Origin of the sequence: Actinoplanes nipponensis, assembly GCF_016862275.1 — a bacterium.
Lineage (GTDB): Bacteria > Actinomycetota > Actinomycetes > Mycobacteriales > Micromonosporaceae > Actinoplanes > Actinoplanes nipponensis.
Genome location: NZ_BOMQ01000088.1, coordinates 1 through 55,427, shown reverse-complemented (window position 1 = coordinate 55,427; position 55,427 = coordinate 1). Strand labels below are relative to the sequence as shown.

At 75.5% G+C, this 55,427-nt stretch carries 53 protein-coding genes and 2 pseudogenes (1 of these 55 running past the window's edge); 27 read left to right on the top strand and 28 right to left on the bottom strand.

From position 1 onward, the window contains the following. The 4 genes in view from Ani05nite_RS35895 to larE are tightly spaced (at most 29 nt apart) and all read right to left on the bottom strand, a layout consistent with a single transcriptional unit that may run on beyond the window. Positions 1–28 carry the beginning of an MFS transporter gene (locus tag Ani05nite_RS35895; protein WP_203775859.1) on the bottom strand. The gene continues 374 nt to the left of window position 1, outside the view, so 28 of the gene's 402 nt are visible here — the first part of the coding sequence; its start codon is at positions 26–28; its stop codon lies beyond the left edge, outside the window. 29 nt (positions 29–57) lie between these two features. After that, complete coding sequence (gene larC / locus Ani05nite_RS35890) at positions 58–1,287, bottom strand: nickel pincer cofactor biosynthesis protein LarC (RefSeq protein ID WP_203775858.1); 1,230 nt, start codon at positions 1,285–1,287, stop codon at positions 58–60. After that, positions 1,284–1,976 (bottom strand): nickel pincer cofactor biosynthesis protein LarB, encoded by a 693-nt coding sequence (larB, locus tag Ani05nite_RS35885; protein ID WP_203775857.1) that lies wholly within the window; start codon positions 1,974–1,976, stop codon positions 1,284–1,286. Before larB ends, larC begins: the two co-directional genes overlap by 4 nt. Continuing rightward, a complete protein-coding gene (gene larE / locus Ani05nite_RS35880; protein ID WP_203775856.1) occupies positions 1,969–2,790 on the bottom strand; it encodes an ATP-dependent sacrificial sulfur transferase LarE in 822 nt (273 codons plus the stop codon). The genes larB and larE overlap by 8 nt, the downstream gene beginning before the upstream one ends. A 94-nt stretch (positions 2,791–2,884) precedes the next feature. Between larE and Ani05nite_RS41605 the strand changes: the two genes are divergently transcribed. The 3 genes and pseudogenes from Ani05nite_RS41605 (at position 2,885) to Ani05nite_RS35860 (ending at position 5,554) form a co-directional block, all read left to right on the top strand. Further along, on the top strand, positions 2,885–3,319 hold the full coding sequence (locus Ani05nite_RS41605) for a LacI family DNA-binding transcriptional regulator (protein ID WP_307836736.1): 435 nt from the start codon (positions 2,885–2,887) through the stop codon (positions 3,317–3,319). Continuing rightward, a pseudogene (locus Ani05nite_RS35865) lies at positions 3,201–4,160 on the top strand (mannitol dehydrogenase family protein); the annotation flags it as partial. The gene Ani05nite_RS41605 and the pseudogene Ani05nite_RS35865, both read left to right, overlap by 119 nt. A gap of 221 nt (positions 4,161–4,381) precedes the next feature. Continuing rightward, positions 4,382–5,554 (top strand): serine hydrolase domain-containing protein, encoded by a 1,173-nt coding sequence (locus tag Ani05nite_RS35860; protein ID WP_203775854.1) that lies wholly within the window; start codon positions 4,382–4,384, stop codon positions 5,552–5,554. A 1-nt stretch (position 5,555) separates the two neighbouring features. Here Ani05nite_RS35860 and Ani05nite_RS35855 read toward each other — a convergent pair whose 3' ends face one another. From Ani05nite_RS35855 to Ani05nite_RS35820, 8 genes are all read right to left on the bottom strand, one after another. Continuing rightward, positions 5,556–5,900: a hypothetical protein gene (locus Ani05nite_RS35855; protein ID WP_203775852.1), complete on the bottom strand. Its 345-nt coding sequence runs from the start codon at positions 5,898–5,900 to the stop codon at positions 5,556–5,558. After that, complete coding sequence (locus Ani05nite_RS35850; protein ID WP_203775850.1) at positions 5,897–7,486, bottom strand: ABC transporter permease; 1,590 nt, start codon at positions 7,484–7,486, stop codon at positions 5,897–5,899. Before Ani05nite_RS35850 ends, Ani05nite_RS35855 begins: the two co-directional genes overlap by 4 nt. Continuing rightward, positions 7,483–8,406, bottom strand: coding sequence for an ABC transporter ATP-binding protein (locus tag Ani05nite_RS35845; protein ID WP_203775848.1), 924 nt, complete (start codon positions 8,404–8,406; stop codon positions 7,483–7,485). The genes Ani05nite_RS35850 and Ani05nite_RS35845 overlap by 4 nt, the downstream gene beginning before the upstream one ends. Before the next feature lie 2 nt (positions 8,407–8,408). Further along, positions 8,409–9,059 (bottom strand): helix-turn-helix domain-containing protein, encoded by a 651-nt coding sequence (locus Ani05nite_RS42020; protein WP_275410701.1) that lies wholly within the window; start codon positions 9,057–9,059, stop codon positions 8,409–8,411. Between the two features lie 62 nt (positions 9,060–9,121). Continuing rightward, positions 9,122–10,900 (bottom strand): amylo-alpha-1,6-glucosidase, encoded by a 1,779-nt coding sequence (locus Ani05nite_RS42015; protein WP_203775846.1) that lies wholly within the window; start codon positions 10,898–10,900, stop codon positions 9,122–9,124. Beyond that, positions 10,897–12,219: an MGH1-like glycoside hydrolase domain-containing protein gene (locus Ani05nite_RS35830; protein WP_239130977.1), complete on the bottom strand. Its 1,323-nt coding sequence runs from the start codon at positions 12,217–12,219 to the stop codon at positions 10,897–10,899. Before Ani05nite_RS35830 ends, Ani05nite_RS42015 begins: the two co-directional genes overlap by 4 nt. Continuing rightward, complete coding sequence (locus Ani05nite_RS35825) at positions 12,216–13,034, bottom strand: sugar phosphate isomerase/epimerase family protein (protein WP_203775844.1); 819 nt, start codon at positions 13,032–13,034, stop codon at positions 12,216–12,218. Before Ani05nite_RS35825 ends, Ani05nite_RS35830 begins: the two co-directional genes overlap by 4 nt. After that, on the bottom strand, positions 13,031–14,080 hold the full coding sequence (locus Ani05nite_RS35820) for a zinc-binding dehydrogenase (protein ID WP_239130976.1): 1,050 nt from the start codon (positions 14,078–14,080) through the stop codon (positions 13,031–13,033). The genes Ani05nite_RS35825 and Ani05nite_RS35820 overlap by 4 nt, the downstream gene beginning before the upstream one ends. Positions 14,081–14,273: 193 nt before the next feature. On the opposite strand from Ani05nite_RS35820, the gene Ani05nite_RS35815 reads away from it, so the two are divergent. Both Ani05nite_RS35815 and Ani05nite_RS35810 read left to right on the top strand, forming a co-directional pair. Continuing rightward, positions 14,274–15,479: an ROK family protein gene (locus tag Ani05nite_RS35815; protein WP_203775842.1), complete on the top strand. Its 1,206-nt coding sequence runs from the start codon at positions 14,274–14,276 to the stop codon at positions 15,477–15,479. A 44-nt stretch (positions 15,480–15,523) separates the two neighbouring features. After that, on the top strand, positions 15,524–16,417 hold the full coding sequence (locus Ani05nite_RS35810) for a Gfo/Idh/MocA family protein (RefSeq protein ID WP_203775841.1): 894 nt from the start codon (positions 15,524–15,526) through the stop codon (positions 16,415–16,417). A 42-nt stretch (positions 16,418–16,459) separates the two neighbouring features. Here the strand turns inward: Ani05nite_RS35810 and Ani05nite_RS35805 are convergent, their stop codons facing one another. Next, on the bottom strand, positions 16,460–16,882 hold the full coding sequence (locus tag Ani05nite_RS35805) for an ArsR/SmtB family transcription factor (RefSeq protein ID WP_239130975.1): 423 nt from the start codon (positions 16,880–16,882) through the stop codon (positions 16,460–16,462). A 70-nt stretch (positions 16,883–16,952) separates the two neighbouring features. On the opposite strand from Ani05nite_RS35805, the gene arsM reads away from it, so the two are divergent. Then, positions 16,953–17,747, top strand: a complete 795-nt coding sequence (gene arsM / locus Ani05nite_RS35800; RefSeq protein WP_203775840.1) for an arsenite methyltransferase — start codon at positions 16,953–16,955, stop codon at positions 17,745–17,747. Positions 17,748–17,792: 45 nt separating this feature from the next. Here arsM and Ani05nite_RS35795 read toward each other — a convergent pair whose 3' ends face one another. Then, positions 17,793–18,431 (bottom strand): hypothetical protein, encoded by a 639-nt coding sequence (locus Ani05nite_RS35795; protein WP_203775839.1) that lies wholly within the window; start codon positions 18,429–18,431, stop codon positions 17,793–17,795. Next, entirely contained in the window at positions 18,413–18,757 is a 345-nt protein-coding gene (locus tag Ani05nite_RS35790; RefSeq protein WP_203775838.1) for a PadR family transcriptional regulator, read from the bottom strand. The genes Ani05nite_RS35795 and Ani05nite_RS35790 overlap by 19 nt, the downstream gene beginning before the upstream one ends. Before the next feature lie 73 nt (positions 18,758–18,830). Between Ani05nite_RS35790 and Ani05nite_RS35785 the strand changes: the two genes are divergently transcribed. The 3 genes from Ani05nite_RS35785 (at position 18,831) to Ani05nite_RS35775 (ending at position 21,712) form a co-directional block, all read left to right on the top strand. Continuing rightward, on the top strand, positions 18,831–19,817 hold the full coding sequence (locus Ani05nite_RS35785; RefSeq protein ID WP_203775837.1) for an ATP-binding cassette domain-containing protein: 987 nt from the start codon (positions 18,831–18,833) through the stop codon (positions 19,815–19,817). Beyond that, positions 19,814–20,581, top strand: coding sequence for an ABC transporter permease (locus Ani05nite_RS35780; protein WP_203775835.1), 768 nt, complete (start codon positions 19,814–19,816; stop codon positions 20,579–20,581). Before Ani05nite_RS35785 ends, Ani05nite_RS35780 begins: the two co-directional genes overlap by 4 nt. Before the next feature lie 135 nt (positions 20,582–20,716). Continuing rightward, positions 20,717–21,712, top strand: a complete 996-nt coding sequence (locus Ani05nite_RS35775) for a hypothetical protein (protein ID WP_203775833.1) — start codon at positions 20,717–20,719, stop codon at positions 21,710–21,712. Here Ani05nite_RS35775 and Ani05nite_RS35770 read toward each other — a convergent pair. After that, positions 21,693–22,676, bottom strand: a complete 984-nt coding sequence (locus Ani05nite_RS35770; protein ID WP_239130974.1) for a zinc-dependent alcohol dehydrogenase — start codon at positions 22,674–22,676, stop codon at positions 21,693–21,695. The two genes, Ani05nite_RS35775 and Ani05nite_RS35770, sit on opposite strands and share 20 nt — an antisense overlap. A 63-nt stretch (positions 22,677–22,739) precedes the next feature. Here Ani05nite_RS35770 and Ani05nite_RS35765 point away from each other — a divergent pair, with 63 nt between their 5' ends. Beyond that, positions 22,740–23,693 (top strand): isocitrate lyase/PEP mutase family protein, encoded by a 954-nt coding sequence (locus Ani05nite_RS35765; protein ID WP_203775831.1) that lies wholly within the window; start codon positions 22,740–22,742, stop codon positions 23,691–23,693. A gap of 42 nt (positions 23,694–23,735) precedes the next feature. Next, positions 23,736–24,464, top strand: coding sequence for a hypothetical protein (locus tag Ani05nite_RS35760; RefSeq protein WP_203775829.1), 729 nt, complete (start codon positions 23,736–23,738; stop codon positions 24,462–24,464). Positions 24,465–24,479: 15 nt separating this feature from the next. On the opposite strand, the gene Ani05nite_RS35755 is transcribed toward Ani05nite_RS35760, so the two are convergent. Further along, positions 24,480–24,935, bottom strand: coding sequence for a MaoC family dehydratase (locus Ani05nite_RS35755; protein WP_203775827.1), 456 nt, complete (start codon positions 24,933–24,935; stop codon positions 24,480–24,482). A gap of 186 nt (positions 24,936–25,121) precedes the next feature. On the opposite strand from Ani05nite_RS35755, the gene paaK reads away from it, so the two are divergent. Genes paaK through Ani05nite_RS35720 form a run of 7 tightly spaced genes read left to right on the top strand, consistent with a single transcriptional unit; the run spans position 25,122 to position 31,131 of the window. Continuing rightward, positions 25,122–26,468, top strand: a complete 1,347-nt coding sequence (gene paaK, locus Ani05nite_RS35750) for a phenylacetate--CoA ligase PaaK (RefSeq protein ID WP_203775826.1) — start codon at positions 25,122–25,124, stop codon at positions 26,466–26,468. An 11-nt stretch (positions 26,469–26,479) separates the two neighbouring features. Next, a complete protein-coding gene (locus Ani05nite_RS35745; protein WP_203775824.1) occupies positions 26,480–26,800 on the top strand; it encodes an antibiotic biosynthesis monooxygenase in 321 nt (106 codons plus the stop codon). Continuing rightward, complete coding sequence (locus Ani05nite_RS35740; RefSeq protein WP_203775822.1) at positions 26,797–27,474, top strand: hypothetical protein; 678 nt, start codon at positions 26,797–26,799, stop codon at positions 27,472–27,474. The genes Ani05nite_RS35745 and Ani05nite_RS35740 overlap by 4 nt, the downstream gene beginning before the upstream one ends. After that, positions 27,471–28,097, top strand: a complete 627-nt coding sequence (locus Ani05nite_RS35735; protein ID WP_203775820.1) for a hypothetical protein — start codon at positions 27,471–27,473, stop codon at positions 28,095–28,097. The genes Ani05nite_RS35740 and Ani05nite_RS35735 overlap by 4 nt, the downstream gene beginning before the upstream one ends. After that, positions 28,094–29,716: a TIGR03086 family metal-binding protein gene (locus Ani05nite_RS42010; protein ID WP_203775818.1), complete on the top strand. Its 1,623-nt coding sequence runs from the start codon at positions 28,094–28,096 to the stop codon at positions 29,714–29,716. Before Ani05nite_RS35735 ends, Ani05nite_RS42010 begins: the two co-directional genes overlap by 4 nt. A gap of 34 nt (positions 29,717–29,750) precedes the next feature. Next, a complete protein-coding gene (locus tag Ani05nite_RS35725) occupies positions 29,751–30,128 on the top strand; it encodes a nitroreductase family deazaflavin-dependent oxidoreductase (RefSeq protein WP_203775816.1) in 378 nt (125 codons plus the stop codon). Between the two features lie 34 nt (positions 30,129–30,162). Beyond that, entirely contained in the window at positions 30,163–31,131 is a 969-nt protein-coding gene (locus Ani05nite_RS35720) for an aldo/keto reductase (RefSeq protein WP_203775814.1), read from the top strand. Positions 31,132–31,267: 136 nt separating this feature from the next. Here Ani05nite_RS35720 and Ani05nite_RS35715 read toward each other — a convergent pair whose 3' ends face one another. Further along, positions 31,268–32,158: a helix-turn-helix domain-containing protein gene (locus tag Ani05nite_RS35715; RefSeq protein WP_203775812.1), complete on the bottom strand. Its 891-nt coding sequence runs from the start codon at positions 32,156–32,158 to the stop codon at positions 31,268–31,270. Positions 32,159–32,261: 103 nt separating this feature from the next. On the opposite strand from Ani05nite_RS35715, the gene Ani05nite_RS35710 reads away from it, so the two are divergent. Beyond that, the gene (locus Ani05nite_RS35710; protein ID WP_203775811.1) at positions 32,262–32,960 is read left to right on the top strand and encodes an SDR family NAD(P)-dependent oxidoreductase; all 699 of its coding nucleotides are present in this window, start codon (positions 32,262–32,264) and stop codon (positions 32,958–32,960) included. An 8-nt stretch (positions 32,961–32,968) separates the two neighbouring features. Here the strand turns inward: Ani05nite_RS35710 and Ani05nite_RS35705 are convergent, their stop codons facing one another. The 3 genes from Ani05nite_RS35705 to Ani05nite_RS35695 all read right to left on the bottom strand — a co-directional run bounded on the left by Ani05nite_RS35705 (position 32,969) and on the right by Ani05nite_RS35695 (position 36,940). Next, positions 32,969–33,382, bottom strand: a complete 414-nt coding sequence (locus tag Ani05nite_RS35705) for an MmcQ/YjbR family DNA-binding protein (protein ID WP_203775810.1) — start codon at positions 33,380–33,382, stop codon at positions 32,969–32,971. 16 nt (positions 33,383–33,398) lie between these two features. Next, positions 33,399–34,049, bottom strand: a complete 651-nt coding sequence (locus Ani05nite_RS35700) for a hypothetical protein (RefSeq protein WP_203775809.1) — start codon at positions 34,047–34,049, stop codon at positions 33,399–33,401. A gap of 77 nt (positions 34,050–34,126) precedes the next feature. After that, positions 34,127–36,940 (bottom strand): helix-turn-helix transcriptional regulator, encoded by a 2,814-nt coding sequence (locus Ani05nite_RS35695; RefSeq protein WP_203775808.1) that lies wholly within the window; start codon positions 36,938–36,940, stop codon positions 34,127–34,129. A 147-nt stretch (positions 36,941–37,087) separates the two neighbouring features. Between Ani05nite_RS35695 and Ani05nite_RS35690 the strand changes: the two genes are divergently transcribed. After that, on the top strand, positions 37,088–39,760 hold the full coding sequence (locus tag Ani05nite_RS35690) for a sensor histidine kinase (protein ID WP_203775807.1): 2,673 nt from the start codon (positions 37,088–37,090) through the stop codon (positions 39,758–39,760). 523 nt (positions 39,761–40,283) lie between these two features. Here the strand turns inward: Ani05nite_RS35690 and Ani05nite_RS35685 are convergent. The 7 genes from Ani05nite_RS35685 to Ani05nite_RS35655 all read right to left on the bottom strand — a co-directional run bounded on the left by Ani05nite_RS35685 (position 40,284) and on the right by Ani05nite_RS35655 (position 46,705). Beyond that, positions 40,284–42,659: a glycoside hydrolase family 65 protein gene (locus Ani05nite_RS35685; protein WP_203775806.1), complete on the bottom strand. Its 2,376-nt coding sequence runs from the start codon at positions 42,657–42,659 to the stop codon at positions 40,284–40,286. A gap of 80 nt (positions 42,660–42,739) precedes the next feature. Beyond that, on the bottom strand, positions 42,740–43,486 hold the full coding sequence (locus Ani05nite_RS35680) for a CBS domain-containing protein (protein ID WP_203775804.1): 747 nt from the start codon (positions 43,484–43,486) through the stop codon (positions 42,740–42,742). Positions 43,487–43,545: 59 nt separating this feature from the next. Then, entirely contained in the window at positions 43,546–43,887 is a 342-nt protein-coding gene (locus Ani05nite_RS35675; protein WP_203775802.1) for a TraR/DksA family transcriptional regulator, read from the bottom strand. Continuing rightward, positions 43,884–44,213 carry a TraR/DksA family transcriptional regulator gene (locus tag Ani05nite_RS35670; protein WP_203775800.1) on the bottom strand — a complete coding sequence of 110 codons (330 nt, stop codon included), beginning with the start codon at positions 44,211–44,213 and terminating at the stop codon, positions 43,884–43,886. The genes Ani05nite_RS35675 and Ani05nite_RS35670 overlap by 4 nt, the downstream gene beginning before the upstream one ends. A gap of 37 nt (positions 44,214–44,250) precedes the next feature. Beyond that, a complete protein-coding gene (locus Ani05nite_RS35665; protein ID WP_203775798.1) occupies positions 44,251–44,589 on the bottom strand; it encodes a BON domain-containing protein in 339 nt (112 codons plus the stop codon). A gap of 215 nt (positions 44,590–44,804) precedes the next feature. After that, a complete protein-coding gene (locus Ani05nite_RS35660; RefSeq protein WP_203775796.1) occupies positions 44,805–45,341 on the bottom strand; it encodes a universal stress protein in 537 nt (178 codons plus the stop codon). A 155-nt stretch (positions 45,342–45,496) separates the two neighbouring features. Beyond that, positions 45,497–46,705 (bottom strand): PucR family transcriptional regulator, encoded by a 1,209-nt coding sequence (locus Ani05nite_RS35655; protein ID WP_239130973.1) that lies wholly within the window; start codon positions 46,703–46,705, stop codon positions 45,497–45,499. Positions 46,706–46,813: 108 nt separating this feature from the next. Here Ani05nite_RS35655 and Ani05nite_RS35650 point away from each other — a divergent pair. From Ani05nite_RS35650 to Ani05nite_RS35620, 7 genes and pseudogenes are all read left to right on the top strand, one after another. Continuing rightward, a pseudogene (locus Ani05nite_RS35650) lies at positions 46,814–46,963 on the top strand (hemerythrin domain-containing protein); the annotation flags it as partial. Between the two features lie 162 nt (positions 46,964–47,125). Beyond that, on the top strand, positions 47,126–50,794 hold the full coding sequence (locus tag Ani05nite_RS35645; protein WP_203775792.1) for a nitrate reductase subunit alpha: 3,669 nt from the start codon (positions 47,126–47,128) through the stop codon (positions 50,792–50,794). Then, positions 50,794–52,458 carry a nitrate reductase subunit beta gene (narH, locus tag Ani05nite_RS35640; RefSeq protein WP_203775789.1) on the top strand — a complete coding sequence of 555 codons (1,665 nt, stop codon included), beginning with the start codon at positions 50,794–50,796 and terminating at the stop codon, positions 52,456–52,458. Before Ani05nite_RS35645 ends, narH begins: the two co-directional genes overlap by 1 nt. Continuing rightward, complete coding sequence (gene narJ / locus Ani05nite_RS35635; protein ID WP_203775788.1) at positions 52,455–53,075, top strand: nitrate reductase molybdenum cofactor assembly chaperone; 621 nt, start codon at positions 52,455–52,457, stop codon at positions 53,073–53,075. The genes narH and narJ overlap by 4 nt, the downstream gene beginning before the upstream one ends. Further along, positions 53,072–53,824 (top strand): respiratory nitrate reductase subunit gamma, encoded by a 753-nt coding sequence (gene narI / locus Ani05nite_RS35630; RefSeq protein WP_203775786.1) that lies wholly within the window; start codon positions 53,072–53,074, stop codon positions 53,822–53,824. The genes narJ and narI overlap by 4 nt, the downstream gene beginning before the upstream one ends. A gap of 24 nt (positions 53,825–53,848) precedes the next feature. Further along, entirely contained in the window at positions 53,849–55,060 is a 1,212-nt protein-coding gene (locus Ani05nite_RS35625) for an MFS transporter (protein WP_203775784.1), read from the top strand. 9 nt (positions 55,061–55,069) lie between these two features. Next, positions 55,070–55,427, top strand: a 358-nt coding sequence (locus Ani05nite_RS35620; RefSeq protein WP_203775781.1) for a cupin domain-containing protein, incomplete at its 3' end; no start/stop codon positions are given.

The following is a 55,427-nucleotide window of genomic DNA, read 5'->3' as shown; positions in this document are numbered from 1 at the left end:
CGACGATGGATCGGACGGAGAGTCTCATGACCAGGACTTGCCATCACTTGCCGCGGGTCAGGCCGGGCGGGCGTCACCGGGCAGCGGGGCGCCCACGACCAGTCCGGCGGCGGCCGCGGCGGCCGCCGCCTCCGCGAGCACCTGCCGCTCGGCCCGGCCGAGCTTGCGGGCGAGCGCCGCGACGTCGTCGAACTCGGGCATCACCTGCACGATGACGCCGCGGTCGTGGCCCAGCTTGACCGCCACGGGTGCGCCGGCCACGGCGACGTCGGCGAAGGCCCGCGGCAGCACGTGCTTGCGCAGCGCGCCCTCGCGGACCCCGAGGGTGCTGGTGTCGCGGAAGATGCGTTCCCGCAGGATCGCGGCGCGCTCCGGGTGGCACAGCACGCTGAGGGTGTGCGCCGGGCGGCCCTTCTTCATGGTGATCGGCGCCAGCCAGGCGTCGGCGGCGCCGCATCGCAGCAGCCCGGCGAGGACCTCCGGCCACAGCCGCGGGTCGAGGTCGTCGACGTTGGCCTCCAGCAGCACGGCCGGCTCGGCGGCGACGCCCGGCGCGGCGGGCGGTCCGGCGCCGAGGACCACGCGCACCACATTGGCCCGCCCGGGGGTGTCCCGGCTGCCCGCGCCGACCCCGACCGCCTCGACCAGCAGGGGCGGCAGGTCCTCGCAGGACGCGGCGAGCGCGCGGATCGCCGCCAGCCCGGTCGGGGTGGCCAGTTCCCCGGCGCCGCCGGCGCGCACGCGCCAGCCCCGGGCGAGCTCGGCCACGGCGGGCACCGGGACCGGCAGCTCGCCGTGCGCGGTCCGGACCCGGCCGGCGCCGACCGCGACCTCGCCCGCGCTGACGGTGGCGACGCCGAGCTCCTCCAGCGCGGCGCAGATCCCGACGACGTCGGCGAGCGAGTCCAGCGCGCCCACCTCGTGGAAGTGCACGTCGGCGGCGGGGATGCCGTGCACCCGCGCCTCCGCCTCGGCCAGCCGGGCGAAGACCGCGGTGGCCCGGTCGCGGACCCGCGGCGCGAGCGCGGCCCCGGCCAGCAGGCCGCGGATGGTGGACCAGGTACGCCGGGGGGCGTCGGCGATCAGCGGCTCGACCCGGACGTGCACGGCGCGCAGCCCGGCCCGGGTCACCGCGGCCGAGGAGATCCGCACGGCCCCGGGCACGACCGCCTCCACCGCGAGCCGGACGGCCCCCGGGGCGGCGCCGGCGTCGATCAGCGCGCCGAGCAGCATGTCCCCGGCCACCCCGGCCGACGCGTCGATCCACGCGTGCCGGTGCGCTGTCACGCCGGCTCCGCGGGCGCCGGGGCGGCGATCTGCGCGGCGAGGTGCCCGGCGCCGTACCCGTTGTCGATGTTCACGACGGCGACGCCCGGGGCGCAGGCGTTCATCATCGCCAGCAGGGCCGCCAGGCCGTCGAAGGCGGCGCCGTACCCGACCGAGGTCGGCAGCGCGACCACCGGCGCGGCGACCAGGCCGGCGACGACGCTGGGCAGGGCGCCGTCCATCCCCGCGGCCACCACGACCACGCGGGCCCGGCGCAGCAGCTCCAGCCGGCCCAGCACCCGGTGCAGCCCGGCCACCCCCACATCGACGACCAGCTCGGTACGCCGGCCCAGGTAGCGCGCCGTCTGCAGCGCCTCGCGGGCGACCGGCAGGTCGGAGGTCCCGGCCGCCACGACGACCACGAGCCCGCCGGCCGGCGCGGGCGGTTGCGGCGGCCAGGCCAGCAACGCCGCCTCCGGGTCGTGCCGGGCGTCGGGCAGCTCGCGCAGCACCGCCGCGGCGTGCCCCGGCCCGGCCCGGGTGAACAGGGTGACCACGTCCGGCCGGGCGCGGACGGCGGCGGCGATCGCGCCGACCTGCCCGGGTGTCTTGCCGGCGCAGTACACCGCCTCGGGGTAGCCGCGCCGGGCGGTCCGGTCCAGGTCGAGCTGGGCGAAGGCGGCGAGATCGCCGGGCCGGTCGTCAGGCATGCGCGGGCCCGACCAGCGGCAGCGTGAACGCGCCCGACTGCACCCCGGACAGGTCCAGCGTGACGAACCGGAATCCGGCCGCCAGCACCGCCGCGCGGATCTCGCCGCGCAGCGGCTCGGCGACGGCCCGGGGCAGGTCCCCGGCCGGCAGCTCGATCCGGGCGACCTCGCCGTGGTGGCGGACCCGCAGCTCGGCGAAGCCCAGCCGGCGCAGCGCCGCCTCGGCCAGCTCGATCTGGCCCAGCTTGGCCGGGGTGACGTCGGCGAAGTGCGGGATGCGCGACGCCAGGCAGGGCGCGGCCGGCTTGTCGGCGCACGGCAGCGCCAGGTCACGGGCGATCGCGCGGACCGCCGCCTTGTCGAGCCCGGCGTCGGCCAGCGGCCGCAACACCCGGTGGGCCACCGCGGCCCGGGACCCGGGCCGGTCCGGGCGGCGGGCGTCGTCGGCGTTCTCGCCGTACGCGATCGCGTCGAGGCCGTGCGCCGCCACGACCTCGTCGCCGATCCGGGTGAACAGCTCGTCCTTGCAGTGGAAGCACCGGTCCGGGCCGTTGGCCCGGTACGCGGCCCGGTCGCCCTCGTGGGTGGCCACCTCGACGACCGCGACGCCGATGTGCCGGGCCACCTCGTGCGCCGCGGCCCGTTCGGCGGCGGCCAGGCTGGGGGAGACGCCCAGGATCGCCACGACCCGGCCGGGCCCGAGCGCCCGGGCGGCCAGGGCCAGCAGCACCGAGGAGTCGACCCCGCCGGAGAAGGCGACGCCGAGCCGGCCGATGCCGGCGAGCCGGGCGGTCACGCCTGCCGTGTCGATCATGGAGGTTCCCTTCGGTACGGGGCCGCCCGCCGGCGGTTGCCGCCCGGGCGCCGGTCACTGACGTCGGTGACGATCGCCTCGGCCGCGGAGGTGCGTGTGGACGACGCGGGCACGGGGCCCCCGGCCCCGGCCACCCACCATCGACGACGTGGCACGGGCGGCGGGAGTCGCACCGTCGACGGTATCGCGCGCCTTCTCCCGGCCCGGCCGGGTGGGCCTCGAGACCAACGAACGGGTCCGCCGGATCGCCGCCGAGCTGGGATACCGCACCCACTCGCCGGCCCGCGCCCGGCCCACCGGGCGGACCTCGATGCTCGCGCTGGCCATCTCGGACATCACCCACCCGTTCTACTCCGAAATCGTCCGGGGCGCCCGGCCGCCTCCGCGGCCGGGTACCCGGCGCCCGCGTCCCGCGCGACGTCAGCGTCATCGGCTTCGACAACATCTTCGCGGCCGAGCTGGTCACCCCGCCGCTGACCACCGTCGCGGCGCCGGCCGGGCCCGGGCTGCCGGGTCCGCCCCGCCGTAGCGCGCTCGGGGGCAAGTCGTGGCAACCGATTGCCGCCGGCCGCCTGGCGGCGTCGCTCGACCCGGCCCTCGCGGCGTGGATCCGGGACACCGTCTCGTTCGTCACCACGATGGTCGACCGGATCACCGCGGCCACCACCGAGGACGACATCAGCGCCGTCGCGGCGCGGACCGGCCGGGCCGACGCGGCGCCCGTGGTCACCGAGCCGTACGCCGAGTGGGTGCTCAGCGGCGACTTCCCCGGCGGGCGCCCGGCGTGGCAGGCCGCCGGCGCCCGGTTCGTCGCCGACGTCACCCCGTATGAGCAGCGCAAGCTGTGGCTGCTCAACGGCGGGCACTCGCTGCTGGCGTACGCCGGGGGCGGGCTCGGCCACGAGACGGTCGAGCGGGCCGTCACCGATCCGCGGTGCCGGCGCTGGCTGGAGCAGTGGTGGGACGAGGCGTCCCGGCACCTGCCGCTGCCGGCCGCGAAGATCGCCGCGTACCGGGCGGCGCTGGTCGAGCGGTGGTCCAACCCGCGCATCCGGCACCGGCTGGCGCAGATCGCCGCGGACGGCTCGCTGAAGCTGCCCGTACGGATCCTGCCGGTGCTGCGCGCGGAAAGGGCCGCCGGCCGGATGCCGGCCGGTGCGGTGCGGGCGGTCGCGGCCTGGATCGCCCACCTGCGCGGGGCAGGTCCACCGGTCAAGGACGCCGCCGCGGACGACGTGCGGGGCGCGGCGAACGGGTCGCCGGCCGAGGCGAGCCGGCGGGTGCTGGAGCTGCTGGACGCCGGGCTGGCCGGCGACGAGGCGCTGCTGGCCGAGCTGACCGGCGCGCTGGGGTGGCACAGCCCGCACTGAGGTCCCGGCGCTGGTGGACCGCGGTCGTCGCCGGCGCCGGGCCGCCGGCCGGCCGGGTCACGGCCAGGCCGGCGGCTGACCGGGCGGGGCCGGGTCGCGGGACGCGCCGGGCCGGTAGCGCCTGCGGTACCGCGGGCGGGCAGCAGGCGGGATCGAGAACCCGCCGGGATTTCCCCAGGCTGGAGGGCGTACCCAGGACCGACACCAGCCGAGGAGCTCCCATGATCAGCAATCGCCGTGCCGTCGCCGTGACCGCCGGGGCGCTCGCCGCCCTCACCGCCGGCGCGGTGCTGGCCGCGCCCGCCGCGTCGGCCGGCCCCGCGGCGCCGGGCCGGAGCGACGTCGTCCGGCACCAGCTCGACCGCCTGGTCGCCGGGGACGGCTTCCCCGGCGCGCTGGCCTCGGTGCGTGGCGCCGACGGACGGGTCCGCGACTACACCGCCGGCGTCGCCGACCTGCGCACCGGGCAGCCGGTGCCGCGCGACGGCCGGGTGCGGATCGGCAGCAACACCAAGACCTTCACCGCCGTGGTCGTGCTCCAGCTCGTGGGGGAGGGCCGGATCGATCTCGACGGGACCGTCGAGCGCTACCTGCCCGGGGTGGTACGCGGCGCCGGCATCGACGGCGGCCGGATCACCGTGCGGCAGCTGCTCCAGCAGACCAGCGGCCTGCCCGACTACGACGACGTGCTGTTCACCGAGCCGCGGGACCTGGTGCGGCTGAGTCACGCGTACTACGACCCGCGCCGGCTCGTGGACGCCGCGCTGACCCGGCCCGCCCGGTTCGCCCCCGGCGCGAGGTGGGAGTACAGCAACACCAACTACGTCCTGGCCGGCCTGCTGGCCGAGCGGGTCACCGGCCGCCCGGTCGGCGAGGAGATCACCCGGCGCATCATCGAGCCGCTCGGCCTGCGCCACACGTCCTGGCCCGGGGTCGGCGAGCAGCGCCTCACCGGGCGCCACCCGCACGGCTACGTCGCCGTCGCGCCGGGCGCCCCGTGGATCGACGTCACCCGGATGGACCCGTCGCTGGGCTGGGCCGCGGGCCAGCTGATCTCCACGCCCGGCGAGCTGCGGACCTTCCTCGAGGCGCTGATCGGCGGCCGGCTGCTCCGGCCCGCCCAGCAGGCCGCCCTGACGACGACGGTCGCCGCGCCGGGATTCGAGCCCACCGGCGACTGGGAGTACGGCCTGGGCATCGCCCGGCACGCGTTGCCGTGCGGCGGCCACGCCTGGGGGCACGGCGGCGACATCCAGGGCTTCGAGACCCGGAACCTGGTCACCGAGCGGGGCCGCTCCGCGGTGGTGGCGGTGACCGCGCTGCCCACGTCCGAGGAGATGACTACGCACGTCTCGGACAGTGTGGACGCGGCGCTGTGCGCGGGATCCCGCTGAATCACGGGCGCGGCGCAGCGGACCGGCCGGGCGGCTGGTCCGCTGCGCGCAGCCCCTGTTCCCAGCGCCGGCGGCGTTGCTCCAGCGTCTGCTCCCACCACGGGACGCCGCGCTCGCCGAGCGCCACCTTGGCCGCCTGCACCCGGGCCCGCGCCGGCGCCGGATCCTCGCCGGCGCGCAGGGCCGCGCCGACAGCGCGCCGGGCGGCCATCAGCGCCCGGCGCAGCACCGCGGCGACGTCCTCGGGGATGGCCGGGTCGGTCGCGCGCCAGCGGCGGCCGGAGATGACGACGAAGTGTCCGTCGTCGGTCGTCTCCGGCCGTGGCTTCGGTTCGGCGGGCGTCACGTCACCGGCATGTCGCGGCGGCGCAGCCCGGCGAGCCCGGCCGCGCCCAGGGCCACCGCGACGGCGGTGAGCCACAGCACCGGCGTCACGGTGAACGCGGCGCCGGGCAGCTTCGGCACGTGCGCGAACGGGGTGACGTCCAGCAGCCACTGGCTCAGCCCGAACAACGCGCCGAGCTCGGTGATCAGCACGCAGGCGATGAGCGCGGCCCAGGCCAGCGAGCTGAGCCGCGGGGCCAGGCCGAGCAGGGCGGTGCCGAGCCCGGCCAGCACCCAGGTGGCCGGCAGCTGCACCAGGGCGGCGCCGAGCAGCCGGCCCACCTGCCCGCCGACGTCGCCGATCTGCGCGCCGTACGCGATCCCGCCGGCGACCCCCGCCACGGTGAGCAGCAGCGCCGTGCCCAGCAGGGCGAACACCAGGTGGCCGGCCGCCCAGCGGACCCGGCCGACGCGGGTGGCCAGCAGCGCCTCGACCCGCCCGCTGCTCTCCTCGTGGCGCAGCCGCAGCGTCGCCTGCACCGTGTAGGCGGCGGCGACCATGCCGGTGATGCCGAAGATCGCGCCGAGGAACGCGTCGGTGAACCCGGCGCGCCCGCCCATCCGGGCCAGGACGTCGGAGAGTTGCTGGTTCGGCGAGGTCAGGTCGGCGATGCCGGCGGCCGCGCCACCCATCACCGCCCCGGTCGCCGCCAGGCCCAGGGTCCAGCCGAGCAGCAGCCCGCGGTGCAGCCGCCAGGCCAGCGCGAACGAGCTGCGCAGCCCGGGCGCCGCCGCCACCGGCCCGGGCCGCTCGGCGAGCAGGCCGGCGCCGACGTCCCGGCGGCCGGCGAGCGCGTAGCCGGCGGTGGTGAAGGCGGCCGCGGTCACCAGGAACAGCGCGGCCACCCACCACCGCTCGCCGCCGTACGGGCGCACGTGCAGTCCCCAGCCGATCGGCGACAGCCAGGTCAGCCAGGTCGGCCCGGTGTCGCCGACGGCCCGCAGCAGGTAGGTGCCGCCGAGGACCGCCCCGGTGATGCCGGTGGCCGCCCGGGCGCTCCCGGTGACCTGCGCGGCGGCCGCCGCGACGGCGGCGAACAGCGTCCCGACCAGCGCGGTGGCCAGGCCGAAGGCGACCGACCCGGCGGCCGGCAGCCCGGTCGCCGTCAGCCCGAGCGCCGCCAGCACGCCGATGGTCACGTTCGCCAGCGTGGTGACCAGCAACGCGGCGGTGAGCGGGGCGTACCGGCCGATGACGGTGGCGCCGAGCAGCTCCAGCCGGCCGGTCTCCTCCTCGGTGCGGGTGTGCCGCACGACGGTCAGCATGCTCATCAGCGCGACCAGGATGAACTCGGTGACGCCGATCTTCCACGCGGTGAGGCCGCCGATCGACAGGTCGAACAGCGGGCCGCTGAGCGCCACGAGCGAGGGGTTGGTGAGCACGCCGCTCACCGCGCGCAGCTCCTGCTCGGTCGGGTACAGCTGGAAGTAGTTGGCCGCGGTGCCCATGGGCATCACCGAGAGCCCGAGGATCCACGCGGTCAGCCGGACGCGGTCGAGCCGCAGGGCGAGCCGGGCCAGGGTGCGGGTGCCGGTCAGCGCGTTCACCGGGCCACCTCCGGGCGGCGCCCGGCCCCGTTCGGGCTCCGGTCGTAGTGGCGCAGGAACAGCTCCTCGAGGGTGGGCGGCTGGCTGGTCAGGCTCCGGACGCCCGCGGTGGTGAGCTGCCGCAGCACCGCGTCGAGCGCGGCGGTGTCCACATCGAAGCGCACGGTGCCGTTGTGGGTCCGCAGGTCGTGCACGCCGGGCAGGGCCGCCAGGCCGGTGGCCGGACCGGCCAGGTCGGCCTGGATCGAGGTGCGGGTCAGGTGCCGCAGGCCGGCGAGCGTGCCGGTCTCGACCGCGCGCCCCTCGCGGATGATGGTGACCCGGTCGCAGAGCGCCTCGACCTCGGCCAGGATGTGGCTGGACAGCAGCACGGTGCGGCCGTCGCGCTGCTGCTCCTCGCGGATCACCTGGCGGAAGACCTCCTCCATCAGCGGGTCCAGCCCCGAGGTGGGCTCGTCCAGCAGCAGCAGCTCGACGTCGGAGGCCAGCGCGGCGATCAGCGCGACCTTCTGCCGGTTGCCCTTGGAGTAGGAGCGGCCCTTCTTGCTCGGGTCGAGGTCGAAGCGCTCCAGCAGCTCGGCGCGGCGGCGGGTGTCGAGCCCGCCGCGGAGCCGGCCGAGCAGGTCGATGACCTCGCCCCCGGTCAGGCCCGGCCACAGGGTGACGTCGCCGGGCACGTAGGCCAGGCGGCGGTGCAGCGCCGCGGTGTCGCGCCACGGGTCGCCGCCGAGCAGCCGGACGGCGCCGGAGTCGGCGCGCAGCAGCCCGAGCAGGATGCGCAGAGTGGTGGACTTCCCGGCGCCGTTGGGGCCGAGGAAGCCGTGCACCTCCCCGGTCTGCACGGCGAGATCGAGCCCGTCCAGCGCGCGGGTGGGCCCGAACGTCTTGACCAGTGCGGCTGTGTGGATCGCCTCGGTCATGGTCATGCTCCTTCGGCAGCGGCCCGTAGTTGCGTGATCGCCTCGCGGGCCTTCGCGACGTAGTCGGGGTCGAGCAGGGGGTGGGAGTAGAAGTCGGTCAGCGCGCCGGCCATGCGCAGGTGCCCCTCGGTGGTGAAGATGTCGGCGCCCAGGGCCCGGGAGACGTGGTCGTGCATGGCGAGCATCCCGGACTGCATGCCGACCAGCACGGCGGCGTACGCGCGGTAGTCGTCGGTGACGCCGGGGGCGTTCTTGCCGAGCCACTGCTCGGTGAGCGCGACCATGTCGTCGAACATCGCCGCGGCCCGGGGCGAGCCGTCCAGCAGCGCCCGGGTGACGTACTTGTAGGACAGCAGGATGGTCGGATGCACCGACGGCAGGAAGCTGGGGCTGGCCATCTTGTTCTCGACGTAGAGCTCTTCCTTGATCTTCACGATCCGGTCCAGCACGTAGTGGTCGCACGCCTCGCGCAGCGCTTCCTTGGACCCGAAGTGGTGGCGGAGCAGGCCGGGTGAGACGCCGGCCGCCTGGGCGATGTCGCGCACCGTGGTGGCGTCGTTGCCACGCTCGGCGAACAGGCGGATGGCGGCGTCACGGATCCGCGCCCGGGCGGTCAGGTCCTCGTACGCCGCGTCGCCGGTCGCGTGCCCCACGAGCCCCACCCCCTATACGGACGTGTGGCCGACTATACGCCGGTATAGCACCGCCGCAAGGGTCAGATGTCGAGCAGCAGCAGGGGCGCCGCGGCCGCCCACGCCTGGGGCGAACACGAGTGCGGGTACGGCACCGGGCCCCCGCCCCGTTCGCGCCCCAGGCCGGTCATCACCTCGGGCAGCCGGCCGTCGCCGTACGAGGCCGCGGCGAGCAGCCCGTCGGCGATGCGCGCCGCCTCGGCCCGGCGTCCGGCGGCGGCCAGCCCGGCCACCGCGATCGCCGTGTCGTGCGGCCACACCCCGCCCCGGTGGTACGACAGCGGGTGGTACGGGACCTGCCCCGCGGCCAGTGTCCGGAGGCCCCAGCCGGAGAAGAAGTCGTCGCCGGCCAGCCGGTCGGCGACCGTGCCCGCCCACTCGTCGTCGAGCAGACCGCACCACAGCACGTGTCCCGCGTTGGACGCCGCTGCGTCGACCGCCGCGCCGGAACCGTCGAGGGCCAGCGCCACGAACCCGTCCGGGAGCCGGAAGTCGGCGGCGAACCGGTCACGGAGCCCGGCCGCGGCGGCGGTGAGCTCCGCCGACCAGGCCGGGTCGCTCCACACCCGGGCGGCGAGCCGGGCGGCGCCCAGCAGCGCCCGGTAGGCGTACCCCTGCGCCTCGGCGACCGCGATCGGCCCGGCGGCCGGGGCGCCGTCGCGGAAGACGATCGAGTCGGCGGAGTCCTTCCAGCAGTGGTGCACCAGACCCGGCCGGTCCGTGCGGTAGCGCAGGTAGCCGGCCGCCAGGCCGCCCGGGCCCAGCATCCAGCCCACCGCGGCGCGGGCCGCCGGCTCCAGCGACCGGGCCGGCGCCTCGTCGCCGGTCACCTCGTGGTGGGCGGCGAGCAGCATGAGGAACAGCGGGGTCGCGTCGACCGAGCCGTAGTAGCGGGCGTACGGCACCTCGCCGGTGGTGGCCAGCTCCCCGTGGCGCAGCTCGTGGATCACCTTGCCCGGCTGCTCGACCCGGGACTCGTCGTCCGTGCGGCCCTGGGTGGCGGCCAGCACCCGCAGCGTGCCGGCCGCCAGCTCCGGCCGGTGGGACAGGGCGAACAGCGAGGTCAGCAGGCTGTCGCGGCCGAAGACGGTGAGGAACCAGGGCGCGCCGGCGGCCGGCACGACGGCTCCGGGCACGCCGGGCGCGGGCATCCGCAGGGCGTCCAGGTCGGCCAGGCCCTGCCGGACGCAGCGGGCCAGGTCGTCGCGGGCCACCAGCGGCCCGGCGGCCGGCGACGCCGAGACGGTCAGCTCCAGGGTCACCGTTCCCCGGGGCGGCAGCACCGCCGTCCAGCGCACGCCGTCGGGGGTCAGGCCGGCGGGCGGGGCGGCGCGGACCGTCGTGGTGCGGGCGAACCCGCGCCGGGCGTACGAGTAGACCAGCCGGTCCCGGCCGGCCGCGGTGTCGCGGACGGCGTCGGACTTGTCGAAGGTCCGCGCCGAGCGCAGCTCGAACTGGTCGGCGAAGTCGGCCGCGACCTCGTAGCCCACCTCGACGGTCTGCGGCGTGCCGGCGAAGCTGGTCAGCTCCAGCGACTCGGCGAGCCGCCCGGGCGTGACCCGCCGGCGCCGGACCAGCAGGTACGGCGGGTCCTCATGGCGTGCGGTCCCCGGCGCGTACGTGGTCACCCCGGGATCGCTGCGCAGCACCCGCAGGTCCGCCCCGGACACGCGCAGCACCAGCCGGGACAGGTGGCGGCAGTCGTCGACGAAAAGTCCGTCCACCGTGGAGCCGGAGACGTCGGCGCCGGCCGCGGTGGTCAGCAGGCAGGTGGTGCCGGCGACCACCGAGTGTCCGGTCACGCCGCCCGGAGCAGGTCGAGGGTCAGCGCCGCCGTCCAGCTGAAGTCGTCGGCGCCGTGGCCGGCCCCGGTCAGCGGGTCGAGGTACTCGCGGAAGCCGGCGGCGCGCACCCGCTCCAGCAGGCGGCGCCGCAGGTCGTCGGCGAGCGCGGTCTCGCCGTGCAGCCGCAGCCCGTGCCAGAACAGCCAGCTGGTGTTGATCCACCCGGGCCCGCGCCAGTAGCGGCCCGGGTCGTGGTCGGCGGCGGTCAGGTCGTACGAGGGCAGCGGGCACGCCTGGCCCAGCCGGAACCGGTCGCCCCGCGCCGTCGCGATCAGCGCGGCGGCCACCGGCAGCCCCGGCACGATCAGCGGCAGCAGGCCGCCGACGGAACCGGACCGGATGAGCGCGCCGGTGTGCGCGTCCCGCGGGAAGAACATCCCGGCGGCCGGGTCGTACAGGGTGGACACCAGCGCGGCGCTGAGCCGTTCGGCGGCGGCCAGGTGCGGCCGGGGGTCGCGGCCGAGCTCCGTGGCCATCGCCGCGAGCGCGTCCTCGCCGGCGGCCAGCAGGGCGTTGCCCAGCGGGTCCTCCACCGCGAAGGCGTGCACCCGCAGCGAGTCGGCGTAACCGGCGTCGCGGTAGTCGCGGGCCAGCCGCACGTAGCGGCCGTAGTCCTCGTCGGTCGGCCGCTCGGCGGCCGCGGCGTGGTGCAGGTCGCGGCGGGTGAAGTCGCCAGTGGGCGCCGGCGTGATCCGGGCCAGCGGGGCGTCCCAGGCCGGGCTGTTGTCCATCCCGGACTCCCACGGGTGCACGAACGCCACCAGGCCGGCGCCGGTCAGGTCGCGCCGGGCCGTGAGGTAGCGGTGCCACGCGACCAGCCGCGGGTAGATCCGGGGCAGGAAGCCGCGCGCCCGGGCCGCCGCCGGGTCGGCGCGGTAGGTCAGCCAGGCGGCGAGGGCGTGCGCCGGCGGCTGCACGATGCCCGACGTCGGCACCGCGGGCGCGCCCGGCGCGGACGCGGAACGCCAGAACGACGGACCGGGGAAGTAGGCGTCGGGGTCGACGTGCGGGTCGAACACGATGTGCGGCACGCGCCCGTCGCGCCACTGCGCGCCGAACAGCGACTCCAGCTCCCGCTGGGCGCGGACCGGGGACAGGTGCCGCAGGCCGATGGCGATGAAGGCCGAGTCCCAGCTCCACTGGTGCGGGTAGAGGCCGGCGGCCGGCACGGTCGCGCACCGCCGCCAGTTCGTGGCCAGCACCCGCCGGGCCGCCCGGTCCACGTCGCCGAACACCGCCGGGCGCTGCGCGGCGCCGGACGTCATGGTCATGGTCATACCGGGACACTGACGTCGTGGCGGCGCAGGAAGCCGGGCACCGCGGCCACGGCGGCGGCGGGCTCGCCGCGCAACCGGCACTCCAGCGCCAGGTAGCCGTCGTAGCCGACCGCGTCGAGGGTGCCCAGCAGCGCCGCCCAGTCCAGGTGCCCGGCGCCGGGCTGGAACCGGTTGGAGTCGCTGACCTGCACGTGGCCCAGCCAGGCGGCCGCCTCGACCAGCGCCGAGGAGGGCTCGTCCTCCTCGATGTTCATGTGGTACGTGTCGGCCAGCACCCGCACCGAGGCCAGCCCCACCTCGGCGACCAGCCCGACCGCCTGCTCCAGCCGGTTGACCATGTGGTCCTCGTACCGGTTGAGCGGCTCCAGGACCAGCGTCGCGCCCTCGCGCGCGGCGTGCCGACCCAGCTCGGCGAGGCCGTCGAGCAGCACCGCCCGGTCCTCCTCCTCGCTGCGGGGCGGCTCGAACGGCGGCAGCCGGCGCGAGAACATGCCCCACGCGGCCGGGGTGCAGGCCACCGCGCCGGGGCCGCCCACCTCGGCGATCACCGACAGCTGGGACTTGAGCTGGGCGACGGCGTCGCGGCGCAGGCCGGCGTCGAAGGCGCCGAGGAAGTGCGCCATGTCCACGCACACCGACGGCATGATCACCCCCTCGCGCGCCGCCCGGCGCAGCTCGGGCAGGCGGTCGCGGAACGCGAAGTCGCCGCGGGCGCGCAGCTCGATGCCGTCGTAGCCGGCGGAGCGGGCGAACGCGAACTTCTCCGGCAGCGTCTGGCCGGGAAGCAACTGTTCCTGGCAGGAAATCTTGATCACGGGAACTTCAACACCACCTGGAGGGCCTCGTGCGGGCGGCGGTCGAGCATGCGGTACGCGGCCGCCGCCTCTTCCGCCGGGATGACATGGGTGACCAGCCCCGCCGGATCGATCCGGCGCTCCACGGCCAGCCGCAGGAAGGTCTGGTTGAGCCGGGACTGGTCCCACCGCTCGGCCAGCGCCGGCGGCACCCCGCCGATCTGGGAGCAGATGAGCCGGACCCGGTTGTGGTGGAACTCGTCGCCGAGCCGCAGCCCGACGCCGTCGCCCTGGTAGAAGCCGGCGGCGACCACCCGCCCGTTGACCGTGACCGCGCGGATGGCCTCGTGCAGGGCCGGGTACGAGCCGCTGATCTCGATCGCCACGTCGGCGCCCCGGCCGTCGGTGAGCCCGCGCAGCTGTGGCCCGACCGTGCCCTCGCGGGCGTCGACGACGGCGGTGGCGCCGTACTCCAGCGCCTTGTCGAGCCGGCCGGGGACGGTGTCGACCGCCACCACCGTGCCGCCGGAGAGCCGGACCAGCCGGGTCGTGAGCAGCCCGAGCACGCCCTGGCCGAAGACGGCGACGGTCTCGCCGAGGTGCACGTCGGCGGCCAGGACCGCGTTGAGCGCGACCGCGCCGACCCGGGCGAAGGTCGCCGCGATCGGGTCCAGCCCGTCCGGGATCGTGCAGCCGCGCAGCTTCTCGGCGGCCAGCACGGCCTCGCCGCGGTGCCCCCAGATGCCCCACACCTGGGCGCCGACCGGCGGGATGCCGGGCTCGCCGGCGACGTCCGGGGCGACCTCGACCACCTCGCCCACCTCGGAGTAGCCGAGCCCGGCGACCGGATAGCTCAGGCCGCTGGTGTCGTCGACGAACAGCCGCAGGGCGGGATCCCAGGACTTGTTCAGGTACGGGTTGGTGCCTCGGTACGCGGTCAGCTCCGTGCCGGCCGAGATCCCGGAGTAGCTCGTGCGCACGCGTACCTGGCCGGGGCCGAGCTTCGTTATGGGTTGGTCGACCATCTCGACGTGGTGCGGGGAGGTGATCTGGACTGTCTGCGGCACGTCGCCATTTCACCCCGGCCGGGGTGGGTTCCGGGGCGGAACGCGGGAACTTACGCCCAATCGCCGACCCACTTATGCCCGCCGGCCGGGCATTAGTGGCGTCCGGACTGGCCACGGACCGTGTTGCCTACGCTACGCACCATGACCAGCTACGCTGCCGCCGAGCGTCTCCTGACCGAAGGGCTGACCGCCGGTGCTGACAAGGGATAGGCCGGAAGGCAACCAGAGCTCGGCGGGCCACCTGCTCTGGCTGGTGCGCACCGGGCGCGCCCGGACCCGGGGCGAGCTGCAGAGCTACACCGGACTGGCCCGCTCGACCATCACCCAGCGCATCGACGTGCTGCGCGCCACCGGCTACCTGCGCGCCTCCGGCGTCGAGGGCTCGACCGGCGGCCGGCCGGCCGAGCTGCTGGAGGTCGACACCGGCCACGGCGTCGTGCTGGTGGCCGATCTCGGCGGCAACCACGCGCGCGCCGCCGTGGTCGGTCTGGGCGGGCGGCCGCTGGCCGAGGAGCACGAGCCCATCAAGATCGGCGAGGGGCCCGAGGCGGTGCTGGGCTGGGTCGACGGCGCGTTCCGCCGGGTGCTGGCCCGGACCGGGTGGGACGCCGGCCGGGTCCGCGGCATCGGGGTCGGCGTGCCCGGCCCGGTGGAGTTCGACGCCGGCGTGGTCACCCAGCCGCCGATCATGCCGGGCTGGGACGGCTACCCCATCGCCGAGCGGCTGCGCCGCACCTGGAACCGGCCGGTCTACGTGGACAACGATGCCAACCTCATGGCCCTGGGCGAGCAGACGGTCAACTATCCCGGCTGCCCGGCGCTGGTGCTGGTGAAGGTGGCGACCGGCATCGGCGCGGGGGTGGTCATCGGCGGACGGGTGTACCGCGGCATCGACGGCGGCGCCGGCGACCTGGGCCACATCCGGCTGCACGACCACCGCGAGGCCCGCTGCGAGTGCGGCCTCTACGGCTGCCTGGCCGCGGTGGCCAGCGGCCTCGCGCTGGCCCAGCAGCTCACCGCCGCGGGCACGCCCACCTCCTCGGGCGCCGAGCTGGTCGAGCGGATCCGCTCCGGGCACGCCGAGGCGGTCCACCTGGCCCGGACGGCGGGCCAGCTGGTCGGCGAGGTGCTGTCCACCGTGGTGTGCATGATCAACCCCGCGGTGCTGGTGATCGCCGGGGATCTGGCCGACATCCACTTCGTCACCGGCGTGCGCGAGGTGCTCTACCAGAGCGCGCTGCCCCGCTCGACCCGGCACCTGGAGGTCATCACCAGCCGGCTCGGCGCCCAATCGGCCGTGATCGGCGGGTACGCGATGGTGGTCGACCAGGTGTACGCGCCGGACGCGGTCGACGCCGAGCTGGCCCGGATGATGCCCGCCGCGTCCGTCTCCTGCTGACCGCCTCCCGCGGTTCCCGCGACCCGTGGCCGACAATGACCGATATGGACGGTATCGGGGGGACGGCGCCGGTCGCGGTGGGACTGGTCGGCGCGGGGCCGTGGGCGGCGACGATGCACGGACCGGTGCTCGCCGCCGGCCCGGAGACCCGGCTCACGGCGGTCTGGGCGCGTCGCCCCGAGGCCGCCGCGCGGCTCGCCGCCGAGCTGGGCACGCACGCCGCCGGCTCGTACGAGGAACTGCTGGACGGCTGCGCGGCCGTCGCGTTCGCCGTGCCGCCGGACGTGCAGGCCGCGCTCGCGCCGCGCGCCGCGCGGGCCGGCAAGGCGCTGCTGCTGGACAAGCCCATCGCCCTCGACCTCGACGCGGCCCGTGGGCTCGCCGACGCCGTCGCCGAGCACGGCGTGGTCTCCCAGCTGGTGCTGACCAAGCGCTACCACCCCAGCACGCGGGCGTTCCTGGCCGCGGCGGCGGCGTTCGGGACGACCGGCGCCCGGGCCTGCTACCTGCACGGCGCGTTTCTGGGCGGGGCGATGGCGACCGGCTGGCGGCTGACCCGCGGCGCCCTGTACGACCTCGGGCCGCATCTGCTCGACCTGGCCGACGCGGCGCTCGGGCCGGTCGAGGAGCTGCGCGCCACCGGCGACAGCCGCCGGTGGATCGAGCTGACCTGTGTCCACCGTGGCGGCGCGGTGAGCCAGCTGTCGCTGTCCGGCGCGGTCGGGCTGCCGTCGTCGCGGGCCGGCATCGCGCTGTACGGCCCGGCGGGGGAACTGGCGCTGGACTTCGGCACGGTGGATCACCAGGAGTGCTGGCCGGTGCTGCGGGCGGAGTTCGCCGCGGCTGTCCGCTCCGGGGTGCCGCACGCTCTCGACGTCCGCCGGGGCCTGATGCTGCAGGAGCTGCTCGACCGGATCGACCGGCCGGGGTCGCGCTGAGCCGGTGGGTTCGGCGCCCGCCGGGCCGGCGGCCTCGGCCGCCTATCGCTCGGGCGGGGCCGGGGCGGCCGGCGTCCCCGTGGAGTCCAGGACGCACCAGCCCAGCTCGAGCAGCGCCGGCACGCAGGAGTCGACGATGCGGTAGTAGATGCTGGTGCCGGCCCGCCGGGTGGCCAGGATGCGCTGGTCGGCCAGGCGCTGGAGCTGGTTGGACACGGCCTGCTGGCTCATTCCGAGCTCGCCGGCGAGGTCGCCGACCCGGACCTCGCCCCGGCGGGCCAGCGCGTGCAGCAGCCGCAGCCGGGTGTCGTTGGCCAGCACCTTGAACAGCCCGGCGATGCCGGCCGCCTGGTCGCCGTCCATGAGGTCGCGCTCGCGCAGCGGGGGAGCGCAGGTGAGCTGGGCGAGGACCGGCGTGGCCCCCGGGCCCGGGTTCGGCTCCGGTGCGAGTCGATCGGTGGTCATCGCCCTGCCTCTGTCATATTCCACTAGTCCGTGTAATAGTTGTTCTCAGCGCCGACCCCGGAGGTGCCCGATGAGCGATCACACCATCGACCCTGCCACAGTGCGCGAGCAGGTCCGCGAGCACTACGCCGCGGCGGCCGCCACGGTGCTGGCGGCGCAGCCCGGCGGCTGCTGCGCGCCGGCGCCGGACGCGACCCTGACGTGCTGCGACGAGACCGCCGCCGAGGCCGAGGTCTTCGGCCCCGGCCGCTACGACGCAAACGACCGCGCCGGGCTGCCGGTGGCGGCCACCACCGCGAGCCTCGGGTGCGGCAACCCGACCGCGGTGGCCGACCTGCGCCCCGGCGAGACCGTGCTGGACCTCGGCTCCGGCGGCGGGATCGACGTGCTGATCTCGGCCCGCCGGGTCGGGCCCACCGGCCGGGCGTACGGCCTCGACATGACGCCGGAGATGCTCGAGCTGGCCCGCCGCAACGCCGCCGAGGCCGGGATGGACAACGTGGAGTTCCTCCGCGGCCACATCGAGGACATCCCGCTGCCCGCGGGCGGCATCGACGTCGTGATCTCCAACTGCGTCATCAACCTGTCCGTGGACAAGCCCGCGGTGTTCGCCGCGATGCACCGGGTGCTGCGGCCCGGCGGGCGCATCGGGATCTCCGACGTCGTGGCCGAGGACGGGCTCACGGCGGCCGAGCGCGCCGAGCGGGGCGGCTGGGCCGGTTGCATCGCCGGGGCGCTGTCGGAGGGTGAGTACCGGGACGGGCTGGCCGCCGCCGGCTTCACCGGCATCACCGTCACCCGGACCCATCCGGTGGCCGACGGCATGCACTCGGCGGTCATCCGCGCCACCAAGCCCGCCGGCTGACCGGGCGCTCAGCGGTGAGCGCCGCACGCGCGTTGCCCCCGGCGCTCAGCGGGTGAGCGCCGCGGGCAACGCGCGCGCGGTCAGGCCGATGCGGGCCAGGCTGGCCGGGACCGCCAGGAGCATCGGCCACGCCGGGCCCGGCGCCAGCAGCAGGACGGCGGTCAGCATGGTCGCGTCCAGGGCGATCAGCGCGCACCCGCCGGCCGCGCCCAGGCGGGTCCGGCGGTAGCTGCGGCGGCTGGTGGCCGCCACGACCAGGGCGGCCACCACGGCCAGCAGCACCGCCGCGACCACCAGCGCCGCCGCCGGCGCCGGGGCCGGCCAGGCCCGGGCGCCCGCGGCGAGCAGCGTGGCGCCCCAGCACGCCCCGACGAGCGGGCCGGTGGCCAGGAGCATCCGGGCGGTCCGCCGGCCCGGGGCCGCGGCCACGAACGCCGCCACGATCTGCTCGGGCGCGCCGAACTCGGCGATGGCGGCGCGGGCGGCCGCCGCGGGCGGCAGGCCGGCGCCGAGGTGATGCTCCCAGGTCTCGGTCAGCCCGTCGGCGAGCTCGCCGACGGCGCCGGCCGGCAGCCGGCGGGCCAGGGCGGCCAGGTGGCCGTCGATCAGCTCGTGGCCGGCCATGGCCCGGGCTCCAGCAGGGCGGTCACCGCGGTGGCCGTCGATCAGCTCGTGGCCGGCCATGGCCCGGGCTCCAGCAGGGCGGTCACCGCGGTGGCGAACTCGCGCCAGTTGCCGCGGTCGGCGTGCAGCCGCCGCTCGCCGGCGACGGTGAGCCGGTAGGTGCGCCGGCGCCGGCCGTCGACTGCCGACCAGGACCCGGCGATCAGGCCGGCCTCCTCCAGGCGGTGCAGGGCCGGATAGATGGTGCCGGTGGGCAGGTCGAACCGGCCGCCGCTGCCCTCGCGCAGCGCCTCCTTGACCGCGTAGCCGTGCCGGGGGCCCGCGGCCAGCGTGGCCAGCAGCAGCACGTCGAGGTGTCCCTTGAGCTCCTGCCCGCTGCCCGCCATGCGGCGCAGTCTATCGCCTCGATAAGTAGCTATGCTACTGTCCGGCCATAGGTAGTGAAACTAGCTATGGGCGGTGATCGGGGTGACCACGCAACCGGCAGTCGACGCGCAGGGGCTGGTCAAACGCTTCGGCGCGGTCACCGCCCTGGCCGGCGTGGACCTGCGGGTCCCGGCCGGCGAGGTGCTCGCGCTGGTCGGCCCCAACGGCGCCGGGAAGACCACGGCGGTACGCATCCTGGCCACCCTGCTGCCCCCGGACGGCGGCCACGCCCGGATCACGGGGCTGGACGTGGTCCGCCAGGCGCCCGCCGTACGCCGCGTCATCGGGCTCTCCGGGCAGTACGCCGCGGTCGACGCGTACCTGACCGGCCGGGAGAACCTCACCATGATCGGCCGGCTGTCCGGCCTGCGCCGGTCCGCCGCCCGGCGGCGGGCCGGCGACCTGCTGGAGCTGTTCGGCCTGGGCGCCGCGGCGGACCGGCAGAGCCGGACCTACTCCGGCGGCACCCGCCGCCGGCTCGACGTGGCGGCGAGCCTGGTCGCGCGGCCGGCGGTGCTGTTCCTGGACGAGCCCACCACCGGCCTCGACCCGCGCGGCCGGCTCGACCTGTGGCGGCTGATCGGCGAGCTGGCCGCCCAGGGCACCACCGTGCTGTTCAGCACCCAGTACCTGACCGAGGCCGACCGGTACGCGGACCGGGTCGTGCTGCTCGACCGGGGCCTGGTGCTCGCCGCCGGCACCCCCGCGCAGCTGAAGGCCGCCGTGGGCGGCGACCGCCTGGAACTGCGCCCCCGCCCCGGCGACGACGCCCGGCCGCTGGCCGCGGCGATGGCCGGTCTCGGTCCGGCGCCGCCGAGCGTCGACCCCGGCGCCGGGCTCGTGGTGGTGCCGGTCGCCGACGGGCCGGACGTCCTGCCCGAGGTCGCCGCCCGCCTCGCCGCGGCCGGGCTGCGCATCGCCGGCCTGACCCTGCGCCGGCCGAGCCTGGACGACGTGTTCCTCGACCTCACCGGCGCGCCCGTCGCGCCGTACCCCGCGGACGCCGGGAGCGCCTCATGACCAGCACCGTCGCCGACACCGTCACCGTGACCGGCCGCAATCTGCGCCGCCTGGTCCGCGTGCCGACGCTCCTCGCGTTCGCCACGGCCCAACCGGTGCTGTTCGTGCTGCTGTTCACGTACGCCTGGGGTGGCGCCGTGCACCCGCCCGGCGTGGACCGCTACATCGACTACGCGCTGCCCGGCATCTGGGTCCTGGCCATCGCCTTCGGCGCCTCGCAGACCGGCGTCGCCCTCGCCGACGACCTGGCCACCGGGATGATCGACCGGTTCCGGGCGCTGCCCGCGGCCCGCGCGGCCGTGCTGGCCGGCCGGGTCGCCGCCGACGCCGTGCGCAACGCGTTCGTGCTGGCCCTGATGACGGCGGTGGCGTCCGCGATCGGGTTCCGGTTCCACGCCGGAGCGGTGGCCGCCCTCGCCGCGCTCGGGCTCGCCCTGACCGTCGGTGTCGCCTTCTCGTGGGTCTTCGCGCTGCTCGGGCTGCTCGTCCGGGACGCCGAGGCGGCCGGGATCGGCGGCCTGCTCGCGGTCGTCCCGCTGGTCTTCACCAGCTCCACCTTCGTCCCGATCGCCACCTTCCCGGGCTGGCTGGAGGCCTTCGCGCGGGTCAACCCGATCACCGTCACCGTCGACGCGCTGCGGGTGCTGTGCCTGGGCGGGCCGGCCGCCGTGCCGGTGGGGCAGGCGCTGGCGTGGCTCGGGGGGCTGCTCGCGGTCGCGGTCCCGGCCGCGGTCGGGCGGTACCGGCGAGCCACCACCGCGTGATCACCCTGCGGGGTGGCCAGGCGCCCGCGACCGACCCGCCCGGCCCGCCGTGTCGAGATCCGTCGATCCGAACGGGGCTGAGATCCGTATCACCCGTCGGCCGGATGCAGGGATCCGGCGAGCGGAGGCAGCACGGTGAACGCCAGGTTCGGCAGGGAGTCGCCGGAGTCCGCGCCCACCCCGGAGGGGTCCGGGGCCGGCCGGGACTGGTTCGAGCCGTCCCCGGGGCCGGCCGGGTCCGAGCCGACCCAGCTGCTTCCGCACGTCCCGCCGCCGCCGGCGGAGCGCCAGCCGCCGCCGGTGGTCGTCGCCCGCGCGGTGATCGTCTACCAGGAGCGGCCCCGCCGGCCCTGGCGGCTGTGGGTGTTCACGGTGGCGATCGTGGCGCTGACCGCCGGGGTGGTCCTCGGGCAGACAGCCGCGTTCGAGCCGGTCTACCGGCCGGCCGCCGGCGCGCAGGAGGTGCCGGTCCCGTCCGCGGCCGTCGCCTCGCCCAGCCCGCTCGACCAGCCGTGGCCCGACGCCGCGCACCGGGTGACCGCGCCGCTCGGCCCGGTGCGCGAGCGGCGTCTGGAGGTGACCGGCGCCGCGACGGTGGTGCGCGTACGCAGCGCCGACCTCGGCGAGATCCTCTTCGACATCGCGACCACCGACCGCAGCGCGACGCCCAGCGTGATCGACGGCGAGCGGGGTCCGCGGCTCGACGTCGTCCGCACCGGTGAGCCCGGGACCACGGGCGCCGACATCCAGTTGCACGCCAAGGTGGCGTGGACCCTCCGGCTCGCCGGCGGCCCGGCCGAGCAGGTCGTCGACATGGGGGCCGGCGGTGTCGCGGGCATCGAGGTCACCGGCGCCACCGGGCGGCTGGTGCTGCGGCTGCCCCGGCCCGAGGGGACCGTGTCGATCTCGGTGCAGGGCCCGGTCGGCGAGCTGATCGTGCGCACGCCGACCGGGACGCCGGTGCGGCTGCGCCTGCGCGGCGGCGCGACCACCGCCGCGGTCGACGGGCGGGCGCCGCGCAAGGTCAAGGCCGGCGCCACGCTGGCCCCGGCCGGCTGGTCCGCCGCGCGCGACCGCTACGACGTGGTGACGGCCGGCGCCGTCACCTCGGTCAGCGCTGCGGGTGAATGACGACCTTCAACCCGGTCCGCGCGGCCGCCGTCTTCAGCGCGGTGGCCGCCTCGCCCAGCCCGAACACGTCCGAGACCAGCGGCGCCAGGTCGACCAGGCCCCGGGCGGCCAGGTCGATCGCGCGCGGATAGACCTCGCCCATCCGCCGGGCCAGCACCAGCGTCAGCCCCTTGCGCCGGGCCAGCCCCGCGCTGAACGAGGTGCGGTCGCCGTCCGGGATGCCGACCAGCACCACCCGGGCGCCCGGCTTGGCCAGCCGCAGGGCCGTGTCCACCGCCGCCTCCGAGCCGGAGACCTCGAACACCACGTCCGCCACCCCGGCGCCGGCGGCCGGCTCCGCGCCGAGCGACTCCGCGACCGCCATCCGGTGCGGCAGCGGCTCGGCGGCCAGCAGCCGGGTGGCGCCGTGCCGGCGGGCCAGCTGGAGCAGCAGCAGGCCGATCGGGCCGCAGCCGACCACCGCCACCGTCGCGGCCATCCGCGGGCGGGCCAGGTCGAGGGCGTGCAGGGCGACACCCAGCGGCTCCAGCAGGGCGCCGTCGTCGTCGGAGAGGCTGTCGGGCAGCGGGTGCAGGCGGTGCGCCGGCCAGGTGAGGAACTGGCGCAGGCCGCCGTCGCAGGAGCCGTGCCCGGCGAAGACCACGTCCGGGCACAGGTTGCCGTACCCGTCCCGGCAGGGCTCGCAGACCCCGCACGGAACCGCCGGGTCGACCGCGACCCGCCGGCCGTCGTCCGGGCCGCCGCGGACGACACCGGCCATCTCGTGACCGAGGACCAGCGGCCGGGCCAGCACCGCGTCGCCGATCCCGCCCTCGGTGAACCAGTGCAGGTCGGAGCCGCAGACCCCGACCGCGGTCACCTCGACGAGCCGGTCGCCGCCGGTCGCCGCCGGCCGCGGCTCGGTGTGCAGCCGGACGTCCCCGGCGCCGTGCAGACGGGCCACCCGCATGTCGCGCTCGCTCACCCCAGGACGCTAACACCGTCATGGGGGATCGCGAGTTGCCGATGGACCAGTCATGATCAGCCCATGACCGCCGCCGATCTGCGGGCGATTCTCGTCGCCGACCACCTCACGCACGGGCCCGGAGTCTGGGACCCGGCCAGCGCCGCGCTCGCCGTGCGGGCCGGTCACCGGGCCGTGCACCTGTCCGGGGCGGCGATCTCCGCCACCATGCTGGGCCGCCCCGACCTCGGCTTCACCCCGGCCACGCAGATCGCCGACCGGGCGGCGATCCTCGTCCCGGCGCTCGCCGGCGTGCCGCTGCTGGCCGACGCGGACGTCGGCTACGACAGCCCGGAGGACGCGGTGTGGTCGGCGCTGGCCTACCAGCGGGCCGGCATCAGCGGGCTCTGCCTCGAGGACGGCGAGGACGCCGGCCGGTCGGCCGCCCGGATCACCGCGCTGGCCGGGCAGGTGCCCGGCGTCGTGCTGATCGCCCGGGTCCGCGGCGGCCTCGACGAGACGATCGCCCGAAGCCGGGCGTACGTGGCCGCCGGCGCGGACGCGGTGCTGCCCGAGGGCCTGCGCGAGGCCGAGCTGGACCGGCTGCGGGCCGCGCTGCCCGGCGTACCGCTGGTGGTCAGCCGCTCCGAGGCCGACAGCGGCCGCGGCCGCCTGACCACCGCCGAGCTGGCCGCTCTCGGGGTCCGCCTGGTGCTGCACCCGCTCGCCGCCGTGCTCGCCGCGCTGCGGGCGGCCTCGCTGACCTACCGGGCGATCGCCGAGGAGGGCGACGCCGAACGGGTCGACCGGATGCCGCCGGCCGCGTTCGCCACACTGACTCCGACCGCGGCCCGGCCGGCGCCCCGCGGCCGGGTACCGCGCCCGCAGGCCGCCGAGGGGGAGCCGGCAGCCGATCGCGGCCCGTCGATCCCCGCCCCGCGGCCGTCACCGGGGGCGGCCGCCTTCGAACGGGGACCGGCGACGCTCGCCCGGGGCGCGGCGGCCGTCCACCGGGGCGTGGACACGATCGACACCTGAGCGGGGTGGCGCCGGGGCTCGCCGGCCCCCACAATCACCGCCGTGACTGTTGATCCGCTGCCCCCTGTCCCCGCCGCGCCCGCACCCTCGACGAGGGACGGTGGCCCCGAGGGTCGCTCGTGGGCGCACGACCTGGTCGAGACCGCGCCCGCCGAGCTGCGCAGGCGGCGTCTGCGGCGGATCGCCGTCGCGGCCGGCGGCGCCCTGGCGGTCGTCGCGCTGGTGGCCGCCATCGTCGTCAACCTCCGCGACCCGGGCTCCGATGTGGTGGTCAACGACGGGTTCGCGCCGCATGACGCGGTGCTGAGCTCGTACATGGTCGCCGCGCCGGCCGATGCGCAGCCGGCGCCGGCCGGCCGGGACCTGGACGAGACGGCCGCCGCCGAGGCCACCGGGGGTGTCAAGAACCTGCGGCGGTACAAGTTCTCGTACGGCTACGAGCGCCGGTGGACACAGCGCGACGGCACGGCGGTCACCGTGCTGCTGCTGCGTTTCCGCGGCGCCGAGAACGCCGCGTACTACGTGCGGGACACCCTCGACGTCAGCGCTCGGGAGCAGGGCGTACGGCATCAGGCGGTGGCCGGGATCGCGGGCGCCCGCTCGATCACCCGGCCGGCGCCCGCCGGCGCCGCGGACGGCACGTCCCTCGCCGTCAGCGCGGCGGCCGGCGGTGACCTGGCGGTCCTCACCATGGCCGGCGCCGCCGGCGGGCAGCCGCCGCCCGTGGCGCTGACCGAGGACCTGCTGGCCGACGCGTACGCCCGCTTGTAGACCGTCCGCCCGGGCTCAGGCGTACTGGCGGTAGACGGGCCGGGCCACGCACGCGGGCTTGTCGGCGCCGTCGATCTCGACGGTGAAGTCGAGCACCATCTGCACGCCGTTGCCCGGCACGTCCTGCACGCTGTCCACCCGCGCGGCGAGCCGGATCTTCGCGCCGACCCGCACCGGGCTGGGGAAGCGGACCTTGTCCAGCCCGTAGTTGATGCCCATGGTGATCCCGGTGATCTCCAGCAGCTCGCCGAAGAGCGGGATCACCAGGGCCAGGGTGAGGTAGCCGTGCGCGATGGTGCCGCCGAACGGGCCGGTGCGGGCCCGCTCCACGTCGACGTGGATCCACTGGTGGTCGCCCGTGGCGTCGGCGAACGCGTTGACCCGCTCCTGGGTGATCTCCACCCAGGAGCTGTGGCCGAGGTCCCGGCCGGCCAGCGCCTTCAGCTCGTCGAGTCCGTTGACGGTGATCATGAGCGGGTCTCCTTCGTCGTCGGTGCGGCCGTGCCGCCGGTGCGCGGGGTGCGAGATCTGAAGCTAGCCTGCGGCCTTGACATTCGTCCCCGTCGAGGGCTTTCGTGGACTGAGCGTCGGTCGGTGGTCACCGAGAGTCTCCGGGTCCGCCCCGGCGTGACGGTCCGGCTCGTTGGAGGCTGTGCCATGACGGCTGCACCCATACGGTCCCATCCGCACCGTGGCGAGGCGCCACCGCGGGAGCTGCTCGACGACGCCGAGCGCATGAGCGTGGACGAGCTGCGCGCCCGGCAGCTCGAACGGATGCGGTGGACGCTGCGGCACGCGTACGAGAACGTCGCGCACTACCGGCGCGCCTTCGACGCGGCCGGCGTCCATCCCGATGACTGCCGCGAGCTCGCCGACCTGGCCCGGTTCCCCACGACCAGCAAGGCCGACCTGCGCGACCACTATCCGTTCGGGATGTTCGCCGTGCCCGATGCCCAGGTCCGGCGCATCCACGCCTCGTCGGGGACCACCGGCCGGCCCACGGTCGTCGGCTACACCGAGCGGGACCTGGACACCTGGGCGGGCGTGATGGCGCGCTCGATCCGGGCCGCCGGTGGCCGCCCGGGTGACCGGCTGCACGTCGCGTACGGATACGGCCTGTTCACCGGCGGGCTCGGCGCGCACTACGGCGCCGAACGGCTCGGCTGCACGGTCATCCCGGTCTCCGGCGGGATGACGCCCCGGCAGGTGCAGCTGATCACCGACTTCCGGCCGCGGATCATCATGGTGACGCCGTCCTACATGCTCACCATCCTCGACGAGTTCACCAGGCAGGGGCTGGACCCGCAGCTGTCCAGCCTGGAGATCGGCATCTTCGGGGCCGAGCCGTGGACCGAGCAGATGCGCCTGGAGATGGAGGAACGCTCGGGCATCCACGCGGTCGACGTCTACGGCCTGTCCGAGGTCATCGGTCCCGGCGTGGCGCAGGAGTGCGTGGAGACCAAGGACGGCCTGCACATCTGGGAGGACCACTTCTACCCGGAGGTCATCGACCCGGACAGCGGCGCGGTGCGGCCCGACGGCGAGCTCGGCGAGCTGGTGTTCACCTCGCTGACCAAGCAGGCCATGCCGGTCATCCGCTACCGCACCCGCGACCTGACCCGGCTGCTGCCGGGCACCGCCCGGCCGGCGATGCGGCGGATGGAGAAGGTCACCGGCCGCACCGACGACATGATCATTCTGCGCGGGGTCAACCTGTTCCCCACCCAGATCGAGGAGGTCGTCCTGCGCACCGACGGGCTGGCCCCGCACTTCCAGCTGGTGCTCACCACCAAGGGCCGGCTGGACCACCTCACGGTGCAGGTGGAGGCCCGCCCGGACTGCCCCGCCGACCGCCGCGAGGCCGCCGCCGCCGAGGTGGTCAAGACCATCAAGGACACCGTCGGCACCAGCGTCGAGGTGCTGGTCGTCGAGCCGGAGACGCTCGCCCGGTCCTCCGGCAAGATCCAGCGGCTGGTCGACCACCGCGGCGCAGGGAGCCGCTGATCGGAGGAGGAATGGCTGTCTTCCGCATACTCGAGGCCACCGCCCGTCCCGGCGCCATCGGACGGCTCGCGGAGCTGCTGGTCCACCAGGAGCAGCAGGTCGTCGCCGGCGCCCGCGGGATCGTGTTCGTGCAGTCGCTGCGCAGCGGCGACAGCGTGCTCGCGGTGTCCAGCTGGCGCACCGCCGAGGACCTGCAGCGCTACCTCGACCAGCCGGTGACCGGCGCGTTCTACCGGGCGCTGCCGGAGCTGCTGATGGGTCTGCCCAGCGTGCGCACCTTCGAGGTGATCAGCCCGGACGGCGCCGGCGGTGACGGGTGGGGATCCGCGTGAGCTGGTACTACCCGAAGGGCTGGACCGACCAGGAGGACGGCGTCGAGCAGGTGCTGATCCACTACACCTGGACCCCGCCGGAGCAGTGGCCCGACTGGACCTGGGGGCACGAGGCGCGGGTGCTGCAGGACCTGGGCGGGTTCCCCCGGCAGCGGCTCAAGGTGCTGCGCATGCCGCGCGAGGTGTGGGACATGAAGAACGGATGGTCCACGCCGGAATATCGTTTCCACTACTACTTCGAGGTCTACCAGCACGGCGGGCGCTGGACCACGGACCTGTTCACCGAGGAGATCGTTTACCGCGACCTGGAGTACGCCGACACCACCGGCTGGGTCACCAACATCTGCATCTACTGGTCGGTGGGCAGCTGGATCGCCCCGGTCTACAGCCCGATGGAGGAGCCCCGCATCCCGGCCGGCTCGGAGTTCGTGTCGACCAACTACTACTCGTACGGCGACAAGGACCGCTTCCACCACGAGAAGTACCACCTGCTGCGGGTGCTGGACCTGCCCCACCGCTTCCACGCCCGGATGTGGGGCCCGCGCGGCGCGGACCTGGTCCAGCAGTACCACATCGGGCGCATGTACCCGCCGGAGGAGAAGAGCGAGACGTGGATCGGACCGCACGGGCCGTCGGCGCCGGGAGGGGACAACTGTTGGACGCACCACCTGTGAGCGCGCCCGTCTTCGGCCTGCGCAAGACCTGGGTCGACACCGTGCCGGGCATCGAGCTGGTCCAGATCCACTACACCTGGTCGCCGCCCGGCACGCCGCCGGACTGGGCCGGCGCCGAGGAGCAGGTGCTCACCGGCGGGACCGGCCCGCTGCGCACGGCGGTGCTCGAGGTGCCGCGGACGGTCGGCGGGGCGAGCGACTACGCCCTGCACCACTTCTTCTTCGTGGTCGGCGGGGCGGGCCGGGCCGCCTCGCCGGTCTACACCGAGGACATCGTCGCCCGGGAGGTGACCTACGAGGACCCGGCCGGGCAGTACACCGCCGTCGGCCTGGTGTGGAGCGCGGTGCAGGAGCCGCCGGAGCCCGGGGTGCCCAACTACACCAGCACGACGATGGACGGCCTGCCGTTCGAGTCGCCCGGCGCCGCCCCCGAGCACGCCGACATCTACGAGTTCGTCCGGGCCCAGCCGCTGCCGCACGTCTTCCGCGGCCGGGTCTGGGGGGTCCGCGGCACCGCGGTCCGCTACGGCTACCACCTGATCCGCCAGGGCCTGCCCGACCCGGCCGACGACGCCGAGAGCTGGACCGACAACGGCGGCCGCGGCTGGACCGTCACCCTGTGAACGCGGGCCCGCCGGCGCGCTACGACCGGCCGTTGCAGTGGCTCGCGCCGGCGGCGCAGCGGACCGAGCACGCCCTGATCCGCTACACCGGCCCGCTCGCCCGCACCGGCGCCGGCCTCGTGCTGCACCTGGGCTACGACGGCTGGTCCGCGCGGCGCAACGTGCCGATGGAGCGCGCCGGCGACGGCTCCTGGATCGCCGAGCTGCGCACCGGCGGCCGGCTGGTCGTCGACTGCGTGGTCCGCGACGGGTCCGCGCCGGAGTGCGACAACAACGACGGCGCCGACTACCGGCTGTGGATCGGGCTGGACCCGGTCGACGCCCACGTGCACGTCCAGGAGCCCGGCCGGGGCCGGCTCGGGTTCGACAGCCTGCGCACCGCCGCGTACTCCGGCGGCATGACCCACGCGGTGGTGTCGTGGACCGACAACGACTTCGTGGACATCGCCGCCGCGGCGGTGCCCTGGCTGACCCGGCTGGTCTGGGTGCGGCCGGGCGGGCCGGACGTCGACAGCCTCCGGCGCCGGCTGGCCGACGGCGCGGCGGGGCTCAAGCTGCATCCCGCGTACGACGACTATCCCGCCGACGCCGCCGGGCTCGACCCGTACCTGCGGGTCGCCGCCGACGCCGGCGTGCCGGTGACCGTGCACAGCGGCCCCGGGCCGGCGGACCCGGACCTGATCCGGCGGCTGGCCGAGCGCTTCCCCGAGCTGCGCTTCGTGCTCTACCACACCTACCTCGGCCCGCCCGAGGGCCGGCGGCGGGCCGCCAAGCACGCCCGTGACCTGCCGAACCTCTACCTGGAGACGTCCTGGTGCAGCTCGGCGGAGACGCAACGGCTGATCGGCGAGGTGGGTCCGGACCGGGTGTTGTTCGGCTCCGACGCCGCCACCGACGGCCCGGAGCACTTCGTGCGCCGGCCGCCCAACATCGAGCTGTCCGAGAACTACAACGGCGGGCTGCTCAGGCTGGCCCGCCGGCTCGCCCCCGACGTGACCCGCCAGCTGCTGGAGGACAACGCCCGGGCCCTGTTCGGGCTGCCCCGGCCGCAGTACGGCCCGGCGCCCACCCCGGAACGCCTGCGCACGCTGCTGGCGGCGGCGCTCGGCGAGCACCGCCGCGTGATCGCCGCCCTGCGGCCCGGCCAGTTCACGCACCCGACGCCGTGCCCGCCGTGGGACGTCCGCGCCCTGCTCACCCACGTGCTCACGGCCGTCGAGCGGGCCGGCGGCGCGTCGGCCGTCGCCGCGGGCGCCGTCCGCGCCGAGCCGGACACCGTGCGGCGGGCCTTCGACGCCGCCGCGGCCCACGCCCGGGCGGCGTGGACGCGCCCGGGGGCGATGACCGGCACCGTGGCCGGGCCGTGGGGCCCGGTGCCCGCGGCGGTCGCCCTCTCCGGCTTCGTGCTCGAACTCACCGCGCACGCCTGGGACCTCGCCGCTGCCGTCGGCGACCGCACCCCGCTCGGGGAGGACCTCGCCACGGCCGCCCACCGGATCGCCACCCGGCTCGTGCCGCCGGAACTGCGCGACGGCCAGGTCTTCGGGCCGCCGGTGGCCGCACCCGCCGGGGCGGACGCCGGGACGCGGCTCGCCGCGTACCTCGGCCGGCGCTCTTGACCTGAAGTCGGCTCGAGGTCGGACGATGGCCCGCATGACGGAGACGGACGAGGCGCGGCGGGAACTGGACCGGCAACGGACCGTGGAGATCACCACGATCGGGCGGCGGACCGGGCGGCCGCGCCGCATCGAGACCTGGCGGTACCGGGCCGGTGGGCGGTACTGGCTGACCGGCAGCCCCGGCTCGCGGGACTGGTACGCCAATCTGCTGGCCCACCCCGAGTTCACGCTGCACCTGGGGGAGCGGGAGCTGCGGGTCCGCGCCCGGGTGGTGACCGACCCGGGGGAGCGGGCCCGGGTGTTCGGGGAGATCGTGCCCGGCCTGGGCTGGGCGGGCAGCCTGCAGAGCTGGATCGCGGGCAGCCCGCTGGTGGAGATCGAGCTGACCGGGGCCGCGCCCGCCGGCCCTTGACCTGGAGCGCGCTCCAGGTGCCAGGGTCGTGGGCATGACGCAAGCGACGCAGTCCCCGCTGGTGCTCGGGGCGATGATGTTCGGCACCACCGTCGACGAGCGGACGTCCTTCGCCCTGCTCGACCGGTTCGTCGAGCGGGGCGGGAGCTGGATCGACACCGCCGACTGCTACGCGTTCTGGGCCGCCGACACCGGTCGCGGAGGCGACAGCGAGCGGCTGCTCGGCCGCTGGCTGGTGGCCCGGCCGGGGGTCCGGGACCGGGTCCGGATCGCCACCAAGCTGGGCGCCGAGCCGCTGGAGCCGGGCTCCTGGCCGCAGCGCCGCGAAGGGCTGTCCCCGGCCGCGGTCCGCGCGGCGTTCACCGGCAGCCTCGACCGGCTCGGCCTGGACCGGGTCGACCTGCTGTGGCTGCACCAGGAGGACCGTTCGGTGCCCATCGAGGACACCGTCGAGGCGCTCGCCGGGCTGGGCGCCGACCGGTTCGGCGTCTCCAACCACCCGGCCTGGCTGGTCGAGCGGGGCCGCGCCCACGCCCGTGCGATCGGCGCCCGCCCGTTCGACGCCCTGCAGCTCAACGCCACCTACCTGCGCCCGCGCCCCGGCACGTTGCCGCCCGGGGTGGCGCACCGCTTCGGAATCCTCAGCGACGAACAGGCCGACTACGCCGCCGAGCACCAGATGGACCTGTGGGCGTACACCCCGCTGCTGTCCGGCGCCTACGACAATCCGGCCAAGCCGATCCCCGCCGTGTACGACCACCCGGGCAACACCGCCCGGCTGGCGGTCCTCGACGAGGTGGCGGCCGAGTCCGGGGCCAGCCGCGGGCAGGTGGTGCTGGCCTGGCTGCTGGGCCGGGGCATCCGCCCGATGCTGGGCGGCAGCAAGCTCGCGCAGCTGGACAGCGCCCTCGAGGGGGTGGCGCTCAAGCTCAGCGAGGACCAGGTGCAGCGGCTCGACGCGCCGGACCACGCCGGCTGGGCCGATCCGTACGCGCGGCGCTGACCGCGGTCGGCTACCGGTCGCGGCCCGGGTCGCCGACCATCCACGTGCGCCGCGGCCGGCCGCTCGACTCGGCCAGGCACTCCAGCCGGCAGGCACTCCACAGGCCGGACGCTCGGCCGGCGTGCCGTCGGCGACGCTACGCGCGGGGGTGGGCGGACGCGGGCGAGCCGAGCGCGGGGCCGGGGACGCCGGCCAGGAAGGCCAGCCGCATCCTGGTCTCGTCCTCGGATCCGGGGGCCACGGTGAGGACCACGATCTTGAGTTCGGCGTCGCCGTCGGTCATGACGTCGCAGTCCACCTCGATCGGCCCGACCGCCGGGTGCGCGACGATCTTGTGGTCCTCGCGGTGGGCGCCGACCGCGCCGCGGGCCCACAACTCGGCGAAGCGGGGGTTGCCCGCGATCAGCGCCCGGATCAGGCCGGTCAACCGGCTGTTGTCCGGGAAGCGTCCGGTGGCGCGGCGCAGGTCGGACACGACGGCGGCGTCGACCCGGTCGGGGGCGAGCGAGGTCACCGGCCACTGCGACAAGCTGGGCCGGTCGCCGTCGACCGGGAAGGTGTCCCGGGCGAAGTTGCGGCGTTCCCGCGGGGCCGACGACGGGTCGCCGAGCAGCGCCGACCAGCCGCGGTTCCACCAGATCAGCTGCCAGTCGGCGGCGAAGACCGCGACGGCCGCGTCGCCGAGGCGGTTCAGCACGCGGTGCAGGCCCGGCGGGATGTGGTCGGAGATCTCCCCGTCGGCCGGCGGGACGAGGCCGGCCAGCCGGTACAGATGGTCGCGTTCCGCGGTCCCGAGCTGCAGGGCCCGGGCCAGCGCGGCGACCACCTGCGCCGAGGGCGTGGTGAACCGGCCCTGCTCCAGGCGGACGACGTAGTCGACCGAGATCCCGGCGAGGTCGGCGAGCTCCTCCCGGCGCAGCCCCCTCGCCCGGCGCGAGCGGCCGCTGGGCAGCCCGACCGCGGCCGGGGTGAGCCGGTCGCGCCAGGCGCGCAGCGTGGCGCCGAACTCCGTACCCGAAGCGGTCATGGGCCCGATTGTCTCCCGCGGCCCGGCGCCGGCGGGTGGTAGCCGTTTTCCTACCGTCGCGCCTTCCCTGGCGCCCCGCGCGGCGCGGGCCAACGATGGGCGCATGACGATCACCTTCATCACCGGGGCCAACAAGGGCCTCGGCCACGAGACCGCCCGTCGCCTCGTCGCGCACGGCCACACCGTGCTGCTCGGCGCCCGCGACGCGCGGGCCGGCCGCGCCGCCGCCGCGGAGCTCGGCGCCCGCTTCGTCCCGATCGACGTCACCCACGACGGCTCGGTCGCGGCGGCGGCGGCCGATGTCGAGCGCCACGAGGGCGTCGTCGACGTGCTGATCAACAACGCCGGCGTGCACGGCCCGCACGGTGACCCGACCGGCCTGACGGGCGCCGACGTCCTGGCCGTCCTGGACGTCAACCTGGTCGGCGTGGTGCGCACCACCACGGCTTTCCTGCCGCTGCTGCGGCGCTCGGCCGACCCGGTCGTCATCAACGTCAGCAGCTCGATGGGATCCCTGGCGGCCACGCACGACCCGTCCCGGGCCGAGTCCACGGTGATCGCCCCGGCCTACACCTCGTCCAAGGCCGCCCTCACCATGCTGACCACCCAGTACGCCAGGTCGCTGACCGACATCCGCATCAACGCCGCCGACCCGGGCTACACGGCGACCGATCTCAACGGCAACACCGGCCCGCAGACCGTCACCGAGGGCACCGACGCCGTCGTCGGGCTGGCCACCGAGGGGCCGGGCCATGGCTCCGGGCGGTTCGTCGACCGCGCGGGCGAGATCGCCTGGTCCTGAGCCGCTGATCAGCTCGGCGGGGCGGCCACCCGGGCGGCGAGGAACCTGGGGGCCAGCTCGCAGTAGCTGTCGGTGAGCAGCTCGGCGATCTCGGTCCAGTCGGTGTGGTCGCCGAGGAGGACGCCCGCGACGTTGCGGCCCCAGCCGGCGCGGAAGAACGGGAAGCCGCCGCCGGTGAGGCCGAGCAGATCGTCGGCGGGCACCCGGAACGTCATGACGACCGGCTGCCCGCCGGCGCTCGGATCCCGCGGATAGAACAGGTTGCGCCCGGGATCGGGGGCGTAGACATGGGCGAACGTCCGGTTCCGGATCCGCCAGCGGACGCCGATCCAGGCCGGTTCCTCGACGGTCTCCGGCAGGGCCCGGCAGAGCGGGCGCAGCCGGCGCAGGATCCGCGGTGGCACGTCGCCGGGGCCGGACATGAGCCGACAGTACCGGTCACCGCGCGGCTCCGGGTCCGCCGAGGTAGCCGACCTCCGTGGATCCCGGCGCGACGCGGTCGCCCCGATAGGCCAGCACCCGCATCCGGGCGATGCGGTCCGGGCCGGGCAGCAGCGCCGGGTCCTCATCCGGCAGCAGCGTCGTGGACATGACGGCCTCGCTCACCGCCCCCAGCGCCGCGGTCGATGTGGCCAGGTGCAGCGCTGCCATGCGGCGTTCGGTCGGGTGCCAGAGCATCAGCATCCGGACCAGGCCAGGGACGGTGCGCAGCACCGGGGCGAGCCGCCGGGTGCCGGCGTAGCGGGCGGCCTCGACCCGGGCCGGGCTGAGCGGCCCGTCGAACTCGCCGAGGAACGCCACCGCCGGCTCCTCGCCCGCTGCGGCTCCCGGCTCGTCGGCGTCCACCTCGTAGATCTCGTCGCGGGTCAGCGTGAACGGGCGCTGACCCCGGACAGCGGCGGAACGCTCCGAGGCCAGTTCGGCGTCCTCGCGGGTCAGCCACAGGCTCACCAGGCCGCCAACGTCGTCGTCACCGGTGAGCAGCACCAGGCCGGCGAAGCCCGGGTGCCCGCTCACCAGCGCCGCGATCCTCGGCGCGAGGTCCTCGTCGGCCGGCCGGGCCGCCACGGTCTGCAGTCGTGCGTACATCTCTCCACCTCCGGTTGCGGTTGATGAAGCGATCCTCGGCGCTGCCGGGGTCGGGGACATCCGTGGAGGTACGCAGATCAGGTACGCAGGCCGGCCCGCAGGGTCCAGGCGGCCACCTGGGTGCGGTTGGCCAGCCCGAGCTTGGTCAGCACGTTGCGCACGTGGCTCTCCACCGTCCGCTCGGACACCGCGAGGCGCCCGGCGATGACCCGGTTCGGCAGGCCGTCCGCCACCAGCAGCGCGACCTCGCGTTCCCGGGCCGTCAGCACGTCGGCGTCGGCGCCGCCCAACTCCCGCAGCAGCGCGGTGGCGGCGGTCAGCGCCGGCGCCATGCCGAGCCGGCGTGCCGTGCGTGCGGCCCGCTCGGCGAGCGCGACGGCGTGCTCGTGATCTCCGCGCCCGTTCCGGCGCCGGCGGGCGCCGGCGTGGGCGAGCTGCGCGAGCGCGAGCTCGGCCGGGGCGCCGACCCGCCGTTCCAGTTCTTGCGCGGCCGTCAGGTGAGCGATCGCCGCCTCGTGGTCGTCCCGGGCGGACGCGAGCACGCCGAGCGTGCGCGCGAACGCGCCGCGGTAGCCGTAGCTCGAGGCCATGTAGAGGCCGGCGTAGGGCAGCAGGCAACCATAGGCGGCCGCCACGGTGCCCGCGTCGCCGAAGACCGCGGCCAGCTCGCCGGCGATGGCCACGATGGTCGGCCGGCGGATGTCCTCGGGCAGGTCCGGAAGCAGGGGCACGAGCCGCGCGAACAGCGGGCGGGCCGGATCGGCGTGGCCGCCGGCGAGCAGGTAGTCGGCGGCGATGGCGAGCACGATCGGGCGCGGATCGGCGTCCGCGGCGGCCGCGACGTCGAAGCCAGGAGCGTCGAAGCGGCCGGTCTTGCGCTGGATGTCGAGCATGAACGCGATGTGCTGGCCCTGCATCGACGGATCGCCGTACCGCTCGGCGACCGCCTGCCCCTGCTCGACGAAGCGCTCCGCCGCGGCGAACCGGCCGGCGAGCATCGCGCGGGCGGCCCGCGCCCGCAGCAGGTGCCACCGGGCCACCGGCCAACCCAGCCGTTCGGCGAACGCCGCCAGCCCGGCGATCTCACCGTCGGCCTCGGCCACCGCGCCCATCCCGAGGCATCCGTCGATGCGCCACAGGCTGGCCCACAACGGCGTCTCCGGCCGTTCCGGGACCGGGCCCAGCTCGCGCAGACGCAGGCCCATCGCCATCCGTTCGGCGGATGCCGAGGGCCCGCCGGCGAGCGTCTGGCGGGCGTGCAGCGCGTCCACGAGCGCGGTGCTGCCGCCGTCCCGGTGCGCCAGGGCCATGGCCCGCCGGCTCAGGGCCTGCGCCCGGCCGGTGAGCCCGGGCGAGGACGCCGCATGCTGGGCCAGCGCCATCGCATGCTGCGCGAGCACGCGGGCGTGCGTCCCGGCGTCCCCGGCGACGGCGTCCGCCGGGCCGTCATCCGTGGTCTCGTCGCCCAGCGCCGCGCGGGCCCGGGCGCACAGGTCGGCGATGACCCGGTTCGGGCCCTCGCCGCCGATGCCCCGCACGACCAACGCCGCCCGGGCGAGCAGGTCGACCCGGCCCAGGCCGGCGGCCAGGTCCGAACCCGCGACGCAGTGCCGCAGCGCCTCGGCCACCCGCAGGTCCAGGTACTCCGCCTCGGCCAGCCCGAGGAGCAGGTCGGCGAGCTCGGCCGGCCCCAGGCGGGCGCCGGCGGCGAGCTCGACGGCCCGGCGGTACCAGTGCGCCGCGTCGGCGTGGTCCAGCGAGCGCAGCGCGGCATCCACCGCCGCCCGGCAGGCGTCGACGGCGGCGCGACAGGTCGAAGCGTCCGTGGCCGCCCGGATCCGGTGCCGCGCCACGTCCGCGGTGAGGCCGGGAACCGGCGAGGCGACCAGTGCGTCGGCGACGAGACGGTGCCAGCGGGTGCGGTCGGGCCGCGGCAGGTCGTCGTACGCGGCCTGGCGGACCAGCGCGTGCGTGAACCGCATGTGGTTGGGCGCGTCCGCATCGTCGGTGAGAATGCCCGCCGCCACCGCCTCGGCGAGCCGGCCGGAGACCTCGTCTGGCCCGTGTCCGGTCGCCGCGGCCAGCAGCGTGACGTCGAACTCTTCGCCGATCACGCTGCACGCGCCGAGCAGTGTGCGGCAGTCCGCGCCGACGCCGGCCAGCCGGGCGCCGACGAGCGGGCGCAGCGAGTCCGGCAGGCCGCCGCTCGACGTGCCGATCGCACGCACCAGCTCCCGGACGAACAGTGGATTGCCGCCGCTGTCCCGGTGCACGCGTGCGGGCAGCGCGGGATTCACCCGGCCGGCGGCGGTGGCCCGCAGGTATTCGCCGACCTCGGCCGGCGTCAGCGGCGGCAGGCGCAGGGTGCGCGCCGCCGGCAGCGCCGGGACGGCGCCCAGGCGGGCGGGCTCCCGGGTCGCCACCGCGACGATCAGCCGCACGCCGGCGAGGTCGGCCCCGACGTGCCGCAGCAGCTGCACCGTGGCGTCGTCGGCCCACTGCAGGTCGTCGAGGGTGACCAGCAGACCGCTCGGCGGCACTGCGGCGAGCAGGGCGTTCGCGGCCCGCTCGAGGGCCACGAACCGGGCCTGGGCCGGCGGCCCGGCGCCGATCTCGAGCAGCTCCGGCGACAGACCCAGCCCGCGGCCGGTCGCGAACGCGCGCGACCACGGCCAGCACGCGGGCGCGCCCTCGTCCGCCACGGCCCGGCCGGCCAGCACCGGCATGCCGGCCGAAGCGGCCGTCGCAGCCAGCCACGACAATGTCGTCGTCTTACCGATGCCGGCCTCGCCGGACAGCACCACCAGGGCGCCCGCACCCGCCGACGCGGCGGCCACGACGCGGGCGAGCTCACCGAGCTCATGGCGGCGACCGACGACGTGCGGACCCATCCCCACATTGTGCCGTGCGTCTCAAGGGCCGCCGCCGAGCGGTACGTCGAGCCGCTCGCGCAGGTCGTCCACGGACCGCCTGAACCGCCGCGGCGCTCATTCACCGCCCCCGGATGCCGAATAGGTCGACGAGGAGGGGCCCATTTCATGAGCTTCGTGTCCGCCCTGCTGCGTACCTGCGGGTTCACCGCGCTGTACGTGGTGGCCACCTATGCCGGGCGCCTGACGGTCATGGACGACACCAGCCTGAGCCTGGTGTGGCCGGCGGCGGGGGTCTCCGCCGTCTGGTTCCTGGCCCAGCGCTCGTCGCGGTGGTACTGGCTGGACGCGGTGGCCCTGGCCGGCGCCACGGTCGCGGTGAACCTCGCCACCGGGGCATCCCCGCAGCTCACCGCGTTCTTCGTGGTCGCCAACCTGGCCCAGGTGCTCGTCTTCACCGCGCTGTTCCGCCGGTGGCTGCCGCACCTGTGGGGTGGTGGCGGGGACCGGCCGCTGGCCACGCTGAGGGAGCTGTGGCGGTTGATCGCCGCGGCGTTCCTGTGCACCCTGTGCGGGGCGCTGATCGGCCCGACCGGGGTGTGGGTGATCAACGGGCACTACTCGTGGCCGGGCGCCGCCGTGTGGCTGACCCGCAACACGGTCAGCATTCTGCTCATCGGCGCGGCCGGTCTGCGGCTGGGCCACCTGCTGCACGTCGCCCTCACCAGCCCCAGGGGCACCCTGGTGGCGCGGCTGCGCGCCGAATGGGCGGCGCTGCCGCTGCGGCGCCGGGTCGAGTATCCGGCGGTGCTGGTGATCTCGCTGGCCGCGTACGTTCTCGCGTTCGGCCTCGACCACGGCCTGCCGCTCGCGTTCCCGTTGCTGGTGATGACGGTGTGGGCCGGGCTGCGGCTGCACACCGGGTTCGTGATCCTGCACGACATGGCGTTCGGCAGCCTGGCGGTGATCTTCACCCTGCACGGGCTGGGCCCGTTCGCCGAGGTCGAGTCGCACCCGGTCCGGGCCCTGATCGCGCAGCTGTTCGTCGGCATGGTCGCCGTCGTCGGCCTGACGCTGGCCCTGGGCCGCGACGAGCGCACCGCCCTGGTCGAGGAGTTGCGCAGCGCCCAGCACAGCACCGCCGAGCAGGCCGGCATGATGAAGGCCATCGTCGACTCGATCAACGAGGGGCTCACCGTGGTCGACGCCCAGGGCCGTTTCCTGCTGCGCAACCCGGCCATCCGGCAGCTGCTGGGCGGCGTGGTCAGCGGCACCGACGCGATGGCCGAACCGGGCTACTACGGGCTGTTCCACGCCGACGGCACCGCGCTGGAACCCGACGAGATGCCCTACCGGCGCGCCCTGGCCGGGGAGGCGGTCCGCGGCATGGACGTCTACGTCAGCAACCAGGGCCTGCCGACCGGCCGGGTGCTCAGCGTCAGCTCCACCCCGATCGACGGCGCCGGCGGCCGGTACGCCGTGACGGTGTTCCACGACGTCACCGCCGAGCGCCGCCAGCGCGACGAGCTGGCCGCGTTCGCCGGCGTGGTGGCGCACGACCTGCTCAACCCCCTGGCCACCGTCGAGGGCTGGACCGAGGCGCTGGCCGAGATCTTCGCCGAGACCCCGGAGCACCCGGCGACCGCCGATGCCGCGGACGGTGTCGTCCGGATCCGGCGCGCCGCCACCCGCATGCGCAACCTGATCAACGATCTGCTGGGCTACGCCACCGCCCGCGACGCCACCATCGCGCCGGCCGTCGTCGACCTCGGCGAGCTGGCCGGCGACATCGCCATCGCCCGCATCGACCAGGCCCAGAGCCGCGGCACCCGGGTGCCGGAGTTCGCCATCGGCGACCTGGACGCGGTCCGGGCCGACCCGGTGCTGGTGCGGCAGCTGCTGGACAACCTGATCAGCAACGCCATCAAGTACACCGGCCCGGCGGTGACCCCGCACATCGGCATCACCAGCAGGGCCACCGACGACGTGGTCACGATCACGGTGACCGACAACGGCATCGGCATCCCGGCCGGGCAGCACGCGACGATCTTCGACAACTTCCACCGGGCCCACACCCACTCCGGCTACACCGGCACCGGGCTCGGGCTGGGCATCTGCAAACGGATCGTGGAACGCCACGGCGGCGCCATCTCCGCCGACGACAATCCCACCGGGCGCGGATCCCGGTTCACCTTCACGCTCCCGGCCGCCACGGCCGCCGAACCGGTGGCGGATCCGCCGCCGGCGCCGCAGCGGCCGGACGTCGTCCGCGCCGTCCCGCCCGGCGACAGCGCGGCCCGGGCGGCCCCGCCCGGCGCCGGGTTCGAGTACACCGCCCGGCTGGTGCTGGACTACCTGCACGAACAGCTTCCGCTCGCGTTCTGGGCGGTCACCCGGGTGGAGCAGGGCCGGCAGGTCTACCTCTATCTCGACGCCGACAACGGCTACGGCCTGCGGCAGGGCGGCAGCCACTCGTGGGAGGACAGCTTCTGCGTCCGGATGACCGCCGGCCGCGGCCCCGCGGTGGCCCCCGACGCCCAGCAGATCCCCGCCTACGCGGAGGCCGGGATCAACCGGTCCCTCGCCATCGGCACGTACGCCGCGGCGGTGATCACCGAACCCGACGGCGCCCTGTTCGGCTCCATCTGCGGCCTCGACCCGCGGGCCCGCCCCGGCGATCCCCGCCTGGCCGCCGCCGGGCCCCTGCTCGAGCTGCTCGGCGACCTGCTCACCGCGGCGCTGGCCAACGACCGCGCGCAGAACCACCGCCCGGCCGACCGGAATCCGGAGGCCCCCGCGCAGGACCAGCGGCACCAGCACCAGCACACGCCGGCGCCGTGACGCCGCCGCGGGGGTGTCACGCCCGGGCCCGCCGCGCCTGCGTCTCGGCGACCATCGTGGCGAAGGTCTGTTCCGTCAGCGATCAGCCGGACCAGCTGTGGCGCTGCACGTCCGGCTCGACGCCGCCGTGCCGTGGCGGGTCGCGCGGGCGGCGCGCACCGGCGGCATCGACCCGGACCGGCGGCCCGGCGCCGGCGCCGCGAGGACCAGGTACGGCCTGACCGTCCTCAGGACGTCCGGAGCCGGAACAGGTCCTCGCCCGCGCGCGGCACCACGAGGGTGTCCGGATCGGCCGCCCAGGCCGCCGGGTCCACCTCGGCCGGGGTCCAGACAGTCCAGGTTGACGGCGCGGACCCGCTCCTGCGGGATCCCGGTCGCCAGCGTCACCGTGACCCGCAGCCGACCTGGCCGCCGTCGGCGACGATCGGCTCCACCTTGTAGAAGCCCTTGGCGGCCGTCCAGATGGCGGGCCGCCGCCGTCCTCCAGCTTCGCCGCGTCCGGCCCCCGGGGCAATCCTCGCGGTCAGGAGGATCCGGTACGGCCGGCCGCCCCGGCACGCTCGGGGGCGTACCCCGGCGGTTGCGTGGGCGGGGGGAGCAGCGGCTCGAGGGGGACCACCGGGCGCTCCACCACGGCGCCGGCGGTCACCTCGACCTCCTCGCCGTAGAGGCGCAGCGCCAGCCGCGCGTCGTCGCCGTCGCGCAGGCTCACCCGTACCGTGTCGTGATCGGCCTCGACGAGCAGCCGCCGGCCGCTGTGCCGTAGCCGGAACCGCAGCCCGGTGATGCCCGCGGGCAGCCGCGGGGCGAGCGCCGGCCCGCCGTCGTGCTCGCGCAGGCCGCCGAAGCCCTCGACGATCGCCGACCAGGCCCCGGCCAGCGAGGCCAGGTGCAGCCCGTCGCGGGTGTTGGCGTGCAGGTCGCGCAGGTCGACCAGGGCGGCCTCCCAGGCGTAGTCGTGTGCCAGCTCCAGGTGGCCCACCTCGGCGCACAGCACCGCCTGCGTGCAGGCCGACAGCGACGAGTCGCGGACGGTGATCCGCTCGTAGTAGTCGACGTTGCGGGCCTTCTGCGCGGCGGTGAAGTCCTCCGGGCACCAGTGCATCGCCAGCACCAGGTCGGCCTGCTTGACCACCTGCCGGCGGTACAGCTGGAAGTACGGCGCGTGCAGCATCAACGGCTCGCCCGGGTGCTCGGCGGCGAAGGCCCACGGCGCGTAGCGGGTGAAGCCGGCCGCCTGGGCGTGCACGCCGAGCCGCTCGTCGTAGGGCACGTGCACCGCGGCCGCGGCCGTCCGCCACGCCCGGGGCTCGTCCGGCCGTACCCCCAGCGCCGCGGCCGCCTCGGGCCGGCGGGCGCACGCGTCGGCCGCGGCGCGCAGATTCCGCGCCGCCATCAGGTTGGTGAAGACGTTGTCGTCGGCCACCCCGCTGTACTCGTCCGGGCCGGTGACGCCGTCGACGTGCCAGGCGCCGCCGGCGTCGTGGTGGCCGTGCGAGACCCACAGCCGGGCCGTCTCCACCAGGATCTCCAGGCCGCACTCGGCCTCCAGCGCGTCGTCGCCGGTGATCGTGCGGTAGCGCTCGACGGCGCGGGCGATCACCGCGTTCAGGTGCAGCGCGGCGGTGCCGGCGGGCCAGTACGCCGAGCACTCCTCGCCGTGGATCGTGCGCCACGGGAACGCCGCCCCGGCCAGGCCGAGGGTCCGGGCCCGGCGCCGCGCCTGGTCCAGGATGCTGTGCCGCCAGCGCAGCGCGTCGGCCGCGGCGTGCGGGGCGACGTAGGTCAGCAGCGGGAGCACGAAGCCCTCGGTGTCCCAGAACGCGTGCCCGTCGTACCCCGGCCCGGTCAGGCCCTTGGCCGCGACCGCCCGCCGTTCCGCGCGGGCGCCGGCCTGCAGCACGTGGAACAGGCCGAAGCGGACCGCCTGCTGCAGCACCGGGTCGCCGTCGATCTCCACGTCGGCCGCGTCCCAGAAGTCGTCGAGGTAGGCCCGCTGGTCGTCGGCCAGCCCGTCCCAGCCGGCGTAGTGCGCGCCGGTCAGCGCGCCGGCCACCTGGTCGCGCAGGGCCTGCGGCGAGCGCGACGAGCTCCAGGCGTACCCGAGGAACTTGGTGATCCGCAGGCGCTCGCCGGGCCGCAGCACGGTGACCACCGTGGTGCGCGCCCAGTCGGCGCGCACGTCGGTCTCCTCGTCGAACCCGCCGGCCGCCGTGACGGCGTGGTCCATGCCGGCGGCCAGCAGCAGGCCGCTGGCGCGGGCCCGGTGCAGCAGCACCGCGCCGTGCTGCTCGGTGTCCTGCACCACCGCGATCAGCGGATGCTCCAGCGCGGCGGCGACCCGGGGGTCCGCCGACGGCTGCGGCTGCTCCTCGTCGGCCACCAGGGCGGACTGCACGGTGATCCGCACCTCCCGGTCGACCGCCTCGACCTCGTAGTCGACGGCGGCGATCGCCCGCTGGGCGAAGGAGACGAGCCGGGAGCTGCGGATCCGGACCCGCCGCCCGGCCGGCGACACCCAGTCGACGGTACGGCGCAGCAGGCCGTCCCGCAGGTCCAGGACGCGTTCGTGGGTGAGCAGGCGGCCGTGCGCCACGTGGAACGGCTCGTCGTCGACCATCAGCCGGATGAGCTTGCCGTCGGTGACGTTGACGACGGTCTGGCCCTGCTCCGGATAGCCGTAGCCGCCCTCCGGGTACGGCAGCGGCCGCTGCTCGTAGAAGGAGTTGAGGTAGGTCCCGGCGATGACGTGCGGTTCCCCCTCGTCGAGGTTCCCGCGCAGGCCGATGTGGCCGTTGGCCAGGGCGAACACCGACTCGCTCTGGGCCAGCCGGTGCGTCGCCAGCGCGGGCTCGCGCACCTGCCACGGCTCGACCGGGAAGACGGCCGCGCCGATCACGGCAGCACCTGCTGGATCATGTCGCCTCCGCGGGAAGGGCCCGGCACGTCTCCCCACCCTGACCGGTGCCGCGACGCCGGTCAAACGGTGGGGGACGCCTCGGCGACCGTGGTGCGCCCGTGCGGTCGCGTCACCCACCACCCGTCCAGCTCCCGCCGGCGCCGCCCGGCTGTCCCGGCGGGGCCGCCGGCGGGCCGGACGGGCGGGGCCTCCACGGTCACGTCGGTGACCACGTCGGTGACCCCCGCGACCGCTCGGGCCAGGCCCGGCAGCAGCGCCGTGGTCGCCCGGTCGCGGACCCGGCCGGTCACCGTCACCACGCCGTCGTGCACGTCGACCCGGGCCCGGACGGCGGTCAGCGGCCGCAGCGCCGCCCGGACCCCGGCCCGCACGTCCTCGTCGGACCGGCCGAACGTCCGGAGCAGATCGGCGGCGGTGACGATGCCCAGCAGGCGTCGCCGATGGTCGGTGACCAGCAGCCGTTTCACGCCGGCGCGGTGCATGAGGCGGGCCGCCCCGGCCACCGTCGCGCCGGGGGCGACAGTCCGGGCGGGCGCGGTCATCAGCTCGCGCGCGGTCACCCGGCGCCAGCCGAACCCGGCCCGGTCCCGCCGCCCGACCGCCAGGCGTCGGCGGGGCCGTTCCGCCGGCCGCCGGAGGGCCCGGAGCAGGTCGGCGCGGGTCAGCACGCCGATCACCTCGTCGAAGTCGCCGACGACGGCCAGCGCGCTGACGTCGTGGCCGTCATCAGCGCGCTCACCGCGGCGGGCCCGGCGTCGGCGCCGACCGTGAGCACCTCGTTGGTCATCACGTCGCGAACCGTCCATTGCCGCATGGCACTTCCTCCTGTCCTCGTGGTGGTGGTGGTCGGCCCCGGCGGCGCGGATCAGGGCGACCGGCGCCGCTCACAGGGCGTGCAGTGGGTGGCGCAGGGCATGGCCCGCAGCCGGCCGAGCGGTATCGGCCGCCGGCATTGCGCGCAGGCGCCGTAGCTTCCGTCGGACATCCGCCGCAGCGCGTGGGCCGTCTCGGCGATCCGCCGGCGGGCGGTCGCGGCCTGCGCGTCGAGAGTGCGCGGGTCGGGCCCGCCGCGCCGGGGCAGCCGGGCGTGGACCGTCAGCTGCGTCAGCCGGGCGGTGTGCGCGGCGAACTGCTCCTCGAGCATGCCGCGGAGCAGGTCCATGGCGTCCGCGGTGGGGGCCGCCCGGCGCAGCGCGGCGGGGCTCATCCGTCGTGCCGCTGCTGGCAGGGCACGCAGAACCGGGCGTGCGGGAGCGCCTCGAGCCGCGCGGCCGGGATCGGGGCGCCGCACGTCTCGCAGCGGCCGTACCTGCCCTCGGCGATGCGGAGCAGGGCGCCGGTGATCTGCTCCAGGGACCGCCGGGTGACGGCCAGCAGCGCCGCCCGGTTGTGCGCCTCGCCGGGGTCGCCGGTGTCGGCGGTGATCTCCGTCAGCTCCTTCAGCCGGGCCGTCTGGAGCGCGAACTCCTCGCTCAGGGCGGCCCGCAGCGCCGCGAGGCGGCCGGGGTCGGTGGCGGCGATGTCGATGCTCATGAGCTCTCCTGGGTTGCTCGGGTGGGTCGGTGGCCGGTCAGCGGCCGGGGCGGAACGGTTCGGCGCTGAACGGGTGGGTGCGGTCGACCCGGGAGCGGGCCAGCTCGGCGTCGTCGAACTCGTACCGGACGCGGTCGGCGACCCGGAGGACGCCCGGCACGGCCGCGGTCAGCCGGGCCACGATGCCGGCGGTGGAGCGCCGGCCCACCGCGCCGGTCAGCGTGGCCGTGCCGTCGCTCACCCGCACGGCCACCTGGTCCGGGCGGATCCACATCCGGCGGCGCAGCACCGCCTCGACGTCGCGGCGGATCGCCGCGTCCGCCCGGGTGGGGGCGCCGGTGGCGGTGGGCGGGGTGGGCTCTGCGTGATGTCGCACGATGCACCTTTCCGGGCGGTCGGGGACGGGTGGGGACCCGGCCCGCGGCCCTGAGCGGGCGGCCTCATGGCCGGTGGGGGCGTCGCTCCGCCGGCCGCCGTCGAGCACGGCCGCCGAGAGCGATCAATGGACGTCATTGTTTGCCGGGCCTCGGCAAGGGGCCGGCCAACTGCCGGGCGGTCGGCCGCGGCCGGGCGGTGGCGCGGCGGGCGGCGTTAGGGCGCGAGCCGGCGGCCGGGCGGCAGGGCCCGGGCCGGCCGGTCGCCGGGCCGCGGCCGGCGCGCGAGCGCGGGGGGTATGACCAGCACCGGGCAGCTCGCGCGGTGCAGGCACCGGCGGCTGACCGAGCCCAGCAGCAGCCCGGCCAGGGGGCCGTGGGCGGGGCCGCCCAGGACCAGCAGCTGCGCCGAGGCGGCGGCCCGCAGCAGCTCCTCCGCGGGCCGGCCCTGCCGGACGAGCGGCCGGATCGGCGCCGACGGGCCGTAGTCGCGGGCGACCTCGACCAGGGTGTCCAGCAGCTCGGCCTCCGTGGCGGCGGCCACGTCGTCGCCCGCGTCGGCGGCGGCCACCCATTCGCACCCGTACGAGGCCAGCGGCTGGGCCGTCCACACCGCGACCGCCTCGACCGTCGCCCCGGTGCGGTCGGCCTGACCCAGCGCCCACCACAGTGCGGCCTTCGAGCCCGGCGAGCTGTCGACGCCGACGACGATCGGTGGCGTCGTAGTGGTCCGCCGGTCGTCCAGCTGCGTCACAGCGCCTCCTCACCTCGCCGATCGGTTCCCGCTCCGGTGACTCCAGCATGCCCGGGTCCGGGGGCCGCCGGGAAGGTCGTCAGACGGCCAACACGAGGGAGTCAGGTTGCCGATGACCGGCAACTTGACGCGGCGTGGCCGGCGTCGGTCCCGGCTCAGGCCGAGCCGGACAACGGCTTGTGCGGCCAGTCCAGCGCGCGGGCCCCGAGCACGGCCGCCTGCAGGGTGAACCGGTGCGCCGGATCGGCCGGGTCATAGCCGGTCAGGGCCTTGATCCGCTGCAGGCGGTAGGTGACCGCACGCACCGACACGTGGATCCGCTTGGCCGTCTCGGTCGCCACCGCGCCGGTGTCGAAATAGGCCTGCAGCGTGGCCAGCAGCGGCTCCGCGCCGCCCCGGGCCTGCCCGAGCGGGCTCAGCACCGCGTGCACCAGCTCCACGATGGCCGGTTGGTCGCGCAGCAGCACGCGATAGATGAGCAGCTCGCGAGCGGTGACCACGGGCGTGTCCAGGCGCAGCCGGGTCGCCATGGTCAGGGCCTCGCGGGCCTCCTCGTAGGAGCGGGCGATGCCGTACAGGCCCGGGTGCGGCCGGCCGACGGCGACCCGCCACGGCCGGCCCCGCGGCAGCCGGCGCAGCTGGTCGTGCATCAGCCGGCCCAGCTCGGGGGTGGCGTCCCGGCCGTGCGGCGCCCGCGCGGCGTCGGCCGGGGCCAGCACCACGAGCAGGCCGTCCTTGGTGGCCACGAGCACGTCGCGGTCGCCCAGCCGGTCGAAGATCACGGTCTCCAGGGCGCTGATCGCCGCGTCCGTGTCGGGCAGCCGCCGGCCGGCCGCCGCGAGCGCGACCTGGTGGGCCCGGGCCAGGTCGAGGCCGAACGGCTCGGCCCGGTCGACCAGGGCGCCCAGGTCGGAGTCGCCGCGCAGCAGGTCATCGACCAGCTCCCGGCGCAGGGTCTCCTCCCGGCGGACCAGGTCGCGGCGGGCCACCGCGTACCCCTCGGCCAGGGTCGCCACCGCGTCGTCGATCACCGACAGCACGGCCGCGGCGGCCGCCCGCACCGCCTCGCGGTCCCGGCTGCGCACCACTGTGGGCAGGTCCTGCCACAGCCGGCGGGCCGCGGACAGGTAGAGCTGCACCACCCGCCCGGCGGAGAAGCCCTGCTCGGCGGCGCGGCGCCCGAGGGTCTCCACGGCGTCCAGTTCGGCCCGCTTGGGCCGGCGCCCGGTGATCGCGGCGTCGGCCAGCAGCGGCAGGTAGTCGCCGAGCAGCTCCACCGGGACGTCGCCGGCGTCGCGGCTCGCGCCCGCGGCGACCTCCGCGAGCCACCGGTCGTCCGGTCGGGCCGGGGCCGGATCAACCACGGCCGGCCCCGCCGGGGGTGTCCGCCCCGGGCCGAACGGCCCTGTCGGCCCCGGGAAAACCGGGCGCATGCTGCGGATACACGGACACCTCGCCAGGAGATCATCGTTGTGTGCACTTACCGCGGGTGCCGGGACTTCTCGCTGACAAGCCGGCTCACCGCCGAACACGAGGCTATCGTCAACGCGGCCGGACGGCTGCGCACGGCGATCGGGACGGACCCGGCGGAGGCGACGGCGCTGCTCGCCGACCTGCGCGCCGCCTACACTATGCGCGCCGCCTTCCGGGGCGAATAGGGAATTCCGGCCCCACGTGACCGGCAAAGTCGGTCCGAAGTGGGGCCCGTCGCCTGTTTCGGTTGCGTTAAGCGGCCGCAGGCACCAACGTGATCATTACGGTCACAGGCGGGAGAGCGAGGGCACATGGCGGGCGCTACCGAAACCGCGGGACGGGCGTTGCTGGCGGTCGGCGGGTTGGTACGGCGGGCGGAGGTGTCGGCCGACGGGCGCACCCTGCACCAGATCGGCGGCCGCGAGGCGGACAGCTTCTACCGGGACCGGTGGTCCTACGACAAGGTGGTCCGCTCCACGCACGGGGTGAACTGCACCGGCTCGTGCTCGTGGAAGGTGTACGTCAAGGACGGCATCATCACCTGGGAGCAGCAGCAGACCGACTATCCCAGCGTCGGCGCCGACCGGCCCGAGTACGAGCCGCGCGGCTGTCCCCGCGGGGCGGCGTTCTCCTGGTACACGTACTCGCCGACCCGGGTGCGCTACCCGTACGCCCGGGGTGTGCTGGTGGAGATGTTCCGCGAGGCCAAGGCCCGCCTCGGCGGCGACCCGGTCGCCGCCTGGGCCGACATCCAGGCCGACCCGGTACGCCGGCGCCGCTACCAGCAGGCCCGGGGCAAGGGCGGCCTGGTCCGGGTCACCTGGGACGAGGCGCAGGAGATCGTCGCCGCCGCGCACGTGCACACCATCGGCGCGTACGGGCCGGACCGGGTCGCCGGGTTCTCGCCCATCCCGGCGATGTCCATGGTCTCGCACGCGGTCGGGGCCCGGTTCCTGTCGCTGATCGGCGCGTCCATGCTGTCGTTCTACGACTGGTACGCGGACCTGCCGGTGGCCTCGCCGCAGATGTTCGGCGACCAGACCGACGTGCCCGAGTCGGGCGACTGGTGGGACGCGTCCTACCTGGTCATGTGGGGCTCCAACGTGCCGGTCACCCGGACCCCGGACGCGCACTGGATGGCCGAGGCGCGCTACCGCGGGCAGAAGGTCGTCGTGGTGTCGCCGGACTACGCCGACAACGTCAAGTTCGCCGACGAGTGGCTGCCCGCCCAGCCGGGCACCGACGGCGCGCTGGCGATGGCCATGGGCCACGTGATCCTCAAGGAGTTCTTCGTCGAGCGCCGCACCGAGCGGTTCACCGACTACGTGCGCAAGTACACCGACCTGCCGTACCTGATCGCGCTCGAACCCCTCGAGGGCGGCGGGTACCGGCCCGGCAAGTTCCTGACCGCCGCCGACCTGGGCGAGACGGACCCGGAGGCGGCGTTCCGCCCGGCGCTGTGGGACGAGGCCGCCGACGCGGTCGCGGTGCCCGGCGGCTCGCTGGGGCACCGGTTCAGCGAGGCCGGGGCCGGCCGGTGGAACCTCGACCTGGGCGACGTCGTGCCCCGGCTCAGCTGCGCCGGCGGGGAGGCGGTCCCGCTCTCCCTGCCCCGCTTCGACAACGACAACCCGGAGCTGATGCGCCGCGGGGTGCCCACCGCGCGGGTCGGCGGCAAGCTGGTCACCACGGTCTTCGACCTGATGCTGGCCCAGTACGGCGTGGCCCGGCCGGGACTGCCGGGCGACTGGCCGGCCGGCTACGACGACGCCGACGTGCCCTACACCCCGGCGTGGCAGGAGCCGATCACCGGCGTGCCCGGCGCGGCGGTGGCCCGGATCGCCCGCGAGTTCGCCGACAACGCCGAGCGTTCCGGCGGCCGGTCGATGATCCTCATGGGCGCGGGCACCAACCACTGGTTCCACTCCGACACCACCTACCGCGCCATGCTCACCCTCACGACGCTGACTGGCTGTCAGGGCGTCAACGGCGGCGGCTGGGCGCACTACGTCGGGCAGGAGAAGTGCCGCCCGGTGACCGGCTGGGCGCACCTGGCCTTCGGGCTGGACTGGTCCCGCCCGCCGCGCCAGATGATCGGCACCGCGTTCTGGTACACCCACACCGACCAGTGGCGCTACGACCAGTACGGCGCCGACGTGCTGACCTCGCCGCTGGCCCGGGGGGAGTTCGCCGGCCGGCACACCGCCGACCTGCTGGCCAAGTCCGCCCGGCTGGGCTGGATGCCGTCGATGCCGACGTTCGACCGCAACCCGCTCGACGTGGCCGACGAGGCGCTGGCGGCCGCCCCCGACGACCCGGCCGGGCACGTGGCGCAGGAGCTGGTCGACGGCCGGCTCGGCTTCGCCTGCACGGACCCGGACGCCGAACAGAACTGGCCGCGGGTGCTGACGGTGTGGCGGGCCAACCTGCTCGGCTCGTCGGCCAAGGGCAACGAGTACTTCCTGCGGCACCTGCTGGGCACCGACGCGTCGCTGCGGGCCGAGGAGGCACCGCCGGACAAACGGCCCCAGGACGTGGTGTGGCACGACGAGGCCCCGGAGGGCAAGCTCGACCTGCTGCTGTCGCTGGACTTCCGGATGACCTCCACCACGCTGTTCTCCGACGTCGTGCTGCCCGCCGCCACCTGGTACGAGAAGCACGACCTGAACACCACCGACATGCACCCGTTCATCCACGCGTTCACGCCGGCGATCAGCCCGCCGTGGCAGACCCGCACCGACTTCGACGCGTTCCACGGCATCGCCAAGGTCTTCTCCGAGCTGGCCGGGCCGCGGCTGGGCGTGCGCAAGGACCTGGTCGCGGCGCCGCTGCTGCACGACACCCCGGACGCCATGGCCACCCCCGGTGGCGTGGTGCGCGACTGGCGCACCGGCGAGGTGCCCGCGGTGCCCGGCCGGACGATGCCGAAGTTCGTCGTGGTGGAACGCGACTACGGCGCGATCAGCGCCAAGATGGGCGCGCTGGGCCCGCTGCTGGACCGGCTCGGCACCACCACCAAGGCGGTCACCGTCGACGTCAAGCCCGAGGTCGAGTTCCTCAAGAAGGTCAACGGCACGGTCCGCGGCGGGGTGGCCGACGGCCGGCCGCGGCTGGACACCGACATCCGCTGCTGCGAGGCCATCCTGGCGCTGTCCGGCACCACCAACGGCCGGGTGGCCACCGAGGGCTTCCGGTTCCTGGAACGGCGGACCGGGCGCGAGCTGGCCGACATGTCGGCCGAGCACGAGGGCAAGCAGATCCGCTTCGCCGACACCCAGGCGCGGCCCGTGCCGGTCATCACCAGCCCGGAGTGGTCGGGCAGCGAGCACGGCGGGCGCCGCTACTCGCCCTTCACCATCAACGTCGAACGGCTCAAGCCGTGGCACACGCTGACCGGGCGCCAGCACTTCTATCTCGACCACGACTGGATGCAGGAGCTGGGCGAGGAGCTGCCGGTGTTCCGGCCGCCGCTGGACATGCACAAGCTCTTCGGCGAGCCGCGGCTGGGCGCCAAGGGCGAGCTGGAGCTGACGGTGCGGTACCTCACGCCGCACTCGAAGTGGTCCATCCACTCCGAGTACCAGGACAACCTCATCATGCTGACGCTCTCGCGCGGCGGCCCGACGATGTGGATGAGCGAGGCCGACGCCGCCAAGATCGGCGTCACCGACAACGAGTGGATCGAGGCGGTCAACCGCAACGGCGTGGTCGTCTGCCGCGCTGTGGTCACCCACAAGATGCCCGAGGGCACGGTCTACATGTACCACGCCCAGGAGCGGGTGATCGACGTGCCCAAGGCGGAGACCAACGGCCGCCGCGGCGGCATCCACAACTCGCTGACCCGGCTGCTCATCAAGCCCAGCCACCTCATCGGCGGCTACGCCCAGCTGTCGTTCGCCTTCAACTACCTCGGCCCGACCGGCAACCAGCGCGACGAGGTCACCGTGATCCGCCGTCGCTCGCAGGAGGTGCAGTACTGATGCGCGTCATGGCCCAGATGTCGATGGTGATGAACCTCGACAAGTGCATCGGTTGCCACACCTGCTCGGTGACCTGCAAACAGGCGTGGACCAACCGCTCCGGCGTGGAGTACGTGTGGTTCAACAACGTGGAGTCACGCCCCGGGCAGGGCTATCCGCGCACGTACCAGAACCAGGACCGGTGGCAGGGCGGCTGGACCCGGACCCGCACCGGGCGGCTCAAGCCTCGCGCCGGGGGCCGGATCAAGAAGCTGTTCAGCATCTTCGCCAACCCCAAGCTGCCCGCCATGGCCGACTACTACGAGCCGTGGACCTACGACTACGAGCACCTGCTGACCGCGCCGGCCGGCGACGACACCCCGGTGGCCCGGCCGAAGTCCCTGCTGACCGGCGAGGACACCAAGGTGACGTGGTCGGCCAACTGGGACGACTCGCTGGCCGGGGGCAACGAGATCGCCGCCGGCGACCCGGTCCTGCAGCAGCTGTCCGAACAGGTCCGGCAGGAGTACGAGAAGGCGTTCCTGTTCTTCCTGCCCCGCATCTGCGAGCACTGCCTGAACCCGTCCTGCGCGGCCTCGTGCCCGTCGGGGGCGATCTACAAGCGCGCCGAGGACGGCATCGTGCTGGTCGACCAGGACCGGTGCCGGGGCTGGCGGATGTGCGTGACCGGCTGCCCGTACAAGAAGATCTACTTCAACCACCGCACCGGCAAGGCCGAGAAGTGCACCTTCTGCTTCCCGCGCATCGAGATCGGCCAGCCCACCATCTGTTCCGAGACCTGCGTCGGCCGGCTGCGCTACATCGGCCTGATGCTCTACGACGCCGACGCGGTGGGCAAGGCCGCCGCGGTCAAGGACGAGCACGAGCTCTTCGCGGCGCAGAAGTCGGTCTTCCTCGACCCGAACGACCCGGCGGTGATCGCCGCGGCCCGCGCGGCGGACATCCCGGACGACTGGATCGCCGCGGCGCAACGCTCGCCGATCTGGGACCTGATCATGAAGTACGAGGTCGCGCTGCCACTGCACCCGGAGTACCGCACCATGCCCATGGTCTGGTACATCCCGCCGCTGTCCCCGGTGGTCGACATCCTGCGCGAGACCGGCCACGACGGCGAGGACGTGGGCAACCTGTTCGGCGCGGTCGACGCCCTGCGCATCCCCGTCGACTACCTGGCCGGGCTGTTCACCGCCGGCGACCCGGCCCCGGTGACCGCCGTGCTGCAGCGGCTCGCCGCGATGCGCGCCTACCAGCGCCGGATCAACCTCGGCGAGGACCGCGACGAGTCGATCGCCGCGGCGGTGGGCATGACCGGGGCGCAGATGGACGACATGTACCGGCTGCTGGCCATCGCCAAGTACGAGGAACGCTACGTGATCCCCGCGGCGCACGCCGAGGACGCCCACCGCCTCGAGCAGCTCGGCACCGAGTGCAGCCTCGAGTACGACGGCGGCCCCGGCATGGGCGGCTCCGGGCCGTTCGGCGAGTCCTCCGGCGTCCCGGCGCCGATCTCCATCGAGAACTTCCACATGCTGCGCAACCGGCAGACCGCCGACTCGGTGGCCGCGCCGGACGACAAGGAGACCCGGGTCAACCTGCTCAACTGGGACGGCAAGGGCCGCCCGGAGGGACTCTTCCCACCCCGCAAGGACGGAGGCGAGCGGTGAGCGTGCCGATCTGGCGGCCGATCGCGGCCCGCGCGGCCTCGCTGCTGCTGCGCTACCCGGACGACGAGACCCTGTCCGTGCTGCCCACCCTCACCGCGGCGCTGGACGGGCTGCCGGCGGCGGTGGCCGAGCCGCTGCGGGAGGTCGCCACGCACCGGGCGCGGCACGACCGCGGCACGCTGGCGGCCGGCTACGTCGAGTTGTTCGACTTCCGCCGCCGCTGCTGCCTGCACCTGACCTACTACACGGCCGGCGACACCCGCCGGCGCGGCGAGGCGCTGGTGCTGTTCGCCGCCGCCTACAAGGCCGCCGGGGTCGAGGTCGTCGACGGCGAGCTGCCCGACTACCTGCCGGCGGTGCTGGACCTGGCCGCGCTCGACGACGGCGGCTGGCGGCTGCTGCGGGAGAACCGGGTCGGGCTGGAGCTGCTCACCCGGGCCCTGCAGGCGCAGGCGTCGATCTATCGGCACGTACTGGACGCGGTGACGGCGATGCTGCCGCCCGCCCAGCCCGGCGACATCGCCGCCGCCCTGCGCCTGGCCCGCACCGGCCCGCCCGTCGAGCAGGTCGGCCTCGAACCGTTCGGACTCGTCGACACCACCGGAGCCCGCCGATGAACGTCCTGCTGTGGGTCGTGTTCCCGTACCTGAGCATCGCCGTGCTGGTCGGCGGCCTGATCTGGCGCTACCGCTACGACAAGTTCGGCTGGACCACCCGCTCGTCCCAGCTCTACGAGAGCGCCGTGCTGCGCTGGGGCAGCCCGATGTTCCACTTCGGGGTGCTGATGGTCCTCATCGGACACGTCGGCGGGCTGGTGATCCCCAAGTCGTGGACCGAGGCCGTCGGGATCACCGAGCACACGTACCACCTGATGGCCGTGTTCGTCGGCACCGTCGCGGGCTTCTGCACTCTGATCGGCATGGCCATCCTGATCGCCCGGCGCCGCCTCACCGGCCCGGTCTTCGCCGCCACCACCAAGAACGACAAGGCCATGTACGTGGTCCTGGCCGCCGTCATCGTGCTGGGCCTGTGGGCCACCCTGCGGGCCAACGTGGCCGGCGACGGCTACGACTACCGCGAGACCGTCTCGCCGTGGTTCCGCTCGCTGTTCTACCTCAGCCCGGACCCGGAGATCATGCCCGGCGTCCCGATCGGCTTCCGGATCCACGTCCTGGCCGCCTTCGCCCTGTTCGCGTTCTGGCCGTTCACCCGGCTCGTGCACGCCTTCAGCGCCCCGGTGGGCTACCTGACCCGGCCGTACGTGCCCTACCGCAGCCGTGACCCGCGACCCGGGCTGCGCGCGTCCCGGCCCGGCTGGGAGGGACCGCCGAAGCTGCCCACCCGACCCGGTCGCGACCGCGGCTGACCGGCCCGAACCCGAGGAACGACGATGAGCACACCTGCGAAGGGGCCCGCCCAGGCGCCGCGCCCCGGCGCCACCCGCAACCTGATCCTGGCCACCGCCGGGTTCATGGTGAACTTCTGGGCCTGGGCGCTGCTCGGCCCGCTCGGCCCGGGCGTCAAGGAACGGCTGGGCCTCAGCTTCGCCGCGCAGTCGCTGCTGGTGGCGGTGCCGGTGCTGGTCGGCTCGCTGGGCCGGATCCCGGTCGGCGCGCTCACCGACCGGTACGGCGCCCGCATCATGTTCCCGCTGGTCAGCGTGGCCACCATCGTCCCGGTGCTCACCCTGACCCTGGTGTCGTCGTACCCGGCGATGATCGTCACCGGCTTCTTCCTCGGCCTCGCCGGCACCACGTTCGCCGTCGGCGTGCCGCTGGTCTCCGGCTGGTATCCGCCGGCCCGCAAGGGCTTCGCCATCGGCGTGTTCGGCGTCGGCATGGGCGGCACCGCGATCTCCAACTTCACCACCGTCAAGCTGGCCGACGCCTACGGCTACGACACCCCGTTCCTGCTCGTCGCTGCGCTGCTCGCGGCGTACGCGGTGGTCGCCTTCCTGCTGATCCGGGACGCGCCGGACCGGCAGCGGCCGGTCGGGTCGGCGTGGGGGCGGATCAAGGACGTCGGGCGGCTCGCCGTCACCTGGCAGATGTGCTTCCTGTACGCCGTCGGCTTCGGCGGGTTCGTCGCGTTCAGCGTCTACCTGCCCGCGTACCTGCGGGAGGCGTACGACCTCACCGCCAACGACGCCGCGCTGCGCACCGCCGGCTTCGTCGTGCTGGCCGTCATCGCCCGGCCGGTCGGCGGCTGGCTGTCCGACCGGCTGCACCCGGTGCCCGTGCTGGTGTGGTGCTTCTCCGGCACCGCGCTGTTCGCCGTCGTGCAGGCGTTCCAGCCGCCGCTCGTGCCGGTGGCCACGATCGCCTTCCTGGCCATGGCCGGCCTGCTCGGCGCGGCCAGCGGCGCGGTGTTCGCGCTGGTCGGCAAGGTCGCGCCGGCCGACAAGGTGGGCAGCGTGACCGGCGTGGTGGGCGCGGCCGGCGGCCTCGGCGGCTTCGTCCCCCCGCTGATCATGGGTTGGGTGTACGGCGCCGAGAACTCCTACGCCATCGGGCTCATGCTGCTGTCCGACGTCGCGATCGCCGCGGCGGTCTACACCGCCGTCAAGATGAGCGGGCTGGTCCGCCGCCCGGTCACCGCCTGAGGGGGCGCCATGCAGAAGTCGTCGCTGACCGAGCTGACCGCCCGGCATCTCGAGACGGCCCGCGGGTCGTCCAGCGGCCGCAGCGCGCAGACCGTGGTGGGCGGCCAGCCGCACGTCCTGCGGCAGACCCTGGTGGCCCTGCGCGCCGGGACGGCCCTGGACGAGCACGAGAGCCCGGGCGAGGCCACCGTCCACGTGCTGACCGGGCGGGTCCGGCTGGCCGCCGGGGACACGTCCTGCGACGGCGCGGCCGGCGACCTGCTGGTGGTGCCGGACGCCCGGCACAGCCTGACCGCGCTCGAGGACGCCGCGGTGCTGCTGACCGTGGCCAAGGCGGCCCGGCCACAGGGCGGGACTGCGGGGGCCT

Excerpts from the sequence above, each read along its gene's own strand:
- larB (WP_203775857.1), bottom strand. The coding sequence starts at position 1,976 with ATGCCTGACGACCGGCCCGGCGATCTCGCCGCCTTCGCCCAGCTCGAC.
- larE (WP_203775856.1), bottom strand. The coding sequence starts at position 2,790 with ATGATCGACACGGCAGGCGTGACCGCCCGGCTCGCCGGCATCGGCCGG.
- Ani05nite_RS35860 (WP_203775854.1), top strand. The coding sequence starts at position 4,382 with ATGATCAGCAATCGCCGTGCCGTCGCCGTGACCGCCGGGGCGCTCGCC.
- Ani05nite_RS35845 (WP_203775848.1), bottom strand. The coding sequence starts at position 8,406 with ATGACCGAGGCGATCCACACAGCCGCACTGGTCAAGACGTTCGGGCCC.
- Ani05nite_RS35830 (WP_239130977.1), bottom strand. The coding sequence starts at position 12,219 with ATGACCATGACCATGACGTCCGGCGCCGCGCAGCGCCCGGCGGTGTTC.
- Ani05nite_RS35810 (WP_203775841.1), top strand. The coding sequence starts at position 15,524 with ATGGACGGTATCGGGGGGACGGCGCCGGTCGCGGTGGGACTGGTCGGC.
- Ani05nite_RS35805 (WP_239130975.1), bottom strand. The coding sequence starts at position 16,882 with ATGACCACCGATCGACTCGCACCGGAGCCGAACCCGGGCCCGGGGGCC.
- arsM (WP_203775840.1), top strand. The coding sequence starts at position 16,953 with ATGAGCGATCACACCATCGACCCTGCCACAGTGCGCGAGCAGGTCCGC.
- Ani05nite_RS35795 (WP_203775839.1), bottom strand. The coding sequence starts at position 18,431 with ATGGCCGGCCACGAGCTGATCGACGGCCACCGCGGTGACCGCCCTGCT.
- Ani05nite_RS35790 (WP_203775838.1), bottom strand. The coding sequence starts at position 18,757 with ATGGCGGGCAGCGGGCAGGAGCTCAAGGGACACCTCGACGTGCTGCTG.
- Ani05nite_RS35780 (WP_203775835.1), top strand. The coding sequence starts at position 19,814 with ATGACCAGCACCGTCGCCGACACCGTCACCGTGACCGGCCGCAATCTG.
- Ani05nite_RS35765 (WP_203775831.1), top strand. The coding sequence starts at position 22,740 with ATGACCGCCGCCGATCTGCGGGCGATTCTCGTCGCCGACCACCTCACG.
- Ani05nite_RS35755 (WP_203775827.1), bottom strand. The coding sequence starts at position 24,935 with ATGATCACCGTCAACGGACTCGACGAGCTGAAGGCGCTGGCCGGCCGG.
- paaK (WP_203775826.1), top strand. The coding sequence starts at position 25,122 with ATGACGGCTGCACCCATACGGTCCCATCCGCACCGTGGCGAGGCGCCA.
- Ani05nite_RS35745 (WP_203775824.1), top strand. The coding sequence starts at position 26,480 with ATGGCTGTCTTCCGCATACTCGAGGCCACCGCCCGTCCCGGCGCCATC.
- Ani05nite_RS35725 (WP_203775816.1), top strand. The coding sequence starts at position 29,751 with ATGACGGAGACGGACGAGGCGCGGCGGGAACTGGACCGGCAACGGACC.
- Ani05nite_RS35720 (WP_203775814.1), top strand. The coding sequence starts at position 30,163 with ATGACGCAAGCGACGCAGTCCCCGCTGGTGCTCGGGGCGATGATGTTC.
- Ani05nite_RS35715 (WP_203775812.1), bottom strand. The coding sequence starts at position 32,158 with ATGACCGCTTCGGGTACGGAGTTCGGCGCCACGCTGCGCGCCTGGCGC.
- Ani05nite_RS35710 (WP_203775811.1), top strand. The coding sequence starts at position 32,262 with ATGACGATCACCTTCATCACCGGGGCCAACAAGGGCCTCGGCCACGAG.
- Ani05nite_RS35705 (WP_203775810.1), bottom strand. The coding sequence starts at position 33,382 with ATGTCCGGCCCCGGCGACGTGCCACCGCGGATCCTGCGCCGGCTGCGC.
- Ani05nite_RS35700 (WP_203775809.1), bottom strand. The coding sequence starts at position 34,049 with ATGTACGCACGACTGCAGACCGTGGCGGCCCGGCCGGCCGACGAGGAC.
- Ani05nite_RS35695 (WP_203775808.1), bottom strand. The coding sequence starts at position 36,940 with ATGGGTCCGCACGTCGTCGGTCGCCGCCATGAGCTCGGTGAGCTCGCC.
- Ani05nite_RS35690 (WP_203775807.1), top strand. The coding sequence starts at position 37,088 with ATGAGCTTCGTGTCCGCCCTGCTGCGTACCTGCGGGTTCACCGCGCTG.
- Ani05nite_RS35680 (WP_203775804.1), bottom strand. The coding sequence starts at position 43,486 with ATGGACGGTTCGCGACGTGATGACCAACGAGGTGCTCACGGTCGGCGC.
- Ani05nite_RS35675 (WP_203775802.1), bottom strand. The coding sequence starts at position 43,887 with ATGAGCCCCGCCGCGCTGCGCCGGGCGGCCCCCACCGCGGACGCCATG.
- Ani05nite_RS35670 (WP_203775800.1), bottom strand. The coding sequence starts at position 44,213 with ATGAGCATCGACATCGCCGCCACCGACCCCGGCCGCCTCGCGGCGCTG.
- Ani05nite_RS35645 (WP_203775792.1), top strand. The coding sequence starts at position 47,126 with ATGGCGGGCGCTACCGAAACCGCGGGACGGGCGTTGCTGGCGGTCGGC.
- narH (WP_203775789.1), top strand. The coding sequence starts at position 50,794 with ATGCGCGTCATGGCCCAGATGTCGATGGTGATGAACCTCGACAAGTGC.
- narI (WP_203775786.1), top strand. The coding sequence starts at position 53,072 with ATGAACGTCCTGCTGTGGGTCGTGTTCCCGTACCTGAGCATCGCCGTG.
- Ani05nite_RS35625 (WP_203775784.1), top strand. The coding sequence starts at position 53,849 with ATGAGCACACCTGCGAAGGGGCCCGCCCAGGCGCCGCGCCCCGGCGCC.